The organism is Micrococcus sp. IITD107 (assembly GCF_041927415.1).
Lineage (GTDB): Bacteria > Actinomycetota > Actinomycetes > Actinomycetales > Micrococcaceae > Citricoccus > Citricoccus terreus.
On the sequence record NZ_JBHFFN010000005.1, the window covers coordinates 225,410 to 265,949 of the forward strand.

Below are 40,540 nucleotides of genomic sequence, written 5' to 3' on the forward strand. Positions count from 1 at the left end.
CCCTGCTGGACCGCGCCCTGGGTGAGGCCCCGGCCTTCCTCTGGGTCCTGGCGGAGAATCCCCGCGCCCAGTCCTTCTACCGCCGGCACGGATTTCACGACGACGGCGCCTCCGTGGCCATGGACGGCCCCTGGGAGGGCCTCCAGGAGCAGTTGATGGTGCGGCGCGCTGCCGGCATGGGCTCGAGCGCGTGAGCGGACGAGGACGGGGCGGAGGCAAGAGGTCCGGTTCCGCCGAGCGTCCGGGCCGTGGTCGAGGACGCGGTGGGGTGGAGGCGGCGGAGATCGAGCCCGGGGCGTTCCCCATCGACACCGGGACCGCCGAGATCCTGCCCGACCCCTGGACGGACGGCGCCTGGCTGCTGAAGGTCAACGGCGTGGAGTCCTCTCAGCTGAACCCGGACCAGCCCCTGGAGATGGGGTTCGAGTACATGCGCTGGGCCGCCGCGGTGATGATGCACCGCTGGACCTCGGACACGGCGCTGCGCGTGCTGCACCTGGGCGGTGCCGGCTGCACCCTGGCCCGGTGGACGCACGCCTGGTTCCCCCAATCCCGTCAGACCGCGGTGGAGCTGGACGCCGGTCTGGCGTTGGCGGCGCGGGACCGTTTCGGGCTGCCGCGCGCCCCGGCCCTGCGGATCCGGGTGGAGGAGGCCGGTGCCACGCTGGCCGGAGCCCACCCGGACAGCCGTGACGTCATCATCCGGGACGTGTTCGCCGGCACCGGCCCGAGCGATCAGATCACCCCGCCCCACCTCACCGGTCTGGAGTCGGCCGAGGCTGCCGCGCGCACGGTGGGTCCGGGCGGGCTGTACCTGGTCAACTTCGGCGGGGGACCGGATCTGACCTTGGCCCGGCGTGAGGTGTCCACCCTGCGACAGTGCTTCGCCACCGTCGGGGTGATCGCCGACCCGCAGATGCTCAAGGGGCGGCGCCGGGGGAACATCATCCTGGTCGCCTGCCAAGACGAGCTGACCCGTCCTGCGGCCGGGGGCAGGGACGGTCTGGTCCGGCACCTGCTGGCGGACCCGTTGCCAGCCCGGCTGATCGAGCCCGCCGCCGACTTCGCCGCCGGAGCACCACCCCTCACGGCGGCTCTCCAGCCCGTGTCCTGACCGGGGCGGACACCTAGACTGGAGATGCCCCCAGGATCGACGAGGATCCTGCGGACCCGAAGAGGAGATGGCCATGACCCAGCAGTCAAGACAGGTGCAGACACACGGGATCGTCGTGGGGGTGGACGGCTCGGATCAGTCGCATGCGGCCTGCCGCTGGGCCCTCCGCGAAGCTGAGCTGCGTGGCCTCCCGGTGACCCTGGTGACCGCCTACAGCATGCCGGTGTTCGCCGCATCGGCTCTGGAAGCAGGCTACGGCGGCCCGGACGACGAACTGATCCGCACCGGAGCGGCCCAGGTGCTGGAGGAGATGGTCCAGCGGCTGAAGAAGGACGGGCCGTTCTCCGTGGAGGTCCGTCAGGCCGTGGAGATGGGCGACGCCGCCGGAGTCCTGGTGGACTACTCCGCCCAGGCCGAACTGCTGGTCGCCGGATCTCGCGGCCGCGGCGGGTTCCTGGGCCGCCTGCTCGGCTCGACCTCGGGAGCTCTCCCCGCGCACGCCAAGTGCCCGGTGGTGATCGTTCCCCCGGGGGACCTGACTCCTCGCTTCCAGCCGGGCGTCCCCGTCGCCGTGGGCGTGGACGGTTCGAACCAGGGACGCGTGGCCGCCCTCGCCGCGGCCCGCGAGGCCTCCGTGCGGGGCACCCCGCTGCGCGTGGTCTGCGCCATGCCGCCGGTCTCCGGTGCTGTGGCCTGGCTGCCGGCCACCGTGGACGAGCACGCTCTGGTGGAGGAGCTGCGGCAGACCCTGGACCAGGGCGTGGCCTGGCTGCAGTCCGAGTTCCCCGATCTGGAGATCAGCGCCCATGTGGTGGACGGCGTCCCGGTGGACGTGATGGTCGAGGAGTCCCGCACGGCACGGCTGACCGTGGTGGGCACACGGGGGCGAGGCGGGTTCGCCGGCGCCCTGCTCGGCTCCACCAGCCACGGCGTGATCGCCCACACCAAGGGGCCGGTGATGGTGGTGCCCTACGCCAAGGACCAGCGTCTGGCGTCCCGGGAGAAGTTCGGCCCCGTCGACTGATCTGTGGATCCCTGCAGGCTCTCGATGCCCTGCGCGAGCGCTGCTCAGTCCCAGCCGAGCTCGTGCAGGCGCTCGTCGTCGATCCCGAAGAAGTGGGCCACCTCGTGGATCACGGTCACGGTGATCTCCTCGATCAGCTCGTCCCGGTCCTGGAAGGCGCGCAGCAGAGGTCCGCGGTAGATGATGATGCGGTCGGGCATCTGCCACGGCATGCCCGCCCGCTCCGTCAGGGGGATGCCGTCATAGAGTCCGAACAGCTCGGTGTCCGGGTCCTCCCAGGGCTCGGGCTCGTACTCCTCCTCCACGAACACGGCCACGTTGGACAGTCGGTCCGCGAGCTCCGGCGGAATGCGGTCCAACGCCTCGGTGACGACCTGGTCGAACTCGTCCTCGCTCATCTGGCCCGCGGGATCCTCGGCAGTGCTCATCCCACCAGTCTGCCTGGTTTGCGGTGGATGCCGTCCGCGCCTTAGACTTCTCTGGTCCACTTCGGGAACCCGAAGTGTTCAGGCCCCCATCGTCTAGAGGCCTAGGACACCGCCCTTTCACGGCGGCGACACGGGTTCGAATCCCGTTGGGGGTACGCAGGAAACGGCTCCAGCAGCCACCCTCTCTGTGTCGCAGATCGCACCCCGGTGTGGTCAGAAGCGGAGAGAATGTCTGGTAAAGTTGTTTCTCGCACACTGGCCCTGTAGCGCAGTTGGTTAGCGCGCCGCCCTGTCACGGCGGAGGTCGCGGGTTCGAGTCCCGTCAGGGTCGCTTGGATGTTCCGGTGCCGTTCCGGCGCGGAAGATCCTGGTGACATCGTCAGATATCACCGGGCTCTGTAGCTCAGTTGGTAGAGCGTACGACTGAAAATCGTAAGGTCACCGGATCGACGCCGGTCGGAGCCACGAAACCCCCGGCCCGCCGGGGGTTTTCGCTTTCTAACAGTCGGCCACCCCGCAAAAACCCCGCACTTTCAGAGCAGCCCAGTGAGCTGCTCCTGCATCACCGTTCCGGCGCGGGTGTCGCCCTTGAGCGTGTTCATGTAGACGTCCTGGGTCATCGACGGGTTCGCGTGGCCGAGGAACGCCGCAATCTCGGCGGCCGACATCCCGGCCCGATCAAGCATGGTCGCGGCGGTCTTGCGGAAGGAGTGCGTGAACAGCTTCGGGTACCCGAGACCGTCGCGGATGTCGCGGAGCTCGCGCTGGGTGTTGGAGGGATCACGCAGCCGCATGAGCCGCGTCGGAAAGATCAAGGTGGTGTCCCCCTTCAGGCGTTCATGGCGGCGACGGAGCATTTCCACTGTGGGCTTCGGCAGCGGCGTGATGCGATAGGCGGCATCGGTCTTCGGCACCAGCTGCCGGATCATCCCTTGCCCCTTCACCCTTGCGCTGGTGGCCTCGACCTCGGCAGTGCCCTTACGGAAGTCGACCGAGGCCACATCAAGAGCACAAGCCTCGCCGACGCGCCAGCCCGAGGCGAGCATGTATTCGAGTAGCTCGACCGTGTCCTGTTCGATGAGGGAAAGGGCCACCCTCAGCTTGGCCATCAGGTCGGGGAGGTCCTGGGGATCGATGGCGGAGGATCCCTTCTTACCCTTGGGCTGCGCGATCCTCTCGACGTCGCGGACCGGGTTCTGTGGCGCTGCGCCGTTGCTCACCGCCAGCGCCATCATGCCGCTCAGGGCCGATCGGCAGTTCTTCGCCGCGCCGTGCCCGGACTCCTTGTGCACCGTGTTGAGGAACTTCTGCAGCCGGTCGGGCTTCGCCTCGGCTACGGTGAGGTCCCCGAGGCGCGGGGTGATGTGCGCTGTCACCGCGTAGCCATAAGTCTCAAGGGTGCCCTCCGAACGCTCGAGATCGCGTTTGTGCGCGAGGAACCGCTGTCCGAGCACGCGAAGCGTCGTCGTCGGTTTCAGCTCGCCTCCCCGGCTGCCCTCAATCGTCAGCAGGGCCCTCTTCAGGGCGGCCTCTGCCTTGACGCGGCTGGTCGCGAAGCGTTCGACCTGTCGGGCCTTACCGTCCGCATACCGGTACCGCGTGCGTGCTCGCCACTTGCCGGGTTCGACCTCCGTGGTGTTGATCTTGCCGTAGGTGCCGATGCTCAGCCGGGGACGCCCCATCAGCCCTCCTCCTCGATGGCGGTGTGGATCTCGTCCACGAGCAGGCGCGTGACGCGGCCCCGCGCCTGGGGAGAGCTACCGGGCCCTGCCCGCCGTGCCGATTCGTCCTCGAGCCCGCGCCCCCACAGCTCCTCGGCCCAGCGCCGGAGTTCCGCCGGGTCGAGGTCCAGCTTTTTCGCCGCCCGCTGTTCGGCGAGGCTCGGGGGATGGATATCGTCCTCGTCGTCCCAGTCCGGCTCGGGTGGCTCCTGGTGGTCGTCGATCATCTGATCGAGCATGTCGGAGTGCTCCCCGGGCGTCAGCGCCCTGCCGCCTCGGCGGCTGACCTCTTCCTCGACCTCTCCGTCGGCGACATACGGGCGTAGCCGGTCGCCGGCGGACCGAATGCGTTCGTCGCCCACCTCTGACTCGAACGGTCCTTCAAATGGGGGAGCGGCATCCTCATCGGTCATCTCGACCTTGCCTCCCCTGAGGGCGCGCTCCGCCAGCGATCTGCGGACCGGGAGCTCCGGGCGGCCCGAGAACGGGCGGTCGAACACCTCCGCCTGACCGAGCATGTCCACGAGCGTGAGCGACTTCCCGCTGAGGTCCCCGAGAACCAGGGCGAGGGTCAACAACGTCGGAAGCGTCGGCGACGCCTTGCCGGCCTCGATTGCCTGGACGCTCGAGAGGCTCCACGTCGCCCCGAGCTCGCGCCCACGACGTGCCATCGACTCGAGCGTGATCGCGTGCTGCCGCCGGTAGGCGCGCACGAATGTACCGACTGCCTGCGCATAGGTCGTTGCTTCCATATGCCACAGGCTACCAGTATTTCGTATCCTGTGTTAGCGTGTGTCACAAGTACAAGAATCTGGTGAGAGTGTGAGGTGAATGGTGATGAGCAACAGCCATGCTGCGGGAAGCGTCCTGCTCGACGCGAAGGCCCTGTCTGCGCAGACGGGGATGTCCGTCTCGACGATCTACAGGAAGAGGTCTAACGGGGAGTCGCTGCCTCGTGCCGTCAAGATCGGGAGCGCGGTGCGGTGGCGGCAGATCGACGTTGATGCGTGGATCGAGGAGCACCTCGAGCCTGCTGAGGGGGTGGCCTGATGCGGCACCACTTCCGCGGCGGCTGTACCACGTGTACCACCTCTCCGCTCGCACGTGGTACAGCATGTGGTACACCGTTTTCCCAGGTCAGCACGGGTTTGTACCACGTGTACCGCTGTACCACGAGAATTCGGGTCCTTTGCCGGACCGAGCGCCGTGAAATGCGTCGAACCTTTGAACCCTGGCCTCGAGAGAGCGGACAGCTGGGGGTCACTCACTCCCGGTTTGCCTGGTCAGAGGCCGGTGTCTACGCGCGCACCCGTCACGGCATCCGGCTTCAGAGTGGGTTCAACGACGGTGAACCTTTTGAACCCTCTGTACCACTCAAGGTTCAGATTGTCACCACAGCAGGCGTCAACAATCTGAACCCCCGACAGACCGGGGAGGACCTCCCATGAGGCCGTTGAAGCCCGATGAGACCGCGCGGTGCGCGATGTTCGTGATCGACGTCGCGGACCGTTCGGGTCCGGTCGAGGAGCAACGAGCCGGGCTCCAGGATCTCCTGGCCGGGTACGCGTCGTTCAAGAAGTGGGCGTTCGTCCTCCACGACCGGGACGATGAGCCTCCGCACTGGCAGGGCGTCGTCCAGACAGACAAGAACTACGGCGGCGAGGGCTTCGCGAACCGCCTGGGCGTGGAGTCGGTCAGGAAGCTGGCGGGCGGCCAGAAGGCCCTCATCGCCGGCCTTCGGTACCTCACGCATGAGGACCAGGACGCCAAGGCCCAGTACGCGCGCTCCGCGGTCGTCGCAACACCCGGGTGGGCGTGGGAGTCGGATCTCGATGCCGCCACCGTCAAGGACAGTATGTAGGGAGGCGCTGGCCGCAAGAAGATCATCGCCTCGATCCAGGACGGGAAGCTGTCGGCACGGGAGGCCATCCGACGCGGTGCCGGCAACGAACGGGCCGTCCGCATCGCCAGGGCGAAGCACCTGCGCGAGCTCGAGAGCGCTGACTTGCCGGCGGTGCGCGTGAACTTCTACCTCGAGGGGCGGACCCACCCGTCCATGGAAAGGCTGGCGCACGCTCTGGCCCGGACCCTCGCCTCCGACCGCCGCTTCTACCGCTTCGAGGGGCACGACTTCGACGAGTACGACGGCGAGGACGTCGTCCTGATGGGGTCGTCCCTGCGCGCGTGGGTCCGCGAACCGTTCGAAGACGTCATTCAGCGTGGCGACTTAGGCGATGCGGCGGACCTCTTCGCGATCCTCTCCGCGACACCAGTTCCCCACAGCGTGCCCTCGCGGTACGGCAAGACGCAGCTCGTGCACCGCCACACCGTGATCGTCGGGTCCGAGAGCTTCGCGGTCTTCCAGAAGCGACTTGAGCGCTACTACGCGCATGCCGTGGAGGACGCCCGCGCGCAGTCCTACATGTCACTGCCCGTGGTCGTCCCCGTGGACGCCGAATCGTTCGGGGTACAGGTCAATTCCCGCTTCCTGCTGGGCCGCGGAGAACTCGATCAGTACATCGACTCTGAGCGCTACCGTCTCGGCCTGGCCGAGGCCCTGGCCTCGTCCCGGCATGTCCCCGATGAGCAGCGGGAGCGTCTCGTGAGGGAGCTGGAGACGCAGCAGACCAGGCCGATCTGCGACGCCGGCGGTGACGTCGCACGGGCGATGCAGCCCGACGGCGAGCTAACCGCCGAAGGAGTCCTCGCCATGCACGCCGGGCTCGGCACGGCGATCCCGGGCAGCTATGCAACTGCCGGTGACCTCTCCTAGGGCTGACGCCAACCCTCAGCGCTCTCCGCCACGCCACCGACCACGAAGGAGACTGGCCATGCCTGATCTGACCACTGCCGACGCGCTCCGTGCCTGGGCTCGGGGTGACCTCGCTCTGGAGGCAGCCGTCGGGCTGCTCATCAGCGCCCTCGGCGGCCGGCTTCTCCACGGCCTGTGGGTCTGCCGTGACGAACACGGCCGCCTCTGGTTCGACCCGGACGTCGCCGCGGCCGAGGGCGGGTACCTGAGCGGCGGGGAGCGGCGGGTGCTGGCCATTGCCTCATCCCTGGCCAGCACCGGGCATCCGGTTGATCTGAATGACGCGGTCACCAGCCTCGACGGGCAGGCCCTGCGATGTGTGCTGAAAGCACTGGCGCATGCCGGCGGCACTGCCGGAGCCTTTGAGGGACCAAGGTGGGCTCCCGATGAGCCCCGGTAGGGACACCGCAGGGACCCAGGTCGGTCCCGGCGGCGAAGAGACCTCCAAGAGTCCTGGAGCGGACCTCGGCGAGGCCCGTGGAGGCCCCACTGGGGACCCGAGTGAGACCTCAATGGCTCCAGCCACCAATCCCGACCGCGCAGGGACCCGCAGAGGACACCACCGCGACCTCCACGAGACGCGAGTGGGACCCGTCCGGGACCTTGGTGGTGCACGGGCCGCGCGGGTCCCCGTCCTGTGCCGTCGTGCGCTGCGCGGACACCTGTGGCGGCTCGGCTCCCGGGTCGGCGGGTCTGGTGCCGGTCTCGACGGCGGTCGGGCGAGGTCCTCGCCGTCGTGGCCGCGGTGGAGTGCGAGCCGCCCCGGTGGGGCGGCGAGCGGTCCGCCGTGTGGTCCTCACACCAGCAGGTTGCCCGCGCAGCGGCCCCCGGAGGGCCCCAGACAAACGGTGCGTCAGCGGAGTTTGTCATACGGGCCTATGACATTCCATGTCTCGGGCGCCAGAGGCTCCAACAACAGGGTGCAGGGGCCCGGTTGTTGGAGAGGCACCCGAGACATGGAATGGCGCGCTTGCCGGGTGATCGGGGCCGCGCAGCGGGAGGGCCCCCGATCATCCGGCAAGCGCTGCCGAACGGTCCCGCCAGGGACCGGGAGGCGTCCTGGTCAGCACACTGTTGAAAGCGAGGAATGACCATGGCCGAGGCGACTGGACATGCCGCGTTCCACCTCAAGCACGTCGCCCACGGGACGGCCGGCAACCGCGCCGATCGCCGGGGGCTGCTGCACGAGTCGATGCGGCATCTCAACTCCAAGAACGTGGCGCGGCACGCCGGGAAGAACGCCTCCATCGTGCCCGCCGACGCGCACCTGAACACCGGGTTCGTCAACGACGGGACCGGCGGGTTCCGGACCGTGGGAACGGTCAAGGAGGTGCTCGACTACGGTGACGCCCGTCAGAAGCGGGTCCGTCGGAAGATCACCGAGAAGCAGGTGACGACGAACCTCTTCGTCGTCCATCTGCCGAAGACGATGTGCGTGGAGATCCCGGACTACTACCCGCGGCGGACCGCGAACGGCTCCCAGCGCCTGGACCCGGTCACCGGAAAGCCGATGTCCAGGTCGCGCTGGGTTGCCCGCGACCTCGACGAGGCCCTGCGCTACTTCCGCGATGCGGTTGATCACTTGGGCGGGCACGTCATCCCGGGCGGACAGGAGGCGATCCACGGCTGGGCGACCAACTTCGACGAATCCACGCCCCACATCCAGATCATGGCGGACCCGTTCGCGCCCGACCCGAAGGCACTGGACGACAAGCCCGACGCCCTGAGGACAGAGCACAACCAGGCCTACGGGTCCCACCGCGAGGTCAGGGACGAGGCCGGTCGCCAGGTCAGCGGACCGGCGAAGATGCGTCTGCATCAGGCTGGATTCCGGGAGCACATGGTCGCTCTGGGCTGGCCCGTCGAGAGCGAGGTCAGCGCGCGGCATGGCCAGGAGTTGTCCAAGCCTGAGTTCGAGGCGGCCATGGACGCGGTTGCCGAGGCCAACGCCGTCTACGACGGGGTCCGCGCTAAGTCGGACGCCAACCACGCAGCCATCCAGAACTTCAATCTCGATGCCGCCGAGATCAGGAACGAGTTCGAGGCGCGTTCGACGGAGCTGGACGAGCGCGAGGGAGAGCTCGATCGCCGTGAGGCCGACCTGCCGGCGCTTCGTCGCCGGGCCGAGACCGAGGGCCACGCGGCCGGCATGGATGCGGCACGCGACCAGATCGACCACGCCGTCCAGCAGCGGCTTGCCGTCGCCCTGGCACCGGCCCGGGGTGTGCTGGAGCGCCAGCGGGAAGAGCTCGAGGAAGAGCTCGAACGGGCCGCCGCCGAACGCCGTGCCTTCAACGCCTCCGCGGCTCAGTTCGAGCGGCTGAGCCGGATCCTCGAGCCCCTGGTCGCCAAGTGGGAGCAGGCAAACCCGCACACGGAGAAGGGAGCGAAGGCCCAGTCGCTGGCCACCCGCATCAGGCAGATCGAGCAGCGCGCCGCGAAGATCCGCGAGGCGTCGCCGGATCACGACCACGAGTTCGGTGGCTGACCGGGTGACCGACGGATACACCAAGAAGGAGACCACCATGCAGTTCGGCTACACCCGCACCTCGACGGCCGACAAGCAGCCCGACGACCTGCAGCGCAGGGCCCTGCTCGACGCCGGCGTCCCGGAGGCGCAGATCTACGCCGACCAGGTGTCGGGCTCGAAGGCGACGGGCACCCGCGCCGGATGGCAGGCGCTCGATGATCGGCTCCGGGACGGCGACGAGCTCGTCGTCTGGCGCATCGACCGGATCGGGCGTTCGATGATCGACGTCATCACCACCGTCACCGCCCTGGTCGAGCGCGGCGTCGCCGTCCGCTCGCTTGCGGACGGGATCGACCCCTCCACCCGGGAGGGCCGGCTGATGCTGAACCTGATGGCGACGTTCGCCGAGTACGAGCGCGAGCTCATCCAGGAACGCGTCCAGGCCGGCGTCGACGCCGCTCGGGCCCGCGGTGTGAAGATCGGCCGCCCCGCGCCGGACCCGGCGAAGGTCGCGCGGAACCTCAGGACGGTCCAGCACCTCATCAACGCGGAGGGCCTCGGTGTCGTAGAGGCCGCGAGGACCGTGGGCTGGTCGAAGGCGACGTACTACAGGTATCGGTCTGCGCAGGCCACGGAATGACCACAGTTCCAGTGGAAACACGGCCCAATCAGCGACGTGTCCCGAGGATTGTGTCAGTCCCTTCAGCCATACTTCAGTTATGTTCCAGAACCGGCACATGAGCCGGGCTACGGAGGCTGCCGAGCCCGCCACGCCCAACCAGTCCGCGGACTCGCCCACATCAAACACGGGGTCGGAAGTCGAACTACGGTCACTCGCTCCCGAGTACAAAAGGGAGCAGCACGCCTCGTACGTGCGCCACCTCGAGGCCGCGGTTATGGAGCCGAGGAACAAGAACATCGCACTGACCGGTCGCTACGGATCCGGCAAGTCAAGCATTCTCGACCATTTCCTCGAGGAACAGCAAAAGAAGCGGAAGACGACGCTGCGTATCAGCATCAACACCCTCGGTCCCGACGACGACGAGGGCTTGACCAACCGAATTCAGAAGGAGCTGGTCAAGCAACTGGTCTACCGGGCCAAGCCCGGCGAGATCCGACACTCACGGTTCGCACGCAGGAAGGACCCGACCTGGCACCGAACCTTGCTGGAGGCCGCTGTGGTCGGAGTCGTGCTCGTCGGCCTGCTCTGGCTCTTCGGAGTCCGGCCGGATGCGGATGCTCTCGGTACTGGTCACGTTGCCCTGCCTGCCATCGCGCTCCTGGTCCTCGTCGTGGGAGCCGCGTGGGCAGCTCGCTGGGTGATCGGCAACCGCCTCGTCTCGCAGTTCTCGACCGGGGGCACGTCGATCTCGTTTGACAAGCAGCCGGAATCCTACTTCGACGAGTACCTCGACGAGATCGTGGCGTTCTTCGACGCGACGGAGCCCGACCTCGTCGTCTTCGAGGACCTGGACCGGTTTGATGACCCACGGATCTTCGACTCGCTGCGCGAGCTGAACACGCTCGTCAACGCCTCCGCGCACTGGAAGGACCGAGAACAGCCACTCCGTTTCGTCTATGCGATCAAGGACAGTCTCTTCGAGAAGCTGGGTGAGGATCCCCAGGACAAGGATCGGAAGCTGAAGGAATCGTCCACGCCGAGACAGTCGGAGAACGCTGAGCCCACGCCTACGGTTGAACCGGCGGAGAAGAAACTCCGTGATGCCGCTGAGGCGGCAGTGGAGCGCGCGAACCGGACCAAGTTCTTCGAGATCGTGATCCCCGTGGTGCCGTTCCTCTCACACAGCAATGCGCGCGACCTGCTGAGCACGGAGATGGAAGTGGCGAAGCTGCCCCAGGGCACGGAGATCAGCCGCGGACTGCTCGATATCGTCGCCCGCCACGCGACGGACATGCGCCTGCTGCTCAATATCCGCAACGAGTTCGTGGTCTTCGCCGAGAAGCTGTTGTGGATCAAGAAGGAGGACCGCGCCCCGGGTCTGACTGCCGACAGCCTGTTCGCCCTCGTCGTATACAAGAACTTCCACCTGGCCGACTTCGAGAAGCTACCGCACCGGGGCAGCGTGCTGGACGAGCTCGAACGCAAGCGTCGGCAACTGGTTCACGACTTCATCGCGAAACTCCGCAAGGACAAGCAGGACCTCCTGCACAAGGACTATCTTCGGATCGAGCAGGAAGAGACGGCCCGGGTTCTCGGTGATCGCCTCGTGACGTTCGCGGGCACTATGAGACAGACCATTGAGAGTCTCAATGTCAAAGAACGGTCTTACACTCCTGACGAGATTGGGACACCAGCGTTCTGGAAGGATGTTTCGGAGGTTGGCGAAGTGCAACTCCAATTGCGCTCTTCCCTGTCCAACCACGCTTCCAGGGCTGCAATCAAGCGCGACCAACTGAACGGCCTCTTCCCCAAGGCCATGGATCCCCATCGGTGGGGACAGCGCAGAGACGAACTCGACACGAAACGAGCAGACCTCGATCACCAGGTCGCCATCCTTCGAGGCGCAGACTTCGCCACCCTCGCCAGACAGCCGTTCATTGAAGGCGTCGAGGAATCGTTCATTCACGCGGTGAACAACCTACTGCCCTCTCAGCTCGCTCGAGACCTGGTGCTCGACGGCTACCTGACTCGGTACTACGCCGAGTACTCGGCGGTCTTCTACGGTGACTTCCTTGGCGTCGACGTGGCGAACTTCTTCCGGAACTGCGTCTGGCCGAACGAGATGGACGTCCAGTTCACTTTCGAGACGACGAACGCGGTGCAGAACATCCTGGAGCAGGCACCTAGGGACTTCACCAGGTCTCGCAGCGCGCTGAACATCGAGGTCGTCGACCACCTGCTCGAGAACGAGCCACGGAAGGCCGAGGAGGTCGTGAGTTTCCTCGTCGACGAGCCGAGCGAGGACAGCACGGCGTTCCTGGACGCCTTCCTCAACGACACTGACTCACGCAAGCACAACCTGGTCCATCTCCTGGCAGCGCATCCCTGGAGCGGTCTGTTCGACCATCTGGCACTTCCAGACGCCGTCGCCGATGAGGCGACCCGGACTGAGCTCATCGATGCTGCGCTGCTGAGCGCCCCCGTCGCCGACGCGTACACGCTCCAGGATGAGGCGCGCGCGCTGATCATCGACCGCTACACGGAACTCACTGCCTTCACCACGGACCTCGGCAAGGAGAAGACCGATGTCGTCGTAGAATTCATCCTCCGCATCGGCCTGATCGTGCCCTCCCTTCGGCCACTGTCCGCGGCACTGCGCCAACGAGTCGTTGAGGACAGAGCGTACGAGCTCACGGCTGACAACCTCCGCGCCGCCCTCGGCCTCAGTAGAGACGAACCGATCGCACTGGACCGGATCCGTGAAGACAACGACATCTGGCGGCGATGCCGCGACGACATCACCGGTTACCTCGACGCAGTGAATGAGGACGAACCGACTGAGCACACAGTGCTCGGCCCCGAGGTCCTGAGCACCGTGGTCCAGGAGCAGCACGAGACGTGGACCGATGAGCAGCTGGCCGCCGTGCTGGAGTCGAGCGCCCCGGCTGCAGCCCTCCCTGACATCACCGAGGTGTCCACGGACACGTGGCCAGCGATTGGCAGGACTCGACGGATGGTGCCGAGTGCGGTGAACCTGCACAAGTACGCGAAGACGTTGGGCGTGGACGAGCACCTCACCAAGGTGCTCCGCCTCGAGTCGGGATTACCGGTCGCTTTCGAAGGCCTGGAGGATGCTGAGCCCGATTTGATCCACGACCTGAGGGTGCGGATCCTGAACGCTTCCCAGGTGCTCGGGTCCAAGGATCGGGTGTCGCTCGCACTCGAGCTCGATCCGGAATCGCGACTCGATCCGATAGACCCGACCGAGCTCCGGCCGTCCGAGGACGATCTCCTGGCCGACCTCCTAGAGGCCGGCCTTGTTCCGGAAACCGCCGTGACGTTCGAACACTTCTTGACCGCAGGCTGGCGCTCGGTAGCCAAGGCGTTCGAGATCTCGGAGGCTGCCAAGGATTTCCTGACCCCCGAGCTCGTAACCGGTCACGTCCTGGCTCTGCTTCGCAATCCGTTAGTTCCGAAAGGCACCAAAGCGAAGATAGTCGCCGATCTCGGGGCCTATGCGGCGAACGGGGACGGGGACGTGTTGCGCGAAGCCGCCTCGTTCGCCCATAAGACAAGGACCGGGCTTCCGCTACCGCAGGTCGAATGGGCAGCGCCCCATGTCTCCGACCCGGAGCACGTCCTGTGGCAGCTGTCGACCATGGATGACGGCCACGACAGCGACGACGCCATCCGAGTACTCAGCCTGCTGGGCGGCGACTACGAAGGCTTCCGTGGCGATCCGGGCCATGAGTTCGACGTTCCGATCACCGATTCGATCGAGGAGATCCTCAAGCACCTCAAGGCCAAAGGACTGGTCGAATTGCCCCGAGGCGGCAAGCGAGGCCGCAAGAAGGTGAAGCTGGTCTGAGCTGGTTTCGTTGAAATACTCTCCCGGCCGCTAGTCGGCGTCTAGGCGTTCGGCATCGGTCCGAACTGTCTCGTTAACTCAGTCTCGTTCGAACGATTTACGAGACCGACTAAAGAGACCCGCTCCCTGGCGTGGAGCCGAGGGGCGGGTCCCGTCTCATCAAGGTGATGACTCCGAGACTCTCGGATCTGGGGACGCAGAGAGCTTCGGGGTGACGTCGTGCGGGCAATCTCTTGGCCACACGCCCAACTCGATTAGGGGGTGGAACTCGGTGTTTCGAGCATGGGCAGGTTCCGTGCCGGCAGGCGGTCCCGCCGACAGGGCCTCAGTCGGCCGATACTCTCGAAGATATGGAAGAGCGGGAGGCAGACCTCGACGGCCGTCCGATTGGGGACTGGGAGGGGCAACTTGAGTTCGTCATCTTGGCCGATGATCCACGATTCACACCGACTCATGTCATTTGCATCGACACTCCCCAGGGATCCTGGTCGGTGGATGGCCTGGAGAAGCTCGCTCGTGAGTTGGAGGCCGAGTATTCCTGGGAATCCGGTGTTCTTGAGGAATACAGGAAGAGGCAGGGAGGGATAGGGGCTGATGGCCTCACGATTATTTCCGTGGTTCTCGGCGTCATCGGGATGGTCCCAACCGTGGAAGCGCTGCTCGCCAAGCTGAAGCGGCAGGTTCCTCCCCGCCCCAGCAAGGAGGATGCCTTGCGGGCAGCCACGGCGGCGATCCTCCGACAGTACAACCAGGTCGCCCGAAAAGACCTAACGGTGATCGAAGAGACCCGGGAAATGACTCACTGGCGTTTCGTCTTCTCTTCATCCCGCGGTGATCAATTCGAGGTAAGCGTGTTCGGTGAGAGGTCCTACGGTACTTCCGTTCAGACGCTCAAATGGAAGGGGCGGGCCTCAATGAACGACACTTCATCGCAGTAACCGTCCACGGGCAGTGTCATGCTGCGAGGCCGCGCCGGAGATTGGTCGCCGCGGAGCCAGTCGGACCTCCCCCGACGGCGGCCGCCCGGTGAACCTCCGTTCGGCATCCTTCCGAGGCCACGGTGGCAAGCGATCCAGCGGTGTCCGTGCCCTTCCGTAGCGTCTCGCGTAGTGGACAACTCAGCTAAGGAGTGAACGAGCATGCCTGACCAGAGAACCGTGCCGGCCAACGAAGGACGCTGCCCCTCCAGCGGCGAGCCCATCGGCCGGATGATCGAGTATCCGGGGACGGACGAGTGGAACATCGAATGCCCGACCTGCGGCAGCTGGTGGGCCGGCGGGAGCACGACACTCGACGAACATGATTGGCCGAGCAAACGTACCCAGTAGCGTTCGCCATGCACTGCCCGCCGAGTCGAACGGCGCAACCGAGGCCTGGCCAACGGTCGTCATAGCGGCCAGGTGGCACGGCCTACCTACGCGCCGTCCGCTAATCCGAGTTGCTCACGCAACCGCCCTGCCTCCGCTTCCACCTTGGCAAGCCGAGCCTCAGCTCTCTTCCGTTCCGCGTCCGGGGCCGGCGGTGCCTTCGGCTTAGATGTCGGAACCAGCCAGCCGACCCGCTGGTAGCCGGTGATTCGCCGAGCGTACCGGCACGCGCGGCACTCCTGCTCGGGCTCAGGCCGCGGCCAGCGCAAATCGAGCATCTTCCGGACGTGGTCGCGCTCGGGCCCCTCCTCCGGCCACCCGGAGCGCCCCTCGGCGGACCACAACGCCTCCAGCTTCCGCCGCATCTGGGCAACGCGCTCTTCGGTGACCAACGTGGGAACGGACACCGCCCCAGACGCTGACGGCGATCAGCGGTCTGGGGCGGTGCCTGCCCGAGTCGTCAGGACCGTGTCGGTGGAACAGTCCCTCCGGCGGCACCCTGCTGGGCGCGTTCGGCGATCGCCCTGCGACGCTCGCGGCTGAGGCCGGACCACCAGAAGTCGGCGGAGACGGGGCCGGTCTCCTCGGCGTCGTCGTCGGTCTCCAGTCCGAACTTCTCGGAGATGTTGGACAGGAAGGCCTGGCGCTGCAGCCGCTCGTGGCGCTGCACGCTGTTGGTCAGCGTCTTCCAGGAGGCGATGCACATCATGATCATCAGCACGCTGAAGGGCAGCCCGATGATGATGGACAGCGTCTGGATGGCGGTGAGTCCGCCGGCCAGCAGCAGGGAGGCGGCCAGCAGGGCGGTCACCAGGGTGAACAGCACGCGGATCCAGCCCTTGGGCTCCGGGTTGCCGCCGGTGGCGATCATGGCCATCACCAGGGAGCCGGAGTCGGCCGAGGTGATGAAGAAGATCGCCGAGAGGATGATCGCTCCGACGACGACCACCACACCACCGGGGATCTGCTCCATGGCCTGGAACAGAGCCGAATTCGAGTCGACGGCCCCGTCCGGACCGACCACCGACTGGTAGCCGTTGGGGCGGTAGATCTCGTTGTAGATGGCGGTGCCGCCCAGGATGGCGAACCACACGGCGCACAGCAGGGTCGGCACCAGGATGGTGCCCATGATGAACTCGCGGATGGTGCGTCCCCGGGAGATGCGGGCGATGAACACACCCACGAACGGGGCCCAGGCCAGCCACCAGGCCCAGTAGAACGTGGACCAGCTGGACTGCCACGCCACACCGGCCTCACCGGTGAAGGCTGAGGTGCTCAGCGACCAGCCCAGGTAGTTCTGCATGTATGCGCCCAGGCCCTGGACGAAGCCCTTGGTCAGGAACTGGGTGGGCCCCACGATCAGCACGAACAGCAGCAGGCCGGCGGCCAGGATCAGGTTGGTGGTGGAGAGCCACTTCATGCCGCGGCCCACTCCGGAGAGGACCGACCACAGCACGCCGAGGGTGATGGCGGCGATCGCGGCGAACTGGAACCACTGGTTGTCCTCGTCGATCACCCCGAGGGAGATCAGGCCCGCGTTGATCTGGGTGACGCCCAGGCCCAGGGAGGTGGCCACGCCGAACACGGTGGTGGTCAGGGCCACGATGTCCACGAGGTCACCCCAGCGTCCACGGGTGGCCTTCACGCCGATCAGCGGCTCCACGGCCCAGCGCACGGACAGCGGGCGTCCACGGCGGTGGATGGCCAGACCGATGCTCAGACCGACCACGGCGTACAGCGCCCAGGGCTGCAGACCCCAGTGCAGGAAGGTGGTGGCCAGCCCGTACTCGGCCAGCTCGCCTTCAGTGGGGTTGGACGGGGCCAGCTCCGGGCGCGGGTTGGCGAAGTGAGAGACCGGCTCGGTGACACCGAAGAAGACCAGGCCGATGCCCATGCCCGCGGCGAAGAGCAGTGCGAACCAGGACAGCAGGGAGAACTCCGGCTCCTGGTCCGCCCGGCCCAGCCGGACGCTGCCCTTCTTGGACACCACCAGGGCGAAGCAGAAGAGCACGAAGAAGAAGGCGATCAGCACGTAGTAGGCACTGAAATTGGCGATCAGGACCATCTGCACGGCCCCGATGCCGGCCTCCATGGACTCCGGGAACATCATGGTGATGACCACGAACACCAGCACGATCACGGCGGTGGGCCACAGCACCCAGGGGGCGAAGGTCTTGGACCCGATCAGCCGAGTGGGGACCGGATCGGCGTCGGCTGTGACGGGCGCGGCGTGCTCGGGGCCGTCAGAGGGCACGTCTATCTGAGGTGAAGGTGGGGTTGAGGAGGACATGGTCCCCTACTGTACGGACTTCCGGTTCCAGACGTGAGGACTCCGTGAGGGCGCTCACGCAGTCCTCACACAGGCAGCGCCAGAGACGGTCCCGCCTGTCAGTCGCGCAGGAACCAGGCGGCGGAGTCCGGCATCAGCTGGCCCTCCACCACAGCCTCGTCGTGGCTGAAGACCGCTGCGGCGTACTCCTGGGGCATGTCCACGGCGGTCTCGCCCAGGTTGGCCAGCACCAGCACCGTCTTCTCCGGAATCGGCTCACCCGAGCCCAGGTGCGCACCCCCGCCGGTGGTCACGGTGAAGGCCAGCACGCCGCGCTCCGGTGCGTGGAGCTGGGACCAGGCGAAGCGCCCCGTGCCCAGGTCCAGCTCGCCGCGGATGCCGATCAGCTGGCGGTACAGCTCGAAGGTCGAGCCCTCCACGCCCACCTGCTGGTCCGCCGCGTAGCGGGCGAAGGACTCCGGCTGCGGCAGCCAGGGGGCACTGGGGGTGCCCTGGGGCTGGGAGGAGGTGGCGCCGTCGGGATGGCCCACGGCGAAGCCGTAGCCCGGAGCGTCCGCGCGCCAGGGCATGGGCACCCGGCAGCCGTCCCGCCCCTTCTCCTCACCGTTGGTGCGGAAGAAGCTGGGGTCCTGGCGCAGGGAGTCCTCCAGGGTGGTGTGCTCGGGCAGGCCGAGCTCATCGCCCTGGTAGACGTAGGCCGAGCCGGGCAGGGCCAGCTCGATCAGGGCGGCGGACCGGCCGCGCTTCCAGCCCAGCGGCTCGTCCGGCTGCTCCTCCTCCGCCCCGATGCCCGAGGGGTAGCGCGTGGGATCGGTCAGGCCGAAGCGGGAGGTGTGGCGGACGGTGTCATGGTTGGAGAGCACCCAGGTGTTGGGCGCACCGACCTTGGCGGCCTCGTCCAGGGAGACCTCGATGGCGTCCGAGAGTCGCTGCGCGTCCCAGCCGGCCAGCAGGAAGGTGAAGTTGAACGCCTGATGCATCTCGTCGTGACGGACGTAGCGGAACAGCCGCTCCAGCGGCGAGACCCAGGCCTCGGCCACCAGGACCGGCTCGTGATCGTACTCGTCCAGCACGCGGTGCCAGGAACGGTAGACCTCGTGGACGCCCTCCTGATCGTGGTACGGCACCGGGTGGGCGTGCTCCTCCGGGTTCTCCGCGGCGTGCGGGTCCACGGCGAGGCCGTCATCCTCGCCGAGCACGGCGGCATCCGTGACCATGCCCGGGCGGGTCTCATGGTCCGGCAGCCCCTCGGCCTTGATCAGCCCGTGGGCCACATCCACCCGGAAGCCGTCCACGCCACGGTCCAGCCAGAAGCGCAGGATGTCCTCGAACTCGTCCCGGACCTCGGGGTTCTCCCAGTTCAGGTCCGGCTGGGTGGAGTCGAACAGGTGCAGGTACCAGTCCCCGGGGGTGCCGTCCGGGTCGGTCGTCCGGGTCCAGGCGTCCCCGCCGAAGGTGGACTGCCAGTTGTTCGGCGGCTCGGACCCGTCCTCGCCCTTGCCGGGGCGGAACATGTAGCGCTCGCGTTCGGGGGAGCCGGGCTCGGCGGCCAGGGCTGCCTGGAACCACGGGTGCTCCGAGGAGGTGTGGTTGGGGACCAGGTCCACGATGATCCGCAGCCCGGCCTGGTGCGCGGCGGCGATCAGGTCATCGGCGTCCTGCAGGGTGCCGAACAGCGGGTCCACGTCCCGGTAGTCGGCCACGTCATAGCCGCCGTCCTTCTGCGGGGAGACGTAGAACGGGGAGAGCCACACCGCGTCCACACCGAGCTGCTGCAGGTAGGGCAGCTGGGCGGTCACGCCGGCCAGATCGCCCATGCCGTTGCCGTCCGCATCCGCGAAGGACCGGGGGTAGACCTGGTAGATCACCGCGTCCACCCACCAGGGGTTGGTCGGACGGTTCCGTGCCTCTGAGGGAGGGGTGGACATGCTGCCGGTGCTCTTTTCCAAGGTCATGGAAACCAGCCTAGTGTCCGGGTCCGGGGGCATGGCCAGCCTGGGGGCGTGCGGTCGGTCTCACCGGCGGTGACAGACTGGCCGGTACGGTGAAACAGGTCTGATGCGGTTCGCTGTAGCACCGCACCGCCTGATGTGGAAGGGATCCATGCTCTACTTCTTGGCCTCACCTGTCTCCGTGCTGATGACGGTGATCGTGCTCATCCTCGCTAGATCCCTCTCTACGTGGCTTGGCGCTGTCTGAACGGGGACACTCGGACCTGGACGATGCTGCCGCGCATGCCCTTCCAGATGTCCCCGTACAACACCTGGCCCTTCATGCTGATGATGGCGGGGCTCGCCCTGCTGACCGCGCTGCCCTCCATTCCGTTCGAGTTCGCGGGGATGGAGGAGGCCCGCCTGATGACCTGGAACGTGTTCTTCGTCCCGTTGGCCGGCATGGTCATGTCCTTCTTCTGGTGGCCTGTCGCGCTGTCACCGCGCTGGTACCGCGCCTGGAGGGAAAGGGGCGGCCAGCGCGCGGGGGCAAACCCGTGGACCCCAGACGAGGTGGAGCAGGTGAAGTCGGCGCCGGAGTCCAAGCGACGGGACCGGGCCTTGACGGACATCCAGCGGCTGGTCGGGGAAGAGGCTGTCGAAGGCATGGCCCCCAAGGACTTCTTCGAGCGCAAGGCCGACGCCATCAAGGCTGAACTGGACGCCGAGGGTCTCCCGCATACCCGTGAGGGCCAGTACGAGCTGGCGCGCCTCAGAAAGGAGCGCAAGGACCAGGAGAAGGCCCGGCGCAGGTCCGGCGACTGACGTGGAACCGGACGCCGGTCCGTCAGTTCAGCTGGCCCGGCCGAGCTGCCGGACGTCCAGCCAGCGCTTGACCATGCGGTGGTTGGCCAGCACGGCGGTGGACATGTCCCCCTCCTCCAGGGAGTCGATGGCGGTCTGCACATCGAACACGGAGTCGTCCGGCCAGACCAGGGCGGCCAGCGGCCCGTAGTCCAGCTCCAGGTGTGCGTCCGGGTGGAAGGACTGCAGCCAGGCCACCAGCGAGGTGACATCGTCCAGCAGGTCCAGGTCCGGGGCGTGCAGGGACATCACGACGGCGGCCCTCCGGCCACGCTCCAGGGCGGCGGTGAGCGAGGTGGTCATCCGGGCGCCGACCACCTCTGCCTCGACACGCTCCACCTCCACAGGGTCCTCGCGGCCGAACAGGGTGAACCACCCCGCCGGGACGCCCCACACAGCAGTCCGGGTGCGCACCTGCAGCTGCTCGTCCTGGTCCACCTGGTCGAACATGCCCGTGCGCTCAGCCCGGGCGGCCAGCCGCTCCAGGTTCGCCTGCCGCGCCGCCTCCGGCACCACCAGGGCGAAGGTCTCCGCGCGCATGGACCCCTCCAGCTGCACGGCGGCCAGCTCCGAGCGCAGGGCCATCTCCTCCGGGCAGTAGAACTCGGAGACCCCGGCGCCGGGACGGCCGTCCGCATCCACCGCCGGCACCTTCAGCACGCGCACCAGGTCGTCCTGGTGAGGGAACGGATCGGTGACATCGCGCACCAGACGGTGACGGGACCGTCGTCGGGCCATCTCCTCCACCTGGGCCCTGCTCAGGTGACGGTGGCGCTGGAAGCCGGCCTGGACGTCGTCGGGAAAGGCGGCGAGCGGCTCATAGACCCGCAGCTCCGCCTGGGCCAGGGTCAGCATGGGGTCAGGATCCGAGCTCGACGACGACCGGTGCGTGGTCCGAGGCGCCCTTGCCCTTGCGCTCCTCGCGGTCGATGTACGCGTCCGTGACGGATGCGGCCAGGGCGGGGGAGGCCATGACGAAGTCGATCCGCATGCCCTCCTTCTTGGGGAAGCGCAGCTGCTTGTAGTCCCAGTACGTGTAGACGCCCGGGCCGGGGTGGCGAGGGCGGACCACATCCACCAGGCCGGCGTCCTCGAACGCGCTGAACGCCGCGCGCTCGGGGGCGGAGACGTGGGTCAGACCGTTCTCCAGGAAGAAGTCCATGTCCCACACGTCCTCGTCCCGGGGGGCGATGTTCCAGTCGCCGGTCAGGGCCAGGCGGGTCTGAGGGTCCGCGGCGAGCTGGGCCTGGGCGTCCTGGCGCAGCACGTCCAGCCACTCGAGCTTGTAGGGCATGTGCTCGTCATCCAGGGCGCGGCCGTTGGGGACGTAGAGAGACCAGATGCGCAGGGGGGCGGCAGTGTCTCCGTCCCGGGGCTCGGTGCCGACCGTGGCGGCGATGGCGCGGGCCTCCTCCTGGGGATCGATCCCGCCCTTGCCGAAGTGCGGCTGCCCGGGGAACGCCCGCTGGACGTCCTCGAGTCCCACCCGGGAGGCGATCGCCACGCCGTTCCACTGGGAGTAGCCGAAGTGGGCCACCTCGTACCCCATGCGTTCGAAGAGCTCCCAGGGGAAGTTCTCGTCCTTGCACTTGGTCTCCTGGATGGCCAGCACGTCCGTCTGGGTGCGGTCGAGCCAGGCCTCCACGCGGTCGGCGCGGGCACGGAGGGAGTTCACGTTCCAGGTGGCGATCTTCACCGCTCCAACGTACCAAGAGTGGCGGGGTGGGGGGTGGGCGGTGGTGGCGCGGTGGGGGTGGGTGCGGCGGTGGGGCCGGGCCGGGGTGGGGCCGGGTTCCGGGGACAACAGTTCCTCGTGGGGGCGGCTCGGAATGGGAACTCGTGACCCCGGAAGGGGGGCGGGGAAACGTGTGGCTGGAAATACGGGGGCGGACAGTCTGCTGACCTGTGATTCTCAGCCGCACGTTGCCGGGGAGGGGGGTAGGCCCGTCCCGCGCCCGGCCCGCACCCCGCACGCACCCTCCCGCACCCCGCCGGTGGCGATTAGTAGGAAGTCCGAGTATCTTCGACTGTGACCCCGATCACTCCCGCGCGGCGGCCCACAAGACCTCCCCGCGAACCCCGCATCACGCAGGAAGCCAGGACTCGCATGCGCACCCTCAGCCACTTCATCGACGGACAGCACGTGGAGGGGACCAGCGGCCGCACGGCAGACGTCTACAACCCCAGCACCGGGCAGGTCCAGGCACAGCTGCCGTTGGCCAGCCGTGAGGAGGTGGAGCGGGCGATCACCGTGGCCGCCGAAGCCCAGAAGCAGTGGGCCGCCACTAACCCGCAGCGCCGGACCCGGGTCCTGCTGAAGTTCGTGGACCTGGTGAACGAGCACATGGACGAGCTGGCTGAGCTGCTCTCCCGTGAGCACGGCAAGACCTTCCCGGATGCCAAGGGGGACATCCAGCGCGGGATCGAGGTGGTGGAGTTCTGCGCCGCCGCCCCGCATCTGCTCAAGGGCGAGTTCTCGGACTCGGTGGGCACCGGGATCGACGTGCACTCGCTGCGCCAGCCGCTGGGCGTGGTCGCCGGCATCACCCCGTTCAACTTCCCGGCCATGATCCCGCTGTGGAAGTCGGGCCCGGCGCTGGCCTGCGGCAACGCGTTCATCCTCAAGCCCTCCGAGCGCGACCCCTCCGTGCCGCTGCGCTTGGCCGAGCTCTACCAGGAAGCCGGTGTCCCGGACGGCGTCTTCCAGGTGGTCAACGGGGACAAGGAGGCCGTGGACGCACTGTTGGATGACCCCCGTATCAAGGCCGTGGGCTTCGTGGGCTCCACGCCGATCGCCCAGTCCATCTACGAGCACGCCGCCCGCACCGGCAAGCGCGCGCAGTGCTTCGGCGGGGCCAAGAACCACATGGTGATCCTGCCGGACGCCGACCTGGACATGGCCGCAGACGCCCTGATCGGCGCGGGCTACGGCTCGGCGGGCGAGCGCTGCATGGCCATCTCGGTGGCGGTCCCGGTCGGTGAGGAGACCGCCGACGCCCTGGTAGCCAAGCTGCGCGAGCGGATCGCCACGCTCACGGTCGGCGAGTCCATGGACCCGAACGCGGACTTCGGTCCGGTGGTGGCCGCCTCCGCGAAGGAGCGCACCGAGGGGTACATCGAGGCCGGTGTGCAGGAGGGCGCGGAGCTGCTGGAGGACGGCCGCGGTATCACCGTGGACGGTCACCCGGACGGCTTCTGGGTGGGCCCCACCCTGTTCGACCGCGTCACGCGCGAGATGAGCATCTACCGGGAGGAGATCTTCGGTCCGGTGCTCTGCGTGGTGCGCGTACAGGACTACGAGGAGGCGCTGACCCTGGTCAACGAGCACGAGTTCGGCAACGGCACCGCCATCTTCACCCGCGACGGCGACGCCGCCCGCGACTTCTCCTCCCGCGTGGAGGCCGGCATGGTGGGGATCAACGTCCCCATCCCGGTGCCGATCGCGTACTACACCTTCGGCGGCTGGAAGGCTTCCGGCTTCGGCGACCTCAACCAGCACGGCGCCGACGCGTTCCGGTTCTACACCAAGACCAAGACCGTCACCTCGCGCTGGCCCTCGGGCATTCGTGAGGGCGCCGAGTTCATCATGCCGGAGGGGTCATGAGCACCGAGACCACCGTCCGTGAGCAGCACATCGCGTTCCTGGGCCTGGGCAATATGGGCGGTCCCATGGCGGCCAACCTGGTCCGGGCCGGGTACCGCGTGACCGGGTTCGACCCCATGCCCCCTGCCCAGGAGGCCGCCCGCGCCACCGGTGTGGCCGTCGTCGGGACCATGGTGGAGGCGGTGCAGGAGGCGGATGTGGTGCTGACCATGCTGCCGAGCGGGAGGCATCTGCTGGAGGCCTACCTGGGACAGACACGTCCCGACGACGGCGCCGCGGCTTCCGCGCCCGAGGGCACCGAGGGTGCCCCGCAGGGTCTGCTGGCCGTCGCCCGTCCGGGGACGGTGTTCCTGGACTGCTCCACGATCGACGTGGCGGAGTCGCGCCGTGCGGCGGAGCTGGCGATCGCGGCCGGGCACCGTTCCGTGGACGCACCGGTGTCCGGGGGCGTGGTGGGCGCCGAGGCGGGGACGCTGACGTTCATGGTCGGCGGGGACGACGCGGACGTGGCCGCCGTGGCGGACCTGTTGGACGTGATGGGCGGGCGGACCGTGCACTGCGGCGGACACGGCAACGGGCAGGCCGCCAAGGTGTGCAACAACATGCTGCTGGGCATCTCCATGCTCGGCACCGTGGAGGCGTTCGTGCTCGGCGAGCAGCTGGGGTTGGACCATCAGGCGCTGTTCGATGTGCTCTCCACCTCGTCCGGACAGTGCTGGTCCGTCACCACCAACTGCCCGGTTCCGGGTCCGGTGCCGGGCAGCCCGGCCAACCGGGACTACCGGCCCGGGTTCGCCAGCCAGCTGATGCTCAAGGACCTGACCCTGGCCGAGCAGGCGCTCACGGACACCGGCGTGCAGGCCCAGCTCGGCCCGGCCGCTGCGGCGATCTACCGCCACTGGGTGGAGGACGGCGGGGCCGGCAAGGACTTCTCCGGGATCATCGAGCAGCTGCGCGAACGCTCCGCGGTGGCCTGAGGGTCCGTCGGCCGCCGCGTCCGCCCCCGTCCCCGTCCCCTCTCTCCGTCCCGTCCCGTCCCGTCGAGCCAGAAGCAGTGGTGGGCATCAGCGCTGCTGCCCACCACAGCTTCTGGCTCGATGCTCTGCGGGGGCACGAGTAGACTGGTCCGCATGTTCCGCAGTGCCACCATGAAGCCCTGGACTCGCCGCTGACGGCGGCAGAGTCCTTTCACGCCTGTCCAGACCCCTGCTGAGGTCTGACGGCGGCTTCCTCTCCACTCTGTTCGCCGTCCCGGTCCGTGCCGGGCGGTCACTGTGTGATGCCCGGCTCCCTGACGAGTCGAAGAGAACAGAGTGCAGAACACCTATCGCATCAAGAACACCCAGCCCTCCGCCGCGTCCGGCACCGCCCTGCCCGCCGGGAACGCCGCGCACATCCGCGCGGAGGACATCCACCTCACGCTGGGGGACCGTCCGGTCCTGACCGGGGTAGACGTCACCGTCTCCGCCCAGTCCCGTCTGGCGATCGTGGGAGAGAACGGGCGGGGCAAGTCCACCCTGCTCCACGTCCTGGCCGGGCTGCTCGCGCCCGACCGCGGAACGGTCTCCCGGGTGGGGACCCTCGCCGTGGTGGAGCAGGAGCTCGAGTCCAGGGACGATCAGACCGTGGGATCACTGATCGCGCAGTCCCTCCAGGACAGTCTGGAGGCGCTCGCGGAGCTGGACCGCGCCACCGCCGCCCTGGCCGAGGGGCAGGACGGCGCGGACGAGGCCTACGCGGAGGCCCTGGAGCGGGCCGCCGGCCTGGACGCCTGGGACGCCGAGCGCCGCGTGGACATCGCCCTGGCAGGACTGGACGCCTGCGCCGACCGGAACCGAGCCCTGTCCACCCTGTCCGTGGGCCAGCGCTACCGGGTCCGCCTGGCCTGCGTCCTGGGGGCCGAGCCGGACCTGATGCTGCTGGACGAACCCACCAACCACCTGGACGCGCAGAGCCTGACGTTCCTCACCGAGCGTCTCCGCTCGCTGCGCGGGGGCCTGGCCGTGGTCACCCACGACCGTGCCCTGCTGCGGGACGTGGCCACGAGCTTCCTGGACCTGGACCCGTCCGAGGACGGCCGGCCCCGCCTGTACGCCGGCGGCTATGAGGCCTGGGTGCAGGGGCGGCAGCGTGACCGCGCGCGGTGGGAGCAGGACTACGCCGACCAGCAGGCCGAACGGGCTCAGCTCGCCGCGGCCGCCGAGGAGGCTCGCGGCAGACTGCAGTCCGGCTGGCGCCCGGAGAAGGGGCACGGCAAGCATCAGCGGGCCACGCGGGCCGGGGGCGTGGTGCAGGCGTTCAAGCGCCGGCAGGAGGCGCTGGAGGCCCACGTCATCACCGTCCCCGAGCCGCCCCTGAGCCTGGCCTGGCCCGCCGCGTCCACCCGGGCCGGGCGGCCGGTGCTCACCTGCGACGGCGTGACCGTGCAGGGCCGGCTCCACACCGCCGTCAGCCTGGACGTGGAGGGTGGGGACCGGCTGGTGGTCACCGGCGCGAACGGCGCGGGCAAGTCCACCCTGCTGGGGGTGCTGGCCGGCCAGATCGCCCCGACCTCAGGCCGCGTGGACGTCCATCCGACGGCACGCGTGGTGCTGCTCTCCCAGGAGACCCCGGCATGGGACCCGGAGCGCACCGCGTACGAGGTCTATGACCGGCACGTGAGCGCTATGCACGCGCGGCGGGCTGAGCGGCGAGACCCGGTGCCCCTGAGCGGAACCGGCCTGTTGGACTCCCGCACACAGCGCACGCCAGTGGGGCGGATGTCCCAGGGGCAGCGCCGCCGTCTCCACCTGGCCCTGTGCCTGGCCGAACGGCCCGATCTGCTCCTGCTGGATGAGCCGACCAACCACCTCTCGGTGTCCCTGGTGGACGAGATGACGCAGGCGCTGCGGTCCACCGGCTCGGCGGTAGTGGTGGCCACCCATGACCGGCAGATGCTGCGGGACCTGGCCGTCTGGCCGGCCCTGCGCCTGAGCAGTGGGGAGGAGGCGGAATGAACACTCTTCGTGTTCTGAGTCCTCTGTCCGTGCAGCACTACCGCCGCTTGTTCGCTGCCATGGTCCTGGCGGTCTTCGGTCAGGGAGCCTGGGCGCTGTACCTGGCGATGCAGACCCTCGAGTTGGGTGCCACCCCTGCGGATCTCTCCACGGTGGTGGTCTGGAGCGGCGTGGGGCTGCTGCTGTGGTCCCTGCCTGCAGGCGTGGTCGCCGACCGCCTGCCGCAGCGGACAATCCTGATCGGGGTGATGACCCTGAACGCCGTGGCTGCGGCCGTCACCACCTGGCTGGCGTGGAGTGAGGCCGTGACGTTCTGGCAGCTGGGTCTGTCGGCTTTCCTCATCGGCGCATCCACGGCGTTCTTCTTTCCTGCGTACACGGCTCTGGTCCCCACCCTGGTGGAGGCGGACGAGCTGATGGCCGTCAACGGGTTGGAGGGGGCCGCCCGGCCGGTGATCGGGCAGGCCGCTGCGCCGGCCGTCATCGGCGCCGTGATCGGCGCCAGCGTCCCTCCCGTGGGAGGACTGGTCATCACGCTGGCTTTCCTGATGGCCGTGCTCTGTGCGGTGGGGCTTCCCGTGCAGGTTCGTCTCGAGAAGGGGGGCCGGGAGGATTCCCGGCCCCACCCACTGCGGGATCTGGTGGGCGGCTTCGCCTATGTGGCACGCACGCCGTGGGTGGCCGTCAGCGTGGTGTTCGCGGCGATGATGGGGCTGCTGGTCGTGGGTCCTCTGGAGGTGCTGCTGCCGGCGCTGCTGCGGGAGGGCCATGAGAACGGGGCCGCCGTCTACGGAATGATCCTGGCCGCGGTGGGCATCGGCGGGCTCGTGGGTTCCTTGATCATGGGATCTCTGCGCACACCCCAGCATGTGCTTCCCTGGATGATCGGCCTTTGGGCAGTGGGCTGTGTGCCCTTCGCACTGGTCGCTGTGACGCTGCATCCCTGGGCCCTCGGTACGGGCCTGCTGGTGTACGGTGCGCTGATCGGGGCGGGCATGGTCATCTGGGGGACGGCCCTCCAGGAGCGCGTGCCACTGGACTACCTGGGCCGGGTGGCGAGTCTGGACTTCTTCGTCAGCATCGCCTTCATGCCGCTGTCGATCTCGGTGACCGGGCTGCTGGCCGAACGACTTGGAACGGGCACCCTGTTCGTGGCGGCCGGTGCCGGTCCGGCTGCGGTGGGTCTTGTGCTGCTGATGGCCTGGGCCCTCATCAGGCGAAGTCGCCGGCGGCCCGGCGGAAACGGGAGAGGATGCGCGTGAGGTCGCGGACGTCGTCGGGCGTGAAGCCGGACTGGGCGAAGACCTGCGCGTTCAGGTCCTTCGCGGCCGCGCGCATCACGCGCTGACCGTCCGGGGTCAGGCTGATCAGGGTGGTGCGCCCGTCCGTGGGGTGCGGAGCGCGGGTGACGAGTCCGGCCTGCTCGAGCCGATCCACGGCGTTGGTGATCGAGGTGGGGTGGACCTGCAGCAGGGCGCTGGCCCGGTTCATCGGCAGAGCGCCGGTGCGGGAGAACTCCAGCAGAGCCAGCACCTCGAACCGCGCGAAGGTCAGGGCGTGTGGCTTCAGAACAGCCTCGATCCGCTGGGTCAGGATCTTCTCCGTGCGGACCAGGGCGGTGATCGCGGCCATCGGTTCGGCCTCCTCGGTCCAGCCGGCGCGGACCCAGTTGGCGTGGGCGTCCACGATGGGGTCGCGGGGCAGCGGTGTGGGCATGGGGAGGGTCCTCTCGCTGCGGCGGCCGGCTCGGGTTGCCTGTGACCTGCGTCACCGGCAGAATAGTTGGAAGTCCAAGTGTTTGCCACTTCGTGTCAGCACCAGTCCCTGCACACCCGCAGGCCGGAACCGCGCAGCTGCCGCCACCATCCCCGGCGCCAGCCGACCCAGGAGATCACCATGACCCTCACCGCCGCATCCGCCCAGGCCCACCAGCCCACCCCCGGGGGCACCTCCGGTGAGGCGAAAGTGGCACGTGAGGGGGCGTCATCGGGACCTGCGATGCGGGGGATGGCCCCGGGTGCCGCCGCGAAGCCGGACACCTCAGCGTTGCCGGAACTGGACGTGCTGGGCCTGGCGGACCGACTGCCGGCCGAGGAGCGTGAGTGGCTGCTGCAGATCCGCGAGCACCTGCAGAGCGTGGTCCGGCCGGCCGTGATCGAGTACTGGAACCAGGAGGAGTTCGCCGTCGACCTGCTGCCCGGACTGGCCGAGCTGGGCCTGGGGCGGCTGCAGGTGGATGGGACCTCGCGGCTGTTCAAGGGGCTGGTGTACGCGGAGGTGACGCGGGCGGACGTGTCCCTCTCGGCGCTGGTGGGGATCCACAACGAGCTGATCGTGGGGATGATCCACGAGCTGGGATCGGACGCGCAGAGGCAGGAATGGCTGCCGCGGCTGGAGCGGTTCGAGGCGATCGGGGCGTTCGCGCTGACCGAGCCCGAGCATGGCTCGGACATTGCCGGGGGGCTGGAGACCACGGCCGAGCGGGATGGCGAGGAGTGGGTCATCACCGGGGCCAAACGGTGGATCGGGGCCGGGACCATTGCCGATGTGGCGCTGGTGTGGGCGCGGGACACGGCCGATGGTGAGGTCAAGGGCTTCCTGGTGGAGACCGACCGGCCCGGCTACCGCGCCACCAAGATCCGGAACAAGACCGGGCTGCGGATCATGCAGAACGCGGACATCGAGTTGGACGCGGTGCGGATCCCGTCGGAGAACCTGCTGCCCGGGGCCACGGACTTCTCCCAGGCCAACGAGCTGCTCAAGGACTCCCGTGCGTGGGTGGGCTGGCAGGGGGCGGGCATCCAGCTGGCCGCGTTCGAGATCGCCCGTGACTATGCCCTGACGCGCCAGCAGTTCGGCCGTCCGCTGGCCAAGTTCCAGCTGATCCAGGACGGGTTGGCCGAGATGCTCGGCAATGCCTCGGCTTCGCTCGCGATGATGGGGGAGATCGCACGGCTGCAGGAGCGCGGGGAGCTGGAGATGACCCAGGCGGCCATGGTGAAGGCCACCACCACCCGCCTGGCCCGCTCCACGGTGGCGATTGCGCGCAACGCCCTGGGCGGGAACGGGATCTGCTCAGAGTTCGAGGCGGCCAAGGTCTTCAACGACGCCGAGGTGCTGTACACCTACGAGGGCACCTATCAGATCAACCAGCTGATCGTGGGGCGCGCAGTCACCGGAATGGGCGCCTTCGTCTGAGCGGGGCGAGGGGGGCTGATCGCCCCTCTCATTCCTCCCGACGGCGACTGGCTGGGCGGACCGGATCATCGCTCGGTTCGCCGATGTAGAGACGCAAAGCCTCCGCGGCGACGATCAGGTAGTTGTCGCGTTCACCTGAGAGCGGTATGGAATCTAGCCGTAGAGATCGAACGCAATGTCGACGATTCTCTCCGGATCGGTGATTCCGAGTCGACTGGCGAGAAGACTGAGGTCGAGGATGTCTTTGCCGCGTTCGGCGGCCAACTTCATGGCCAGCAGAGTCTCATCGGTCGCCACGAGGACCGTCGCGGGCCCACTCGGAACAGCGGTCCATTGAGCCCCGTCGGGGATGAATGCTCGGGCGGAGTCATTCAGCCAGTTCTCGGGCAGATTGTGCTCGGCGGCCATCTGACGAGCGACAGCCTCCACCTCTTCCGTGTGTGAATAGGAAGCGTCGATGTCCTGTGTCATCCGACGGGATCCGTAGAAGATCATTGCTGCACCGCCGACAAGCCGGATGTCACCTTCCACGCCTTGATCTTGCAACCGCCGTGTCAGCTCGGTGATCAAGGAGCGGACCTCCTCGGGGCTGAGGTCACGTCCTGCGCTCATGCGCTCATGAGCGATCTGCTGCGTATGCCGATATTCGCGCTGCGCAAAGCCTCTGGAGTCTCCCGATCCGTCAAGGCGATCCAGTCTTTGCTCATCGGAAGGAAGGTATCGCCGGGGTACCACTTGCTGCGCAGCGGCTCTGGGGCAGGCCACGGGCGAGAGGACCCGACTGTCGCACCGACAGCCCAACGGACCCCGGCGCGGAGCAACGTGTCGAAGCGTTCGCTGGAGGTGGATGGGGGTGTTCGCAACGTGGGGAGGGGACGCCCTGCAAGATGGGCACGCAGCCTCGTGAACACGTCGGACAGGAGGCGGAGGGCAAATTCCTCGTCGCCAGACTCAAGCTCGTGCCGGATATCGGCGGCCGCGCGATCTATGTCTGCCTGGGCCTGGGCAACAGCCTGAGGAGAAACCGGTGTGAGCTCGATTCCCGCGGCCGTCAGCACAGTCAGGAAGCTGTCCAGATCAGCTCCCGGGTGGCCGGCCTCAATTTGTCTGACCAATCGCGGTGAGACTCCTGAGGCCTCGGCCAGCTGCGTCTCGGTCAGGCCTGCTGCAAGGCGCTGCCGGCGCACGCAAGTGCCCACATCGAGCGGTCGCTCCAGTGACATGATGATCATGGGAACCTCCGCAGCGGTCTAGACCGAACATGTCCATCATAGGATGGGCCTATCGAGAGTGCTCGGGATTCCTGGCCCCTGTGGGGATCACTCCGCGGTGCCGGTGGGGTCCTTCCACCAGGTGTCGAGGATGCTGGCGGGTGTGGTCCGCTTGTGCCGGGACCGCAGGTACATCTGCTCCAGACGCTGTGCGGCGTCGGCGGGGACCACACGGCCCTCGAGGTAGTCGTCGATCATCTCGTAGCTCAGCCCCAGCTCGGCCTCATCGGTCTGGCCGGGCTTGCCGTCCAGCAGGTCGGCGGTGGGGACCTTGGCCCAGAGCCGCTCCTCGGCACCCAGGTGCTGCAGCAGGGCCCGGTTCTGGCGCTTGTTCAGCCCGAACAGCGGGAGCACGTCGGCCCCGCCGTCGCCGTACTTGGTGAAGAACCCGGTGACGGACTCGGCGCCGTGATCGGTCCCGACCACCAGCAGCCCCTGCCCACCGGCGAGGGCGTACTGGGCGACCATGCGCACGCGCGCCTTGACGTTGCCCTTGTTGTAGTCGCTGATCGGCTCACCGACGGCAGCGGCGTACTCGGCCTCGAACCCGTCCACGGCTGGAGCGATGTCGTAGGTGACCTCTTCGTCCCCGTCGATGAAGTCCAGGGCGGCCTGGGCGTCGTCCTCGTCCAGCTGCACGTTGTACGGCAGGCGGACCGGGACGAACACGGCGTCCTTCCCCTCGGCGCGCAGCTCCTCCACGGCCAGCTGGCACAGCCGCCCGGCCAGAGTGGAGTCCAGTCCGCCGGAGATCCCGAGCACGAACCCGCGCGCTCCGGTGGAGGTCAGGTACTCCTTGAGGAAGCGGATCCGGTCGCCCACTTCGGTGGCCGGGTCGATCTCGGGCTTGACGCCCATCTCCTGGATGATTCGCCGCTGCAGTTCACGCATGCGTCCAGACTAGGTCAGCACCCGGGCCGCTCACATCCGCGCACCTCAGCCCGTGGACTCCTCGCTCCAGCCCAGGTTGCGGGCCATCTTCTGCAGGGCGGTGACCACAGCGTCGAACTCGCCCTCGTCCAGTCCGGCGGAGACCTGCGCACGCAGCTCCTTCACCACCTCGGCCACACGTTCGCCGCTGGCCCGGCCGGTGGAGGTCAGCGTGTACAGCTCGCCTTCGTAGACCAGCCAGCCTGATTCCACGAGCTCCTCGAGGTGCTCCTCCACGGTCTGCGGTCCGTCCGGGTCGTGTGCCTCGGCGGCAGCGGCGGGCGGGGCGGCGCGGTGCAGTTCGGCCATGGTGTGCGGGCGCTGGGTGAGCGCGTTCATGAGCATCCACTGGGTCCGCGTCAGCCCGTGCTCCTCCAGCGACTCCCCGATCTGTGTGGTGATCAGTCCGTCCACCAGGCGCAGCCAGTAGGTGAGCAGGTGATCCTGCTCGGCGGCATCCGGCGTGTCAGCAGTGTGGTCCATCGGCTCGCTCATGCTCTCACCCTAGGTGCGCCCTCCGTGCGAATCCAGAGGTCAGGTGGATGTGGGGAATCTAGGATGGGGTGCATGACCTCCTCACCTGATGCCTCCTCCGCCTCCCAGGCCTCCTTCCCGACGACGGCCGGCACCTCCCAGCCCGCCGGCACCACCTCCGGTGGCTCCCTGCGGGACGGGCGCAGCGAGCAGGACTCGGCAACGGACCGTGCCCGACTGCTGGAGCTGATCAAGGAGCTCGCGGTCGTGCGGGGCAAGGTCACCCTGTCCTCCGGCAAGGAGGCCGACTACTACATCGACCTGCGCCGGATCACCCTGCACCATGAGGCCGCGCCCCTGGTGGGGCGGGTGATGCTGGACCTGTTGGATCAGGCCGGTGTGGAGTTCGTCGGAGCCGGTGGTCTGACCATGGGTGCGGACCCCGTGGGTACGGCGATGATGCATGCCGCGGGTGCTCAGGGCCGGGCACTCGACGCTTTCGTGGTGCGCAAGGCCCAGAAGTCCTACGGCATGGGTCGTCAGGTGGAGGGGCCGTCGGTGGAGGGCCGGAAGGTCGTGGTCCTGGAGGACACCTCCACCACGGGCGGTTCAGCGCTGACGGCTGTGGAGGGCGTGCGTGCCGCCGGGGGGAACATCCAGGCCGTGGCGGTCATCGTGGACCGGGACACCGGTGCCGCAGAGCGCATCGAGCAGGAAGCCGGCGTCCCGTACCTCTACGCCTTCGGCAAGGACGAACTCGGCCTCGACTGACCTCCGGGCAGTGCATGAACGCTGACGGTTCCCACCCGCTGGGGACGGTGCCTGACGTCAGGGGCCTCTGCGGCGAGAACCGCCCGCTCAGCAGGGCGCGCATCTGGATGCTGATTTGCGAGAGTATGGGTCATGGACATCCCCAGTGATCAGCGTGAGCGGCCGGAGTCGGGCATCCCGCTCGAGGCGCGCATCCGGCTCGGGCACGCCATGGTCCAGGGGATCGCCGACCAGGCCGGCGTGGATCTGGTCCACATCAAGGGCTATGCCGTCGATCAAGGGTTGTACCGCGAAGGGCGTGCCAGCACCGACGTGGACATCTGGGTCCGTCCCAGTCAGGTCGACCGGCTGATCCAGGCGCTCGCCGAGCACGACTGGAAGCCGCTGACCAGCTTCCGGTCCGGCTCGATCTTCGAGCACGCGGCCGTCTCCCACCACCCGACCTGGAGCTACGTGGACATCCACCGAGTGGTCCCCGGGGTCGGGCTCCCGCCGGAGGAGGCGTTCGAGAAGGTCTGGGCAGAGCACAAGACGGTGCAGATCGCCGAGTACCCCTGTGCCGTCCCCTCCGCCGACCACCAGATGGCGGTGATCATCCTGCATGAGGCCCGCAGCGGGGCCACGCGCCAGCCGGACGTGGACCACATCCGTGCCCAGCTCTCCGAAGAGCAGCGCCTGCACCTGCGCGGCATCGCCTCCAGCTGGAAGGCCGACGTGGCCTGGGCGGCCGCCACGGACCGGCTCGAGCTCTTCACGGACCACCCCGAATACCCCCTGTGGAAGGCCGTGCGGACCAACGCGAGCGGCATCGCCCTGCTCAAGGCCCGTCTGCAGACCGAACAGAGCTGGCTCAAGCGCGCCGAGCTGATCGCCTATGCGGCCACCCCCAACCTGGACCACCTGCGCCTGAGCCTGCACCGCGAACCGACCGCCCAGGACGTCCTGCAGGACCTGTCCTCGCGCTGGACGAAGGGGCTGGGCGGGCTGCGCCGGCAGCTCGTCACCGACCTGACGTCCCGTCTCACCCACCGCAGGGGAGGACCCCGCTCATGACCGCCCTGCGCAGAACCCACCCGGTGGCCCAGGTGCTGGTGGATGACCCCGTCTGCACCGTGGTCGCCCACGTCCCCGCTGGACGAGCGGTGGTCCTCCAGGGCGCCAGTGAGGTGATCTGGCATCGCCTCCCCGCAGCCGAGGAGCCCGCCCTGGAAGCCAGCCAGCTGGCTGCCGAGCTGGCGCAGGAGACCGGGGTGGATGTCGTCGTGCTGGAGCAGCAGGTGCTGGACATGGCCGCTGACCTGGCCGAACAGGGTCTGGTGGAACTGCTCTGACCGGAGCGGCTCAGAGCCAGTCGTTGCGGCGGAACAGGATGAACAGCGTCAGGGCCACGCCGAGCATCAGCGCCAGGGCCATGGGGTAGCCGAACACCCAGTGCAGCTCGGGCATGTGCGTGAAGTTCATGCCGTAGATGGAGCCGACCAGCTGCGGGGCGAAGATGATCGCCGCCCATGAGGAGATCCGCTTGACCTGCTCGTTCTGAGCCACGGAGACCTCCGCCAGCCGCTTGGAGGCCAGCGTGGAGTCCAGCTCCAAGGCGTTCTCCAGCATGGCGCGCATGGCGGCCACCCGGTCGTTGAGCTGCAGGGCGTGGTCGCGCACATCCCGCAGGCGGCGGACCAGCTCCACCTGATCGGTGTCCTCGTCCGAGGGCTCCGGCGCATCCGTGGTGCGGTCCCCGCCGTGCGGGTCCCAGCCGGCCCGGACCATCATGTCCTCCACCATCGCCGGCAGGGAGCGGATAGCCCGCTGAAAGTTGAGCACCTCGCGGGAGAGTTCGTAGATGCGCCGGGTGACTTCCCCGTCCCCGGAGAAGATCTGGTCCTCGATCTCGGAGACGTCATTGTCCAGCCCGTCCGCCACCGGGTAGTAGTCATCCACCACCCGGTCCAGGATGGCGTGCACCACCCCGGCCGGACCCATGGCCAGCTGCTCGGGATCGTCCTGCTCCAGCTTCCGCCGCACCTGGGCCAGATCCGGCTCCTGGGCATGCCGGACGGTGATCACGTGGTGCGGGCCCATGAACACGGCCAGCTCGCCGAACTCCACGGTCTCGGTGGAGTCGATGTACCGGGCCGGGATCAGCACCAGGAACCGGTCCTGACCGTAGTGCTCGTGCTTGGCCCGCTGGGATCCGGCCAGCGCGTCCTCCACCGCCAGCTCATGCAGCCCCAGCTCCTCGGCCACCTCGCGGAACTCGGCCTCGTCCGGGCGGTAGAGCCCGATCCACGCCATCCCGCCCGTCTCCTGCGCGGCCTCGAAGGTCTCCTCCAGGGTGGTGGGGGCCAGGATGCGCTTGCCGTCGCGGTAGATGGCGTTGTCGATGATGGTCACGTCTCCATTGTCCCGCGAGTTCTGGGCCGCCGCGCTTCAGGCGGTACCGTTCTGCGCATGAGCCTCTCCGCACTCAAGCCCGCCCAGGACGTCTGCACCGCCCCGATCGCCGCGCTCGGCCTGATCGGCGGCTACGTCGCCGCACGGGAGACCGGGATCCGCCCCCTGGGCGGCGCCGTCCTCGCGGCGGCAGGTGCCTACGCCGGCCGGACCTGGCTGGCCAAGACCGGGCCCGTCCCGACGACGGCCCTCGCCTTGGTCTACCTCGGCGGCTTCGGCGCCGCGCATCCCTTGGCGAAGAGGATCGGCGCCTGGCCCGCAGTGCTGACGGTGGCCGCGGCATCGGCGGCGGCCTCCTGGGCCGTGGCCGACCGGCGATGACCGGACCCACTGGGTCCACCGGACCCACGGATCCCACCCCCGAGCGCGACGCGCGCTCGCTGGAAGGCGAGGCGACTGCGGACCGGCCGGTCGGCGTCGGGCCCTGGGAGGGAGAGTGGCCCCAGGGTGAGCACTGGGACCTGGACCTGCTGCGGGACGGGGACCGGCGGAATGTGGGCGATGAGTTCCGGTACTGGCGCCTGGAGGCGATCGTGGCCGAGCTGGACACCCGGCGGCATCCGTTCCACGTGGCGATCGAGAACTGGCAGCACGATCTGAACATCGGGACCGTGGTGCGCACGGCCAATGCGTTCAACGCCGCGGGGGTGCACATCATCGGGCGGCGGCGCTGGAACCGGCGCGGGGCCATGGTGACCGACCGCTACCTGCACGTGCACCACCACGCCACGGTGGAGGAGTTCACCGCGTGGGCGCAGGCCGAGGGGGTGGCGGTGATCGGGGTGGACATCTTCCCGGACTCGGTCCCGCTGGAGACCTACGCGCTGCCGGAGCGGTGCGTGCTGGTGTTCGGTCAGGAGGGGCCCGGGCTGAGCGAGGAGGTCCACGCCGCCACGCAGGCCACGCTGTCCATTGCGCAGTTCGGCTCCACCCGGTCCATCAACGCCGGTGTGGCCGCGGGGATCGCCATGCATGCCTGGGTCCGCCAGCACGTGTTCGGCCAGCGGACCCAGGGGTGACGCGCTTCTGAGCTGAAGCTGCAGGCGCTCAGGCGTTCAGCGGCGCAGCCTCAGAGCCGCCAGCAGGCGTTGAGCGTGTCCACGTTGTTGAAGGTGGCCCACAGGTAGGACTGCATGCGCGGCAGACCGGCCACGTAGCCGCCCAAGTGGGTGGGGGTCATGATGGTGTCGAACCGGACCTTGGTTCCCTGCTTGCACCACTGCTGGGCCAGGGTGCGGGAGACGGTGTAGGGGATGACGTCGTCGGTCAGCGAGCTGGCCACCATCACCGGGAAGTCGGGGGCGTTGCCCGCGGCGCCCAGGGACTGCTCCTGCACGATCGCCTTCATCTGCGGGTCCGAGGTCATGGTCTGCGCGAAGGTCTCCCCGGTGTGGGTGAGCCCGGCGGACTTGATGAACGAGTGCTTGAGCACACCGTCGATCGTGCAGTTCTCCTGCGCCTCGGCGTGCTTGACCATGCCGGCCTCGTTCAGCACGGTGGCAGGATCCAGGCTGTACGCCTCCATCAGCCCGGCGATCCCGTAGAGCAGGAACTCGGAGTAGAGCGTGCCGTCGATGTTCTGGCCCACCGCGGTCAGGTCGGCCGGAGCCGCTCCCACGTAGGCGCCCTGGACGTCCAGCTCCGGTGCGTAGGACCCGGCCAGCTCGGCGGCGGCCGCGGAGGCGCCACCACCCTGGGAGTACCCGGCCAGGGCGATCCGGCTGTCCGGCGTCACCTGGGTGCCGGGGACCTGGGCGGCGGCGCGCACGGAGTCCAGCACGGCGTGGCCCTGGTCTTCTCGCACCAGGTAGGTGTGGATGCCCTCGGTGCCCAGTCCGGCGTAGTCGGTCATGACCACGGCGTACCCGGCGTTGAGCAGGTCGGAGACGCCGATCCCCTCGTACTGCATGCCCACGGAGAGCGTGCGGGACGGAGCACAGTGGTCGCCGATCCCCTGGGTGCCCGGGGCGTACGCGATCACCGGGCGGGTGCCCTTGCCGGTCCACGCCTTGGTGGGGGTCAGCACCGTGCCGCTGACCACGGTGGGCTCACCGGCGCGGTTGGTGGAGGAGTAGAGCACCTTGGTGGCCGTGGCCGGGTACTTGATCAGCTTGATGGGGTCCAGGTAGAACTCGGTCTTCGCCGAGCGGATCAGCGTGCCCGGCGTGGTGGGGATGGTGGCCGGGGAGTCGTAGAAGCCGGTGTCCGTGGTCTCGGCGATCTCCGCCTGCGCGGCGCCGCGCTCCAGGGCCTGGTCGTCTCCCACCGCATCCTCCACGGTGGACTCGGAGGTGCCGGACGCGGTCACAGTCATCGTGCCGGCGGGGCTGACCGGCGCAGCGTGGGCGGGGGCTCCCATCAGTGCCGCGGTCAGGCCCAGTGCCACGGCCGGGATGATCCCGACGGCGGCGCGCATCCGGCGGCGGACAGGTCCGGCCTCGCTGGGCGCGGGTGAGGCGGAGGGGGAATCGGCGGCAGGCGTGCTGCCGGCGGGTGGGGTGGTGGTCATGTCGACTCCTGTCCACGAACGGATCCGTGCGGTGCGGGGCAGTGGGGGGCGGTGCTGCGTCGTGGTGCGCAGCCGAGCGGGGTGAGGCTGCCCGGGTGAGGCGAGACGGCGGTCGGAGTTACTGGTGAGTTGTACCGACGAGTAGATGCTAAGTGATCTGGATCACACCTGGCTAGAGGTTCACCGACTGTTCATCGCCGGGTCGTGGGGGAGGCTCCTCAGCGGCCCGGATGTGTCCTGCGCCGCCCTCCTCGGACCCGTGCGGCCTCATCTGCCATGGATAGGATGGACGGCGAGCAGCAGTCCGCCTCAACGCCGAGCGCCCCTGTGTTCGGCACGCCACGCAAGGAGCACATCATGCCCATCGCCACCCCGGACCAGTACGTCGAGATGATCGACTCCGCCAAGAACGGCGGCTACGCCTTCCCCGCGGTCAACGTCACCAGCTCCCAGACCCTGAACGCCGCCATCCGCGGGTTCGCCGAGGCCGGATCGGACGGCATCATCCAGGCCTCCACCGGTGGCGCCGCCTACTGGTCGGGTTCGAACATCAAGGACATGGTCACCGGTTCGCTGGCCATGGTCGCCTTCGCCCGTGAGGTCGCCAAGAAGTATGACGTGCGCATCGCCCTGCACACGGACCACTGCCCCAAGGACAAGCTGGACGAGTTCGTGAACCCGCTGCTGGACGCCTCCGCCGAGGAGGTCAAGGCCGGGCGGGACCCGCTGTTCAACTCCCACATGTGGGACGGCTCCGCCGAGACCCTGGAGGAGAACCTGCGGATCGCCAAGGACCTGCTGGCCCGCACCCACGCCAACCACCAGATCCTCGAGGTCGAGATCGGCACCGTGGGCGGCGAGGAGGACGGCGTGGCCCACGAGATCAACGAGAAGCTGTACACCACCATCGAGGACGGCGTCGCCACCATCGAGGCTCTGGGCATGGGGGAGAACGGCCGGTACATCACCGCGCTGACCTTCGGCAACGTGCACGGCGTCTACAAGCCCGGCAATGTGAAGCTGCGCCCGGAGATCCTCAAGGAGATCCAGGAGTCGGTGGGAGAGAAGTTCGGCAAGAAGTCCCCGTTCGACCTGGTCTTCCACGGCGGCTCGGGCTCCACGGACATCGAGATCGCTGATGCCGTCTCCTACGGCGTGATCAAGATGAACATCGACACCGACACCCAGTACGCCTTCACCCGCCCCGTGGTCTCGCACATGTTCCAGAACTATGACGGCGTGCTCAAGGTGGACGGCGAGGTCGGCAACAAGAAGCTGTACGACCCCCGCACCTGGGGCGCCAAGGCCGAGGAGTCCATGGCCGTGCGTGTGGTCGAGGCCTGCGAGCGACTGGGCTCGGCCGGCAAGTCCATCAAGTGATCGGAGGGTCCACTCTGAACTCCCTGAACCTGAACCCCCTGAACGTGCTCGACTCCGTGACGGTCGTCGGCATGGACCTGGAGGACATGCTGTTCCAGGACACCTCCTGGATCGGCGAGGTCGCCATCGTCTCGGTCCTCGCCTTCGCCATCATCGTGGTCCTGGGCATGCTGCTCTCCCGCAACGCGCTCTCCGGACGCAAGCGCCTGCGCGAGGTCGAGGCAGAGCGCGACCAGGCCCTGCGCCAGGTCGAATCCCTCCAGACCCGGGTCGACTCCCTCGAGCGGCGAGTGGACCGCCGCCAGGAGCTCGAGTCCGAGCTGGGCAGCTGGGATCGCCAGGCCCAGCAGCTCGGCCTGTAACAGCACAACCATCCCGACGACGGCCGGTCACCTTCCGAGAAGAAGGTGACCGGCCGTCGTCTTGTCAGCGAACCTGCCGCGTC

The 40,540-nt window shown here is 68.3% G+C and carries 38 protein-coding genes and 3 tRNA genes (1 of these 41 only partly in view); 27 read left to right on the top strand and 14 right to left on the bottom strand.

Going from position 1 to position 40,540, the window contains the following annotated elements:
- From ACEXHE_RS10660 to ACEXHE_RS10670, 3 genes are all read left to right on the top strand, one after another.
- Positions 1-194, top strand: partial view of a GNAT family N-acetyltransferase gene (locus ACEXHE_RS10660; protein ID WP_245760779.1) — the 3' end only. The gene continues 361 nt to the left of window position 1, outside the view; only the last 194 of its 555 coding nucleotides appear in the window; the start codon falls outside the window, past its left edge; the stop codon is at positions 192-194.
- Positions 191-1,114, top strand: a complete 924-nt coding sequence (locus ACEXHE_RS10665) for a spermidine synthase (RefSeq protein ID WP_374785775.1) — start codon at positions 191-193, stop codon at positions 1,112-1,114. The genes ACEXHE_RS10660 and ACEXHE_RS10665 overlap by 4 nt, the downstream gene beginning before the upstream one ends.
- Positions 1,115-1,187: 73 nt before the next feature.
- Positions 1,188-2,138, top strand: a complete 951-nt coding sequence (locus tag ACEXHE_RS10670; RefSeq protein ID WP_356969144.1) for a universal stress protein — start codon at positions 1,188-1,190, stop codon at positions 2,136-2,138.
- A 44-nt stretch (positions 2,139-2,182) separates the two neighbouring features.
- On the opposite strand, the gene ACEXHE_RS10675 is transcribed toward ACEXHE_RS10670, so the two are convergent.
- The gene (locus tag ACEXHE_RS10675) at positions 2,183-2,566 is read right to left on the bottom strand and encodes a metallopeptidase family protein (RefSeq protein ID WP_374785776.1); all 384 of its coding nucleotides are present in this window, start codon (positions 2,564-2,566) and stop codon (positions 2,183-2,185) included.
- 82 nt (positions 2,567-2,648) lie between these two features.
- Here ACEXHE_RS10675 and ACEXHE_RS10680 point away from each other — a divergent pair.
- The 3 genes from ACEXHE_RS10680 (at position 2,649) to ACEXHE_RS10690 (ending at position 3,031) form a co-directional block, all read left to right on the top strand.
- A tRNA-Glu gene (locus ACEXHE_RS10680) sits at positions 2,649-2,721 on the top strand.
- A gap of 102 nt (positions 2,722-2,823) precedes the next feature.
- Positions 2,824-2,897 (top strand) — tRNA-Asp (locus ACEXHE_RS10685).
- 61 nt (positions 2,898-2,958) lie between these two features.
- Positions 2,959-3,031 (top strand) — tRNA-Phe (locus ACEXHE_RS10690).
- Between the two features lie 68 nt (positions 3,032-3,099).
- Here the strand turns inward: ACEXHE_RS10690 and ACEXHE_RS10695 are convergent.
- A complete protein-coding gene (locus ACEXHE_RS10695) occupies positions 3,100-4,248 on the bottom strand; it encodes a tyrosine-type recombinase/integrase (RefSeq protein WP_374785777.1) in 1,149 nt (382 codons plus the stop codon).
- On the bottom strand, positions 4,248-5,039 hold the full coding sequence (locus ACEXHE_RS10700; protein ID WP_374785778.1) for a hypothetical protein: 792 nt from the start codon (positions 5,037-5,039) through the stop codon (positions 4,248-4,250). Before ACEXHE_RS10700 ends, ACEXHE_RS10695 begins: the two co-directional genes overlap by 1 nt.
- 85 nt (positions 5,040-5,124) lie before the next feature.
- Here ACEXHE_RS10700 and ACEXHE_RS10705 point away from each other — a divergent pair, with 85 nt between their 5' ends.
- The 8 genes from ACEXHE_RS10705 (at position 5,125) to ACEXHE_RS10740 (ending at position 14,997) form a co-directional block, all read left to right on the top strand.
- The gene (locus ACEXHE_RS10705) at positions 5,125-5,337 is read left to right on the top strand and encodes a helix-turn-helix transcriptional regulator (protein WP_374785779.1); all 213 of its coding nucleotides are present in this window, start codon (positions 5,125-5,127) and stop codon (positions 5,335-5,337) included.
- Positions 5,338-5,731: 394 nt separating this feature from the next.
- On the top strand, positions 5,732-6,148 hold the full coding sequence (locus ACEXHE_RS10710) for a hypothetical protein (RefSeq protein WP_374785780.1): 417 nt from the start codon (positions 5,732-5,734) through the stop codon (positions 6,146-6,148).
- 153 nt (positions 6,149-6,301) lie between these two features.
- On the top strand, positions 6,302-7,060 hold the full coding sequence (locus ACEXHE_RS10715) for a hypothetical protein (protein WP_374785781.1): 759 nt from the start codon (positions 6,302-6,304) through the stop codon (positions 7,058-7,060).
- A 58-nt stretch (positions 7,061-7,118) separates the two neighbouring features.
- On the top strand, positions 7,119-7,499 hold the full coding sequence (locus ACEXHE_RS10720; protein WP_374785782.1) for a hypothetical protein: 381 nt from the start codon (positions 7,119-7,121) through the stop codon (positions 7,497-7,499).
- Between the two features lie 693 nt (positions 7,500-8,192).
- On the top strand, positions 8,193-9,587 hold the full coding sequence (locus tag ACEXHE_RS10725; protein WP_374785783.1) for a hypothetical protein: 1,395 nt from the start codon (positions 8,193-8,195) through the stop codon (positions 9,585-9,587).
- A 4-nt stretch (positions 9,588-9,591) separates the two neighbouring features.
- The gene (locus ACEXHE_RS10730) at positions 9,592-10,209 is read left to right on the top strand and encodes a recombinase family protein (protein WP_374785784.1); all 618 of its coding nucleotides are present in this window, start codon (positions 9,592-9,594) and stop codon (positions 10,207-10,209) included.
- A gap of 79 nt (positions 10,210-10,288) precedes the next feature.
- Positions 10,289-14,059, top strand: a complete 3,771-nt coding sequence (locus tag ACEXHE_RS10735; RefSeq protein WP_374785785.1) for a P-loop NTPase fold protein — start codon at positions 10,289-10,291, stop codon at positions 14,057-14,059.
- 350 nt (positions 14,060-14,409) lie between these two features.
- Complete coding sequence (locus tag ACEXHE_RS10740; protein WP_374785786.1) at positions 14,410-14,997, top strand: hypothetical protein; 588 nt, start codon at positions 14,410-14,412, stop codon at positions 14,995-14,997.
- An 889-nt stretch (positions 14,998-15,886) separates the two neighbouring features.
- On the opposite strand, the gene ACEXHE_RS10745 is transcribed toward ACEXHE_RS10740, so the two are convergent.
- Both ACEXHE_RS10745 and ACEXHE_RS10750 read right to left on the bottom strand, forming a co-directional pair.
- Positions 15,887-17,680 carry a BCCT family transporter gene (locus ACEXHE_RS10745; RefSeq protein ID WP_374785787.1) on the bottom strand — a complete coding sequence of 598 codons (1,794 nt, stop codon included), beginning with the start codon at positions 17,678-17,680 and terminating at the stop codon, positions 15,887-15,889.
- Positions 17,681-17,814: 134 nt separating this feature from the next.
- Positions 17,815-19,671, bottom strand: coding sequence for a glycoside hydrolase family 13 protein (locus ACEXHE_RS10750; protein ID WP_374785788.1), 1,857 nt, complete (start codon positions 19,669-19,671; stop codon positions 17,815-17,817).
- Positions 19,672-19,950: 279 nt separating this feature from the next.
- Between ACEXHE_RS10750 and ACEXHE_RS10755 the strand changes: the two genes are divergently transcribed.
- A complete protein-coding gene (locus tag ACEXHE_RS10755; RefSeq protein WP_374785789.1) occupies positions 19,951-20,472 on the top strand; it encodes a hypothetical protein in 522 nt (173 codons plus the stop codon).
- Positions 20,473-20,499: 27 nt separating this feature from the next.
- On the opposite strand, the gene ACEXHE_RS10760 is transcribed toward ACEXHE_RS10755, so the two are convergent.
- Positions 20,500-21,366, bottom strand: coding sequence for a hypothetical protein (locus tag ACEXHE_RS10760; protein WP_374785790.1), 867 nt, complete (start codon positions 21,364-21,366; stop codon positions 20,500-20,502).
- 4 nt (positions 21,367-21,370) lie between these two features.
- Positions 21,371-22,207, bottom strand: a complete 837-nt coding sequence (locus ACEXHE_RS10765; protein WP_285179136.1) for an exodeoxyribonuclease III — start codon at positions 22,205-22,207, stop codon at positions 21,371-21,373.
- 411 nt (positions 22,208-22,618) lie between these two features.
- On the opposite strand from ACEXHE_RS10765, the gene ACEXHE_RS10770 reads away from it, so the two are divergent.
- The 4 genes from ACEXHE_RS10770 to ACEXHE_RS10785 all read left to right on the top strand — a co-directional run bounded on the left by ACEXHE_RS10770 (position 22,619) and on the right by ACEXHE_RS10785 (position 28,373).
- Positions 22,619-24,115 (top strand): CoA-acylating methylmalonate-semialdehyde dehydrogenase, encoded by a 1,497-nt coding sequence (locus ACEXHE_RS10770; RefSeq protein WP_374785791.1) that lies wholly within the window; start codon positions 22,619-22,621, stop codon positions 24,113-24,115.
- Positions 24,112-25,092, top strand: a complete 981-nt coding sequence (gene mmsB, locus ACEXHE_RS10775; protein ID WP_374785792.1) for a 3-hydroxyisobutyrate dehydrogenase — start codon at positions 24,112-24,114, stop codon at positions 25,090-25,092. Before ACEXHE_RS10770 ends, mmsB begins: the two co-directional genes overlap by 4 nt.
- 354 nt (positions 25,093-25,446) lie before the next feature.
- Complete coding sequence (locus ACEXHE_RS10780; protein WP_356969277.1) at positions 25,447-27,111, top strand: ABC-F family ATP-binding cassette domain-containing protein; 1,665 nt, start codon at positions 25,447-25,449, stop codon at positions 27,109-27,111.
- Complete coding sequence (locus ACEXHE_RS10785) at positions 27,108-28,373, top strand: MFS transporter (RefSeq protein WP_374785793.1); 1,266 nt, start codon at positions 27,108-27,110, stop codon at positions 28,371-28,373. Before ACEXHE_RS10780 ends, ACEXHE_RS10785 begins: the two co-directional genes overlap by 4 nt.
- Here the strand turns inward: ACEXHE_RS10785 and ACEXHE_RS10790 are convergent.
- Positions 28,324-28,827 carry a MarR family winged helix-turn-helix transcriptional regulator gene (locus ACEXHE_RS10790; protein ID WP_260060645.1) on the bottom strand — a complete coding sequence of 168 codons (504 nt, stop codon included), beginning with the start codon at positions 28,825-28,827 and terminating at the stop codon, positions 28,324-28,326. The two genes, ACEXHE_RS10785 and ACEXHE_RS10790, sit on opposite strands and share 50 nt — an antisense overlap.
- A gap of 282 nt (positions 28,828-29,109) precedes the next feature.
- On the opposite strand from ACEXHE_RS10790, the gene ACEXHE_RS10795 reads away from it, so the two are divergent.
- Entirely contained in the window at positions 29,110-30,309 is a 1,200-nt protein-coding gene (locus ACEXHE_RS10795; protein ID WP_374785814.1) for an acyl-CoA dehydrogenase family protein, read from the top strand.
- A 153-nt stretch (positions 30,310-30,462) separates the two neighbouring features.
- On the opposite strand, the gene ACEXHE_RS10800 is transcribed toward ACEXHE_RS10795, so the two are convergent.
- The 4 genes from ACEXHE_RS10800 to ACEXHE_RS10815 form a co-directional block, all read right to left on the bottom strand.
- Positions 30,463-30,879 carry a hypothetical protein gene (locus tag ACEXHE_RS10800; protein WP_374785794.1) on the bottom strand — a complete coding sequence of 139 codons (417 nt, stop codon included), beginning with the start codon at positions 30,877-30,879 and terminating at the stop codon, positions 30,463-30,465.
- 38 nt (positions 30,880-30,917) lie between these two features.
- A complete protein-coding gene (locus ACEXHE_RS10805) occupies positions 30,918-31,541 on the bottom strand; it encodes a helix-turn-helix domain-containing protein (RefSeq protein WP_374785795.1) in 624 nt (207 codons plus the stop codon).
- 87 nt (positions 31,542-31,628) lie between these two features.
- Complete coding sequence (gene nadE, locus ACEXHE_RS10810; protein WP_356969126.1) at positions 31,629-32,471, bottom strand: ammonia-dependent NAD(+) synthetase; 843 nt, start codon at positions 32,469-32,471, stop codon at positions 31,629-31,631.
- Between the two features lie 45 nt (positions 32,472-32,516).
- Positions 32,517-33,005, bottom strand: coding sequence for a MarR family transcriptional regulator (locus ACEXHE_RS10815; RefSeq protein ID WP_374785796.1), 489 nt, complete (start codon positions 33,003-33,005; stop codon positions 32,517-32,519).
- A gap of 72 nt (positions 33,006-33,077) precedes the next feature.
- Between ACEXHE_RS10815 and pyrE the strand changes: the two genes are divergently transcribed.
- The 3 genes from pyrE to ACEXHE_RS10830 all read left to right on the top strand — a co-directional run bounded on the left by pyrE (position 33,078) and on the right by ACEXHE_RS10830 (position 35,086).
- Positions 33,078-33,755, top strand: coding sequence for an orotate phosphoribosyltransferase (gene pyrE / locus ACEXHE_RS10820; protein WP_374785797.1), 678 nt, complete (start codon positions 33,078-33,080; stop codon positions 33,753-33,755).
- A 132-nt stretch (positions 33,756-33,887) separates the two neighbouring features.
- Positions 33,888-34,808, top strand: a complete 921-nt coding sequence (locus tag ACEXHE_RS10825) for a nucleotidyltransferase family protein (protein ID WP_374785798.1) — start codon at positions 33,888-33,890, stop codon at positions 34,806-34,808.
- Positions 34,805-35,086 carry a PqqD family peptide modification chaperone gene (locus ACEXHE_RS10830; protein ID WP_285179128.1) on the top strand — a complete coding sequence of 94 codons (282 nt, stop codon included), beginning with the start codon at positions 34,805-34,807 and terminating at the stop codon, positions 35,084-35,086. Before ACEXHE_RS10825 ends, ACEXHE_RS10830 begins: the two co-directional genes overlap by 4 nt.
- 10 nt (positions 35,087-35,096) lie before the next feature.
- On the opposite strand, the gene ACEXHE_RS10835 is transcribed toward ACEXHE_RS10830, so the two are convergent.
- Complete coding sequence (locus tag ACEXHE_RS10835; protein WP_374785799.1) at positions 35,097-36,146, bottom strand: magnesium and cobalt transport protein CorA; 1,050 nt, start codon at positions 36,144-36,146, stop codon at positions 35,097-35,099.
- A 57-nt stretch (positions 36,147-36,203) separates the two neighbouring features.
- On the opposite strand from ACEXHE_RS10835, the gene ACEXHE_RS10840 reads away from it, so the two are divergent.
- Together ACEXHE_RS10840 and ACEXHE_RS10845 are read left to right on the top strand one after the other, a co-directional pair.
- Positions 36,204-36,527, top strand: coding sequence for a hypothetical protein (locus ACEXHE_RS10840; RefSeq protein ID WP_374785800.1), 324 nt, complete (start codon positions 36,204-36,206; stop codon positions 36,525-36,527).
- Positions 36,524-37,225: a TrmH family RNA methyltransferase gene (locus ACEXHE_RS10845; RefSeq protein ID WP_374785801.1), complete on the top strand. Its 702-nt coding sequence runs from the start codon at positions 36,524-36,526 to the stop codon at positions 37,223-37,225. The genes ACEXHE_RS10840 and ACEXHE_RS10845 overlap by 4 nt, the downstream gene beginning before the upstream one ends.
- A gap of 50 nt (positions 37,226-37,275) precedes the next feature.
- Here the strand turns inward: ACEXHE_RS10845 and ACEXHE_RS10850 are convergent, their stop codons facing one another.
- Complete coding sequence (locus tag ACEXHE_RS10850) at positions 37,276-38,715, bottom strand: lipase family protein (protein WP_374785802.1); 1,440 nt, start codon at positions 38,713-38,715, stop codon at positions 37,276-37,278.
- 357 nt (positions 38,716-39,072) lie between these two features.
- On the opposite strand from ACEXHE_RS10850, the gene fbaA reads away from it, so the two are divergent.
- Together fbaA and ACEXHE_RS10860 are read left to right on the top strand one after the other, a co-directional pair.
- Positions 39,073-40,095, top strand: a complete 1,023-nt coding sequence (gene fbaA, locus ACEXHE_RS10855; RefSeq protein WP_374785803.1) for a class II fructose-bisphosphate aldolase — start codon at positions 39,073-39,075, stop codon at positions 40,093-40,095.
- Entirely contained in the window at positions 40,092-40,457 is a 366-nt protein-coding gene (locus tag ACEXHE_RS10860; RefSeq protein ID WP_091698596.1) for a hypothetical protein, read from the top strand. Before fbaA ends, ACEXHE_RS10860 begins: the two co-directional genes overlap by 4 nt.
- Positions 40,458-40,540: the final 83 nt, after the last annotated feature.

Excerpts from the sequence above, each read along its gene's own strand:
- ACEXHE_RS10670 (WP_356969144.1), top strand. The coding sequence starts at position 1,188 with ATGACCCAGCAGTCAAGACAGGTGCAGACACACGGGATCGTCGTGGGG.
- ACEXHE_RS10675 (WP_374785776.1), bottom strand. The coding sequence starts at position 2,566 with ATGAGCACTGCCGAGGATCCCGCGGGCCAGATGAGCGAGGACGAGTTC.
- ACEXHE_RS10695 (WP_374785777.1), bottom strand. The coding sequence starts at position 4,248 with ATGGGGCGTCCCCGGCTGAGCATCGGCACCTACGGCAAGATCAACACC.
- ACEXHE_RS10700 (WP_374785778.1), bottom strand. The coding sequence starts at position 5,039 with ATGGAAGCAACGACCTATGCGCAGGCAGTCGGTACATTCGTGCGCGCC.
- ACEXHE_RS10705 (WP_374785779.1), top strand. The coding sequence starts at position 5,125 with ATGAGCAACAGCCATGCTGCGGGAAGCGTCCTGCTCGACGCGAAGGCC.
- ACEXHE_RS10710 (WP_374785780.1), top strand. The coding sequence starts at position 5,732 with ATGAGGCCGTTGAAGCCCGATGAGACCGCGCGGTGCGCGATGTTCGTG.
- ACEXHE_RS10720 (WP_374785782.1), top strand. The coding sequence starts at position 7,119 with ATGCCTGATCTGACCACTGCCGACGCGCTCCGTGCCTGGGCTCGGGGT.
- ACEXHE_RS10725 (WP_374785783.1), top strand. The coding sequence starts at position 8,193 with ATGGCCGAGGCGACTGGACATGCCGCGTTCCACCTCAAGCACGTCGCC.
- ACEXHE_RS10735 (WP_374785785.1), top strand. The coding sequence starts at position 10,289 with ATGTTCCAGAACCGGCACATGAGCCGGGCTACGGAGGCTGCCGAGCCC.
- ACEXHE_RS10740 (WP_374785786.1), top strand. The coding sequence starts at position 14,410 with ATGGAAGAGCGGGAGGCAGACCTCGACGGCCGTCCGATTGGGGACTGG.
- ACEXHE_RS10750 (WP_374785788.1), bottom strand. The coding sequence starts at position 19,671 with ATGACCTTGGAAAAGAGCACCGGCAGCATGTCCACCCCTCCCTCAGAG.
- ACEXHE_RS10755 (WP_374785789.1), top strand. The coding sequence starts at position 19,951 with ATGCCCTTCCAGATGTCCCCGTACAACACCTGGCCCTTCATGCTGATG.
- ACEXHE_RS10760 (WP_374785790.1), bottom strand. The coding sequence starts at position 21,366 with ATGCTGACCCTGGCCCAGGCGGAGCTGCGGGTCTATGAGCCGCTCGCC.
- ACEXHE_RS10770 (WP_374785791.1), top strand. The coding sequence starts at position 22,619 with ATGCGCACCCTCAGCCACTTCATCGACGGACAGCACGTGGAGGGGACC.
- mmsB (WP_374785792.1), top strand. The coding sequence starts at position 24,112 with ATGAGCACCGAGACCACCGTCCGTGAGCAGCACATCGCGTTCCTGGGC.
- ACEXHE_RS10785 (WP_374785793.1), top strand. The coding sequence starts at position 27,108 with ATGAACACTCTTCGTGTTCTGAGTCCTCTGTCCGTGCAGCACTACCGC.
- ACEXHE_RS10790 (WP_260060645.1), bottom strand. The coding sequence starts at position 28,827 with ATGCCCACACCGCTGCCCCGCGACCCCATCGTGGACGCCCACGCCAAC.
- ACEXHE_RS10795 (WP_374785814.1), top strand. The coding sequence starts at position 29,110 with ATGCGGGGGATGGCCCCGGGTGCCGCCGCGAAGCCGGACACCTCAGCG.
- ACEXHE_RS10805 (WP_374785795.1), bottom strand. The coding sequence starts at position 31,541 with ATGATCATCATGTCACTGGAGCGACCGCTCGATGTGGGCACTTGCGTG.
- nadE (WP_356969126.1), bottom strand. The coding sequence starts at position 32,471 with ATGCGTGAACTGCAGCGGCGAATCATCCAGGAGATGGGCGTCAAGCCC.
- ACEXHE_RS10815 (WP_374785796.1), bottom strand. The coding sequence starts at position 33,005 with ATGAGCGAGCCGATGGACCACACTGCTGACACGCCGGATGCCGCCGAG.
- pyrE (WP_374785797.1), top strand. The coding sequence starts at position 33,078 with ATGACCTCCTCACCTGATGCCTCCTCCGCCTCCCAGGCCTCCTTCCCG.
- ACEXHE_RS10825 (WP_374785798.1), top strand. The coding sequence starts at position 33,888 with ATGGACATCCCCAGTGATCAGCGTGAGCGGCCGGAGTCGGGCATCCCG.
- ACEXHE_RS10830 (WP_285179128.1), top strand. The coding sequence starts at position 34,805 with ATGACCGCCCTGCGCAGAACCCACCCGGTGGCCCAGGTGCTGGTGGAT.
- ACEXHE_RS10840 (WP_374785800.1), top strand. The coding sequence starts at position 36,204 with ATGAGCCTCTCCGCACTCAAGCCCGCCCAGGACGTCTGCACCGCCCCG.
- ACEXHE_RS10845 (WP_374785801.1), top strand. The coding sequence starts at position 36,524 with ATGACCGGACCCACTGGGTCCACCGGACCCACGGATCCCACCCCCGAG.
- ACEXHE_RS10850 (WP_374785802.1), bottom strand. The coding sequence starts at position 38,715 with ATGACCACCACCCCACCCGCCGGCAGCACGCCTGCCGCCGATTCCCCC.
- fbaA (WP_374785803.1), top strand. The coding sequence starts at position 39,073 with ATGCCCATCGCCACCCCGGACCAGTACGTCGAGATGATCGACTCCGCC.